Annotated in this window: 52 protein-coding genes (2 of these 52 running past the window's edge); 6 read left to right on the plus strand and 46 right to left on the minus strand. The window is 54.9% G+C overall.

Annotated elements, in window-relative coordinates:
• Together JJB07_RS09735 and JJB07_RS09740 are read left to right on the plus strand one after the other, a co-directional pair.
• Positions 1–3583, plus strand: partial view of a DNRLRE domain-containing protein gene (locus JJB07_RS09735; protein WP_201634263.1) — the 3' end only. It extends 3629 nt beyond the left edge of the window; 3583 of the gene's 7212 nt are visible here — the last part of the coding sequence; its start codon lies off the left edge, out of view; its stop codon occupies positions 3581–3583.
• Between the two features lie 101 nt (positions 3584–3684).
• On the plus strand, positions 3685–4002 hold the full coding sequence (locus JJB07_RS09740; protein ID WP_201634265.1) for a hypothetical protein: 318 nt from the start codon (positions 3685–3687) through the stop codon (positions 4000–4002).
• A 94-nt stretch (positions 4003–4096) separates the two neighbouring features.
• On the opposite strand, the gene JJB07_RS09745 is transcribed toward JJB07_RS09740, so the two are convergent.
• Positions 4097–4777 (minus strand): hypothetical protein, encoded by a 681-nt coding sequence (locus tag JJB07_RS09745; protein WP_201634266.1) that lies wholly within the window; start codon positions 4775–4777, stop codon positions 4097–4099.
• A gap of 570 nt (positions 4778–5347) precedes the next feature.
• Between JJB07_RS09745 and JJB07_RS09750 the strand changes: the two genes are divergently transcribed.
• The 3 genes from JJB07_RS09750 to JJB07_RS09760 all read left to right on the plus strand — a co-directional run bounded on the left by JJB07_RS09750 (position 5348) and on the right by JJB07_RS09760 (position 6847).
• Entirely contained in the window at positions 5348–5818 is a 471-nt protein-coding gene (locus JJB07_RS09750) for a hypothetical protein (protein WP_201634269.1), read from the plus strand.
• A 3-nt stretch (positions 5819–5821) separates the two neighbouring features.
• The gene (locus tag JJB07_RS09755; protein WP_201634271.1) at positions 5822–6220 is read left to right on the plus strand and encodes a hypothetical protein; all 399 of its coding nucleotides are present in this window, start codon (positions 5822–5824) and stop codon (positions 6218–6220) included.
• A gap of 276 nt (positions 6221–6496) precedes the next feature.
• A complete protein-coding gene (locus JJB07_RS09760) occupies positions 6497–6847 on the plus strand; it encodes a hypothetical protein (protein ID WP_201634273.1) in 351 nt (116 codons plus the stop codon).
• Positions 6848–6893: 46 nt separating this feature from the next.
• Here JJB07_RS09760 and hisIE read toward each other — a convergent pair whose 3' ends face one another.
• The 19 genes from hisIE to JJB07_RS09855 all read right to left on the minus strand — a co-directional run bounded on the left by hisIE (position 6894) and on the right by JJB07_RS09855 (position 26747).
• Positions 6894–7556, minus strand: coding sequence for a bifunctional phosphoribosyl-AMP cyclohydrolase/phosphoribosyl-ATP diphosphatase HisIE (gene hisIE / locus JJB07_RS09765; RefSeq protein ID WP_201634275.1), 663 nt, complete (start codon positions 7554–7556; stop codon positions 6894–6896).
• Positions 7553–8317: an imidazole glycerol phosphate synthase subunit HisF gene (gene hisF / locus JJB07_RS09770; RefSeq protein WP_201634278.1), complete on the minus strand. Its 765-nt coding sequence runs from the start codon at positions 8315–8317 to the stop codon at positions 7553–7555. The genes hisIE and hisF overlap by 4 nt, the downstream gene beginning before the upstream one ends.
• Entirely contained in the window at positions 8311–9060 is a 750-nt protein-coding gene (hisA, locus tag JJB07_RS09775; protein WP_201634281.1) for a 1-(5-phosphoribosyl)-5-[(5-phosphoribosylamino)methylideneamino]imidazole-4-carboxamide isomerase, read from the minus strand. Before hisA ends, hisF begins: the two co-directional genes overlap by 7 nt.
• On the minus strand, positions 9057–9677 hold the full coding sequence (hisH, locus tag JJB07_RS09780) for an imidazole glycerol phosphate synthase subunit HisH (RefSeq protein WP_201634284.1): 621 nt from the start codon (positions 9675–9677) through the stop codon (positions 9057–9059). Before hisH ends, hisA begins: the two co-directional genes overlap by 4 nt.
• 3 nt (positions 9678–9680) lie before the next feature.
• Complete coding sequence (gene hisB, locus JJB07_RS09785) at positions 9681–10271, minus strand: imidazoleglycerol-phosphate dehydratase HisB (RefSeq protein WP_201634287.1); 591 nt, start codon at positions 10269–10271, stop codon at positions 9681–9683.
• 2 nt (positions 10272–10273) lie between these two features.
• Complete coding sequence (hisD, locus tag JJB07_RS09790) at positions 10274–11554, minus strand: histidinol dehydrogenase (protein ID WP_201634527.1); 1281 nt, start codon at positions 11552–11554, stop codon at positions 10274–10276.
• Positions 11554–12201 (minus strand): ATP phosphoribosyltransferase, encoded by a 648-nt coding sequence (gene hisG, locus JJB07_RS09795; protein WP_201634290.1) that lies wholly within the window; start codon positions 12199–12201, stop codon positions 11554–11556. Before hisG ends, hisD begins: the two co-directional genes overlap by 1 nt.
• A 27-nt stretch (positions 12202–12228) precedes the next feature.
• Positions 12229–13470, minus strand: a complete 1242-nt coding sequence (hisZ, locus tag JJB07_RS09800) for an ATP phosphoribosyltransferase regulatory subunit (RefSeq protein WP_201634293.1) — start codon at positions 13468–13470, stop codon at positions 12229–12231.
• A 402-nt stretch (positions 13471–13872) separates the two neighbouring features.
• Complete coding sequence (locus JJB07_RS09805) at positions 13873–16794, minus strand: DUF5704 domain-containing protein (RefSeq protein ID WP_201634296.1); 2922 nt, start codon at positions 16792–16794, stop codon at positions 13873–13875.
• A 363-nt stretch (positions 16795–17157) separates the two neighbouring features.
• The gene (locus JJB07_RS09810; RefSeq protein ID WP_201634299.1) at positions 17158–18288 is read right to left on the minus strand and encodes a stalk domain-containing protein; all 1131 of its coding nucleotides are present in this window, start codon (positions 18286–18288) and stop codon (positions 17158–17160) included.
• A 151-nt stretch (positions 18289–18439) separates the two neighbouring features.
• Positions 18440–19003: an acyltransferase gene (locus JJB07_RS09815; RefSeq protein WP_201634301.1), complete on the minus strand. Its 564-nt coding sequence runs from the start codon at positions 19001–19003 to the stop codon at positions 18440–18442.
• Positions 19004–19025: 22 nt separating this feature from the next.
• Positions 19026–19667, minus strand: a complete 642-nt coding sequence (ppaX, locus tag JJB07_RS09820; protein ID WP_201634304.1) for a pyrophosphatase PpaX — start codon at positions 19665–19667, stop codon at positions 19026–19028.
• The gene (locus JJB07_RS09825; RefSeq protein WP_201634307.1) at positions 19664–20620 is read right to left on the minus strand and encodes a nucleoside recognition domain-containing protein; all 957 of its coding nucleotides are present in this window, start codon (positions 20618–20620) and stop codon (positions 19664–19666) included. Before JJB07_RS09825 ends, ppaX begins: the two co-directional genes overlap by 4 nt.
• A 101-nt stretch (positions 20621–20721) precedes the next feature.
• Positions 20722–22191 carry a M23 family metallopeptidase gene (locus JJB07_RS09830; RefSeq protein ID WP_201634310.1) on the minus strand — a complete coding sequence of 490 codons (1470 nt, stop codon included), beginning with the start codon at positions 22189–22191 and terminating at the stop codon, positions 20722–20724.
• A gap of 145 nt (positions 22192–22336) precedes the next feature.
• A complete protein-coding gene (gene hprK, locus JJB07_RS09835; RefSeq protein WP_201634313.1) occupies positions 22337–23296 on the minus strand; it encodes an HPr(Ser) kinase/phosphatase in 960 nt (319 codons plus the stop codon).
• Positions 23277–24212: an NAD-dependent epimerase/dehydratase family protein gene (locus JJB07_RS09840; RefSeq protein ID WP_201634316.1), complete on the minus strand. Its 936-nt coding sequence runs from the start codon at positions 24210–24212 to the stop codon at positions 23277–23279. The genes hprK and JJB07_RS09840 overlap by 20 nt, the downstream gene beginning before the upstream one ends.
• A 123-nt stretch (positions 24213–24335) precedes the next feature.
• The gene (locus JJB07_RS09845; protein ID WP_201634319.1) at positions 24336–24671 is read right to left on the minus strand and encodes a phage holin family protein; all 336 of its coding nucleotides are present in this window, start codon (positions 24669–24671) and stop codon (positions 24336–24338) included.
• Between the two features lie 87 nt (positions 24672–24758).
• Entirely contained in the window at positions 24759–25976 is a 1218-nt protein-coding gene (locus tag JJB07_RS09850; protein ID WP_201634321.1) for an NAD(P)/FAD-dependent oxidoreductase, read from the minus strand.
• A 150-nt stretch (positions 25977–26126) separates the two neighbouring features.
• Positions 26127–26747, minus strand: a complete 621-nt coding sequence (locus JJB07_RS09855) for a hypothetical protein (RefSeq protein WP_201634323.1) — start codon at positions 26745–26747, stop codon at positions 26127–26129.
• A 130-nt stretch (positions 26748–26877) separates the two neighbouring features.
• On the opposite strand from JJB07_RS09855, the gene JJB07_RS09860 reads away from it, so the two are divergent.
• Entirely contained in the window at positions 26878–27348 is a 471-nt protein-coding gene (locus JJB07_RS09860; RefSeq protein WP_201634325.1) for a hypothetical protein, read from the plus strand.
• Positions 27349–27445: 97 nt separating this feature from the next.
• Here JJB07_RS09860 and uvrA read toward each other — a convergent pair whose 3' ends face one another.
• From uvrA to JJB07_RS09990, 26 genes are all read right to left on the minus strand, one after another.
• Entirely contained in the window at positions 27446–30337 is a 2892-nt protein-coding gene (gene uvrA, locus JJB07_RS09865) for an excinuclease ABC subunit UvrA (protein ID WP_201634327.1), read from the minus strand.
• Positions 30338–30487: 150 nt separating this feature from the next.
• On the minus strand, positions 30488–31234 hold the full coding sequence (locus JJB07_RS09870; RefSeq protein WP_347338331.1) for an ABC transporter permease: 747 nt from the start codon (positions 31232–31234) through the stop codon (positions 30488–30490).
• Positions 31235–31237: 3 nt separating this feature from the next.
• A complete protein-coding gene (locus JJB07_RS09875; RefSeq protein WP_236587915.1) occupies positions 31238–31975 on the minus strand; it encodes an ABC transporter ATP-binding protein in 738 nt (245 codons plus the stop codon).
• On the minus strand, positions 31972–33129 hold the full coding sequence (locus tag JJB07_RS09880) for a ThiF family adenylyltransferase (protein WP_201634329.1): 1158 nt from the start codon (positions 33127–33129) through the stop codon (positions 31972–31974). Before JJB07_RS09880 ends, JJB07_RS09875 begins: the two co-directional genes overlap by 4 nt.
• Positions 33129–34013 (minus strand): SagB family peptide dehydrogenase, encoded by an 885-nt coding sequence (locus JJB07_RS09885; RefSeq protein WP_201634331.1) that lies wholly within the window; start codon positions 34011–34013, stop codon positions 33129–33131. Before JJB07_RS09885 ends, JJB07_RS09880 begins: the two co-directional genes overlap by 1 nt.
• Entirely contained in the window at positions 34010–34996 is a 987-nt protein-coding gene (locus JJB07_RS09890; protein WP_201634333.1) for a thiopeptide-type bacteriocin biosynthesis protein, read from the minus strand. The genes JJB07_RS09885 and JJB07_RS09890 overlap by 4 nt, the downstream gene beginning before the upstream one ends.
• Before the next feature lie 48 nt (positions 34997–35044).
• The gene (locus JJB07_RS09895; RefSeq protein WP_201634335.1) at positions 35045–37036 is read right to left on the minus strand and encodes a TOMM precursor leader peptide-binding protein; all 1992 of its coding nucleotides are present in this window, start codon (positions 37034–37036) and stop codon (positions 35045–35047) included.
• The gene (locus JJB07_RS09900) at positions 37033–38868 is read right to left on the minus strand and encodes a hypothetical protein (RefSeq protein ID WP_201634338.1); all 1836 of its coding nucleotides are present in this window, start codon (positions 38866–38868) and stop codon (positions 37033–37035) included. The genes JJB07_RS09895 and JJB07_RS09900 overlap by 4 nt, the downstream gene beginning before the upstream one ends.
• A complete protein-coding gene (locus tag JJB07_RS09905) occupies positions 38852–40027 on the minus strand; it encodes a lantibiotic dehydratase C-terminal domain-containing protein (protein WP_201634341.1) in 1176 nt (391 codons plus the stop codon). The genes JJB07_RS09900 and JJB07_RS09905 overlap by 17 nt, the downstream gene beginning before the upstream one ends.
• A 1-nt stretch (position 40028) precedes the next feature.
• Positions 40029–42743 (minus strand): lantibiotic dehydratase, encoded by a 2715-nt coding sequence (locus tag JJB07_RS09910; protein ID WP_201634344.1) that lies wholly within the window; start codon positions 42741–42743, stop codon positions 40029–40031.
• 128 nt (positions 42744–42871) lie between these two features.
• Entirely contained in the window at positions 42872–43033 is a 162-nt protein-coding gene (locus tag JJB07_RS09915) for a thiazolylpeptide-type bacteriocin (protein WP_201634347.1), read from the minus strand.
• 38 nt (positions 43034–43071) lie between these two features.
• Positions 43072–43236 (minus strand): thiazolylpeptide-type bacteriocin, encoded by a 165-nt coding sequence (locus tag JJB07_RS09920; RefSeq protein ID WP_201634350.1) that lies wholly within the window; start codon positions 43234–43236, stop codon positions 43072–43074.
• Positions 43237–43275: 39 nt separating this feature from the next.
• Positions 43276–43434 (minus strand): thiazolylpeptide-type bacteriocin, encoded by a 159-nt coding sequence (locus tag JJB07_RS09925; RefSeq protein ID WP_201634353.1) that lies wholly within the window; start codon positions 43432–43434, stop codon positions 43276–43278.
• 338 nt (positions 43435–43772) lie between these two features.
• A complete protein-coding gene (locus JJB07_RS09930; protein ID WP_201634347.1) occupies positions 43773–43934 on the minus strand; it encodes a thiazolylpeptide-type bacteriocin in 162 nt (53 codons plus the stop codon).
• A 475-nt stretch (positions 43935–44409) separates the two neighbouring features.
• Entirely contained in the window at positions 44410–46392 is a 1983-nt protein-coding gene (gene uvrB / locus JJB07_RS09935; protein ID WP_201634356.1) for an excinuclease ABC subunit UvrB, read from the minus strand.
• Positions 46393–46500: 108 nt separating this feature from the next.
• On the minus strand, positions 46501–47316 hold the full coding sequence (locus tag JJB07_RS09940) for a flagellar motor protein MotB (RefSeq protein ID WP_201634358.1): 816 nt from the start codon (positions 47314–47316) through the stop codon (positions 46501–46503).
• The gene (locus JJB07_RS09945; protein WP_201634361.1) at positions 47300–48094 is read right to left on the minus strand and encodes a flagellar motor protein; all 795 of its coding nucleotides are present in this window, start codon (positions 48092–48094) and stop codon (positions 47300–47302) included. The genes JJB07_RS09940 and JJB07_RS09945 overlap by 17 nt, the downstream gene beginning before the upstream one ends.
• A gap of 23 nt (positions 48095–48117) precedes the next feature.
• Positions 48118–49425 carry a PDZ domain-containing protein gene (locus JJB07_RS09950; RefSeq protein WP_201634364.1) on the minus strand — a complete coding sequence of 436 codons (1308 nt, stop codon included), beginning with the start codon at positions 49423–49425 and terminating at the stop codon, positions 48118–48120.
• Between the two features lie 97 nt (positions 49426–49522).
• Positions 49523–50944 (minus strand): S41 family peptidase, encoded by a 1422-nt coding sequence (locus tag JJB07_RS09955; protein ID WP_201634367.1) that lies wholly within the window; start codon positions 50942–50944, stop codon positions 49523–49525.
• 53 nt (positions 50945–50997) lie between these two features.
• The gene (locus tag JJB07_RS09960; protein ID WP_201634369.1) at positions 50998–52203 is read right to left on the minus strand and encodes a murein hydrolase activator EnvC family protein; all 1206 of its coding nucleotides are present in this window, start codon (positions 52201–52203) and stop codon (positions 50998–51000) included.
• A gap of 31 nt (positions 52204–52234) precedes the next feature.
• Positions 52235–53116 (minus strand): permease-like cell division protein FtsX, encoded by an 882-nt coding sequence (ftsX, locus tag JJB07_RS09965; protein WP_201634372.1) that lies wholly within the window; start codon positions 53114–53116, stop codon positions 52235–52237.
• Positions 53106–53792 carry a cell division ATP-binding protein FtsE gene (gene ftsE / locus JJB07_RS09970; protein WP_201634374.1) on the minus strand — a complete coding sequence of 229 codons (687 nt, stop codon included), beginning with the start codon at positions 53790–53792 and terminating at the stop codon, positions 53106–53108. Before ftsE ends, ftsX begins: the two co-directional genes overlap by 11 nt.
• A gap of 202 nt (positions 53793–53994) precedes the next feature.
• Positions 53995–54861 (minus strand): metal ABC transporter permease, encoded by an 867-nt coding sequence (locus JJB07_RS09975; RefSeq protein WP_236587917.1) that lies wholly within the window; start codon positions 54859–54861, stop codon positions 53995–53997.
• The gene (locus tag JJB07_RS09980; RefSeq protein WP_201634376.1) at positions 54862–55614 is read right to left on the minus strand and encodes an ATP-binding cassette domain-containing protein; all 753 of its coding nucleotides are present in this window, start codon (positions 55612–55614) and stop codon (positions 54862–54864) included.
• 32 nt (positions 55615–55646) lie between these two features.
• On the minus strand, positions 55647–56609 hold the full coding sequence (locus JJB07_RS09985) for a metal ABC transporter substrate-binding protein (RefSeq protein WP_201634378.1): 963 nt from the start codon (positions 56607–56609) through the stop codon (positions 55647–55649).
• Positions 56610–56761: 152 nt separating this feature from the next.
• Positions 56762–57671 carry the 3' portion of a metal ABC transporter substrate-binding protein gene (locus JJB07_RS09990; RefSeq protein ID WP_201634380.1) on the minus strand. The gene runs 62 nt beyond the window's last position, so the window shows 910 of its 972 coding nt (coding positions 63–972); its start codon lies off the right edge, out of view — the gene reads right to left on this strand; the stop codon is at positions 56762–56764.

Below are 57671 nucleotides of genomic sequence, written 5' to 3' on the forward strand. Positions count from 1 at the left end.
GAATCAAACACAAGTCGACCCGGATAATACCAACCTGAAGAGGATCAACGATTGGGCATCGAACCAAATGACCTCGACGAAGGATCCCAACGGGAACACTTGGACCTACCAGTACGATCCGGTCACCGGGAAGCTTTCCTACTCCAAAGATGGTAACGGCGGCACAGAAACATTCACGTATAATAACAATGCCGATACCTTGACCCATAAGACTGTGACCGGCACGACACTCGCGTACACGTACGACATCTTGAAAAACGTCTTGACAGCACACAACGAGTCCGGGACCAGCACTTCTCAAATCCACGATGCACGCGGCCGTTTGACCAGTGCAACCAATGCTGTCGGTATGGCCGATAATCTCTTGGAAAACAGTTCTTTTGAACAAGGATTAAACGGTTTTATCTTCAACAAAGGAGTCAACGGGACCTGGGGGCTTGACACCACAGCGGCGTCTGTCGGGAATCGCGATTTCAAAATCAACTTCGCTGCTGCAAGCCCGTCAGCTTCCACATCTGTCACCTCCGACCCCGCCTTGGTGATCGTGCCTTCATCCGCTTATCTGTTGGCGGGAGATATTAAGAGCGTGTCCCAGACAGGTACGCAAAAAACAGTCCTGTCTGTTCTTGCCTACAACTCTGCAAATGTAGAAATTGGTGAGGTAGGAAAACTTGAAGTTGATGGAACGACCGAATGGCGCCATGTTCGCACACAGATCGTTCCGACCGACCTTCCTGTCGGCACCTCTACGTTGCGGTTGAAAATGTACGGCGCCAACGACAACGGAATCGGTACCTCGTACTTCGATGCGGTACAACTTCAACAGTACGGCGTCGATACGGAGTACAATCTCACGGACAATTCGAGCTTTGAACTTCCAAACAGCACAGCTACCTTCCCGATGGATTGGAGCCCCTCTGACTCGGGCACATCGAAATGGGAGAACTCAGGCTATACGGGAAATCATGCTGCCTCCATTACCAATGCGACAACGATGACCGGGATTCGTTCCACCACGTTCCAACCCTACAATTCCACACTTTCGTACACTTTGACTACCTTGGTCAAAACGACGAATTTGAGTGGGAATGTTGGGAGAATTCGAATTGGCGAGTATGACGCAAACTACAACCAAATCGGCGTTGTAGATTCGAATACACTCGGTGGAACCACCGATTGGACGATGCTAACCGCACTACTTGGTGCCGGCCAAGCAACTCCGGGGACGACCTATATCCGACCCGTTCTCGTCACAGATAACGCAACAGGCACTGTCTATTTTGACAACGTGCGTCTGGTTTCTGGAAGCGTAGGTACTACAAAGTATTCCTATGCAAACGGCAAAGACCTGTCCTCGACAACGGACCAAATGAACCACACGACAGCTTACGAGTACGACAACCAGGGCAACGTCACGAAAGAAACAGATGCAAACAACAATGCCACCGTCCGCACGTACGACCCATTCACGGGTCAACTGGCTACCCTCACAACGGCAAACCAAGATGTGACGACTTTCTATCAATACGACAAGGACGGACATGTCACATTTCTGTATGACAAAACTCCGAACCAGGTCACAACGTACAATACTACGGGGATCACCTACAATTCCCGCGGTCAAAAAGCGAACGTCACCGATGGTCTGAGCCGTGTGACCGACACCTACTACACACCGAACGGTTTGCTGGAATCGATCTATACTCCGACTGGTGCATATGTGGCAGGAACGTTACCGTCCACCAAATCGACTGTCTCGTATGCGTATAACTCAGCCAACCAACTCACGGACAAGTATCTTGGCAGCATCGACCGTTACCATTTCACCTATGACAAAAACGGCAATATACTTTCCATCTATGACAGTGTCTCGAAGATCACGTATACAGCCTTATACGACGCTGACAATCGTCTGTACAAATGGTCTGATGGACAAGGAACCCTCACCTACGACCTCACGAGTTCCGGCATGATCAAAGGGCGGTCCTTGACGCTCCCTAGTGTTGCAACTCCGTACAGTGAAAGCCTGACATTCAATGTCTTAGATCAATTAATGAACCTCAAAGACATCAACAAGTTGGACAACCGGGTCCTCTATGGAGAAAATGGCAACCTCTCCATGCTGCGCTATGGAAATAACATCGTTGAATCGATTGACTATGACGATGCCGGTCACATTGTGCAGGTGCAAAACACATCCAGCACAGGCGCGATCCTTTCCACATTCAAGTATGAATACTTCGAAAACGGGTGGCTCAAATCGAGTACGAGCAACAGCGGCAAAACCTCGTACACGTATACCAAAGACGGTCAACTTCTCACCGAGACGAGTCCATCCGGTATCGTCACCTCGTACAGTTACATCTACGATGCAACGAAAAACCCGTACGGCCAAATGTCACAGCGGCAAGTCAAGAAGACCGACGGCACGACTACAACGACTACGTACACTTATGACAAGGGCAATCAACTCCTGCAAGCGGGGTCGATCTCCTATTCCTACGACAACGCCGGGAATGTAACGAAAAATGGGATTTACACGTACACTTGGGACGATGCCGGTCGTATGATTCAATCCGTCAACACGCAAACAGGCGAAGTCGCGACCTATTTGTACGACAATTTGGACCGACGTGTACAAGAAACAGTCGGCAACAAGACCACCAAGTTTCTGTACGATGGTAACAGTGATCACGTATTAGCCGAATTCGAAAACTCCGTCATGACAAAGTACTACACATGGGGGCCGCTCGGATTGCTCGGCATCACGACCTATGATACCAATGGTGCTCATCCGTACTATGTTGTGAAAAATGCTCGTGGCGACATCGTGGAACTGCGCAATGCAACCGGCGCATTGGTTTACACGTACACGTATGACGCCTGGGGCGCGTTGGTCAACAGCACGGATCTGACAAACGTCAATCCGTACAGATACGCTGACTATCGCTACGACTCCCACGATGGCTTGTACTACCTGATGTCTCGTTATTATGACCCGTCTGTCGGTAGATTTCTAAGCAAGGACGCAGCGTATGCAAAATCCAGCTACGCCTATGCCGGATACAATCCGAACAATTATGTCGATCCTACTGGTTTCCATCAAGAGGAAACCGGTTATGGCGGCGGTGGGTCCTGGCTTGCTATCTTCATGCGCACCGCGACCCCTGTCGCGGTAAAAGGAATGGAATTCCTATATTCAGAGGAACGCTTACAAGAAATCGGCGATGCTATGCATGAGGAGTCCGTTTTGGCAGAAACAGCCAACAAAGAAATAACAACTCTCAGCCAACTCGCGCAAAGAGCAACTCCAGAGACGATGATTAAAAGTTTGGAAAAAAACAGTGGTTGGGAGAAGTCGATCGAACCTGGCGGAAAGGTAAGTGGACCTGCTACGATCTTTACAAACACCAACACAGGTTACAAATTCCGCATCCATGCAAACCCAATGGAAGGAAAGAACCCCTACTTCCGTGCTCAGAATAAAGGTGGGGGTTACTTGGATGAAAACGGACTATTCCCATCCAACGCCACAAAACAAGAATTGCGAGACCTTACCCATTTCAACTATAATCTTCCGTAGGTGATCCTATGATACTCGCCCATTCACTGCAAGAACTGAACGAGAGTGAACTCGACTTTACGGACTGTGTAATCGAGGAGGTTCGATGGGAGAACAGTTTGTTGGATTTGACGCTCACCCTCGAATACATCTGGGATACGCAGCCGAAGCGGCTGAATGTGAGCTTTCAAAATTGCTGGCAAGCGGATTTCCAACGAAACGTTTCGTTGCTGAATCATGTCTCCGAGCCGCTTGATCCTGCGAACTCGTGGAGTTGGTATACTATCGTGAGCTTTCGTGCCCACTACGAAGGTAGCTTCCACCTCGGCACACGTGAGCTGCCTATCGCACGTGTTCAAATCTTCACGACAGACTTTGAATCACCGTGGCTGACAATCTCCTGTCAGGAAGTGCTGGTTGAAGAACTGCAAATAACGTAACTCCCGAAAAACCCTGTGCCCATCACAACAAAATGGACACAGGGTTTTTAAATATAGGCAGAGTGGAAAAATAAGGTAATAGCGGTCGCGCGCCTTAGTGAACCCCCGGACTTAGAGAGAAGATCAGTTTTTTCATCCTGTCCGTGAGCGGAGTTCTAAAATGAGGGACGTAGAAAACCTTTTCCCTATGCGGGTCTTCTCCATGTCGATAAGGTAATTCGCCGTACAAAAAGTTTGTAACCTGGCAGACTGATTCGTTCAGGTCCAAACGAATGTGGTCGGGCGGACTGTCGGTTTCAATCCGTTCCATAAACGTCATGTGTATGACGTTCCACTCCTCAGCTTTTTGCTTCCATCCAAGATAGAAATAATTCTCGTATACGCAATCCTCATAGGTTGCCATCCCAATTCCTGACGTCTCTCCCCCCTTTGGGTCCCAGAGGAGAACAGGTTGTGGCGAGTATTTTTGAATTTCATTTGCTACCAGAAGTACGTCACATTTTAACAGGGCAAACAAAGCAAACTTGCGGCCTTGGTTCTTTACGATTCTGCTTACACAGCGTTCAATCCAAGCTATCGTGCCAAAGGAGTCAAGTGATTCCCAGGTCACTCGTTTCTGATTCGGCAACCAATGATGCAAATGAGCGACCCCGAGTAGATCGATTTGCAAGTCGACATTATTTGGGTCTTCGAAGAGTTTGACCAGCGCATGTTGAACAGGTATGTGTTTGTTGTTTTTATGCAGTCTTTTGTGCAATTGTGTTAGTTTGTCCATGGTTCAATGCCCCTTTGAACCAGTTTTTGCAGGATTTCTGTAAGGTATCCACTCTTTGGGAGAAGGAGGCGGGGCTAATGGTTTTTAGATCTGTACGAATGACTCCCTGTGAATTTGATCGTGGGAATTCGCTTCATGACTACAATCTAAGCCGAGTGCTGTATGTGTCGCACGTCATGAAGAAAGTAGCGAATCGGATATGAAGGACTTGTCTGAGTACATTTTTGTGGACTGCGTGCTTTTGGATTTTTCGATGAGCAAAGCTGAAGATGAAATGTCCCTGCTCGTGGAGGCATACTATCCTCTGATCTTAACGGAAAGCGTTCGTACTTTTGGTGCGGCTCCGTTTTGAAGGAATGATTGAGGTTTCCATCAAGATGCATCCCGCCTTCCATGAGGATTTGCAAAGACCGGATGACTACAAGTCTAATGAAGTCTACTTTGCTCAAATCACACCTCATGATAGAGGGATTGCGTTTGAACTAGAGTCCGACTATCTAAAAATGAGTGCTGTTGCAAGGGACTATCAACTGTTTCGCTTGGACGAATAACCCTTGAGGAGGAATTGCTTTGCCAGATTTATCATTAGCGGCTCTATTTATTCAAAATAAGGGTGAGCCAATTGATTTTGATGGTTCTCCCATCCATATGAGCTACCGTTTCCAAGTGGTTCATGGTCAAACAATCGATATTGAACTTCGAAGTTCCAACAGTACATTACGTCAAGGATTCCGTATGAATCTCGCAAATAAGAAAAGCTATTTCGTAGTGAATGAACAACAAATCCACTCCCTCGTGATCTGGTTTGACACGGCACCACCTTCTTTTTCTGTAGTGTGTTTTCCTTACAAGGGCGAGGACACAATCTCTATGTGGAACGTATGGCAACATCACTCTCAAAGAGAATCTGATTGTAATGCCTGGGTAGGGAATGCCGGAATGCGGGTCGAGGAACAACCCGATCATACGCTTGTCTTCTCGTGCAGTGACGGGGCTGGAGAGATTGATTTTGATAACTTCGTGTTCGTCATTTGGAGGTGAGCTATGAAACAGTATCTTGAACAGATGATCGTTGGTAAAAAGTTGACAGCCTTTCGAGAAGAAGAAGGTCAACTGCCCGAATTCGTTTTCGAAGATACCTCGATCTTTATCTTCGGACACTGGCGAATTCTCAATGAGGAGGGGATCGTCACTGGGAGTGATACCCGACCCGAAAACAAATTGAAATGGCTTACAGTCTCAAAAGTGATCGGCAGTCAATGTGATTCTGCTGATGTAGATGAACGAACTATGGATCTCACCTTATCGCTCTCTTCTAGCTGTTGTCTTCACATTTGCGCGTTTTCTTATGAGTACGAGGTCTATAACATTATTCATGAAGATGGAAGCATGTTGATCGGAGGACCCAGCGATTCTTGGAGTGCATTTGGGCCTAGAGATTAAAATTAACGAGATAGCTTTATATTAAGTTCGGAAATAACTTTTGGTGCCTGTCCTCACATCAGTGCCACTTGATATGCCCTCTTAATGTAGAAACAGGAACTTCCCCCTAGGTGATTCGAAGCCAACCTTGGGGGCATTTTTTTAGCAATCCAGGGAGCTTCGTCCTACAAAACAAAGTATCTACGATCTCGACAATGGACCAAGTACTGGATAGCAACCGAAGCGGCTGGAGAGATTGATTTTGGTAACTTCGTGTTCGTCATTTGGAGGTGAGCTATGATATTCGCCTGTGCTCACAAACTAGAAAATCATACGATATTGAAACTCACTCCCGTCTACGTCGATGGCGAACTTGATTTTTGGAACCTTGAGACTGATTCATACTCGATTGGGTTCTTTAACCCGTTGTATTTTGGGAGTGAAAAAATTCGGATCGAGCATGTCCCTTTTCTGCTCGGGAAAAAAATCACGAAAGCGACTTACAAAGAGAAGGAACACCTCAAACTCCTGTTGGAGAATCAGTCTTTTCTGCTGCTTTCAGTCAGACCTGAGGACTTTCATGGTCCTGAGGCAGCGGAGTGTAACTTCAAATCAGGGGAGATCGTCATTTTCGATCAGGACGAATAACAAAAAAACACCGTGTCCCGCTCAACTGGGGCACGGTGTTTTTTCGTTACTTCTGCTTGTTCTGAATGTCTTTCTTGGAATGCCTCGCTTCGAGGAGCTTCAGCACTTCGTCGAACGACAGCTTCTGCTCTTGCAACAGCACGAACAGGTGGTAGATCACGTCGCCCACTTCGGCGGTCAGTTCTTCGCGGTCGCCTTTCATGGCGGCGATGACGACTTCGGTGGATTCTTCGCCGACTTTTTTGAGGATTTTTTCGAGACCTTTTTCGAAGAGGTAGGTGGTGTAGGCTCCCTCGGGTCGCTCGGCGTCGCGCTGGGCGATCGTCGTCAGCAGTTCGTCGAGGATCGCATAGCGGTGCGGCGTGCGGGACACTTCGTCTCCGTACGCTTTTTCAAAAAAGCAGCTGTACGCGCCCGTGTGGCACGCAGCTCCTGCTTGGTTCACTTCGGCGAGCAACGTGTCGCGGTCACAGTCATACGAGAGGCGGACGACTTGCTGGAAGTGGCCGGAGGTTGCGCCTTTGTTCCAGAATTCTTGGCGGGAACGCGACCAGAACCAGGTGGTGCCCGTTTCCAAGGTCTTCAGCACCGACTCGTGGTTCATGTACGCGAGCATCAGCACTTCGCGGCTTTGCACGTCTTGGACGACGCACGGCAGGAGGCCTTGGTCGTCGAATTTCAGGGTTTCGACCCAACTTGTGTCTGTCATCGGATGCTCACCCCGCGTTCTTTGAGATACTTTTTCACTTCGGTGACGGTCGTTTCTTTGAAGTGGAAAATCGAAGCGGCCAGTGCGGCGTCCGCTTTGCCTTGCTCGGAGAATACGTCGTAGAAGTGCGACTTCTCCCCGGCTCCCCCCGAAGCGATGACCGGGATGCGAACCGATTCGGAGACGCGGCGGGTGAAGTCGAGGTCGAAGCCGTTTTTCTGGCCGTCTTGGTCGAAGGAGGTCAGGAGAATTTCGCCGGCTCCTGCCTCTTCGCAGTCGCGCGCCCATTTGATCGCCGACATGCCGGTGGAGACTTTGCCTGCGTTGATCATGACTTCCCAGTCTTGCATCTCGACGTTCCACTTGCCGTCGATAGCGACGACGATGCATTGGGAGCCGTAGCGTTTCGCGCCGTCTGTGATCAGTTGCGGGTTCTTGACGGCGGCGGTGTTCATCGAGACTTTGTCGGCACCGGCGAGGAGGAGTTCGCGGATGTCGTCGACCGTTTTGACGCCGCCGCCGACGGTGAACGGGATGAACACTTGGTCGGCGGTGCGGCGCACGATGTCGAGCATCGTAGCGCGGCCTTCGTTGGTCGCGGTGATGTCGAGGAGGACGAGTTCATCGGCCCCCTGCTCTTCGTAGATTTTCGCGAGCTCCACCGGGTCGCCGGCGTCTCGTTCGTTGGTGAGGAACGAGACGTTTTTCACGACGCGGCCGTTTTTGATGTCAAAGCAAGGGATGATGCGTTTGGTTAACATGAGGCAATGGCCTCCTCAACTTCGCGAATCGCATCGGCGAGTTCGATGTTTCCGTTGTAAATCGCTTTGCCGATGATCGAGCCGATGACGCCCTTGCCTTTGAACTTGGCAAGTTCGAGGAGGTCGTTGGTTTCTTTGATCCCGCCCGAGGCGATGACGCCGAGGCCGGTTTTTTCCGCCATTTCGACGATGGCGGGGATGTTCGGCCCCGTGAGCGTGCCGTCTCGCGAAATGTCGGTAAAAATGACGCGGGTCGCCCCCGCGCCCTTCAACTCGCGACCGAGGTCGATCGCCGTGATCGCCGACGTCTCCAGCCAGCCGTTGACCGCCACCATGCCGTCCTTGGCATCGATTCCGATCGCGATTTTTTCCCCGTACTCTTTCAAAGCAGCCCGTACAAACTCCGGTTCATTCACCGCCGCCGTGCCCAAAATCGCTCGCGCAACCCCCAGCGAGAACAACGCTTCCAACGTCTCGCCGTTGCGAATTCCGCCGCCGACTTGCACCGGCAGCCCGGTCGCTTTTACAATCGCTTCTATAACAGGGCGGTTCTGCTGCGAACCTTCCTTCGCGCCGTCGAGATCGACGACGTGCAGGAACTTCGCACCCGCTTCTTTGAATCGAACTGCGACCGAAGCCGGGTCGTTGTCGTATACGGTCATCTGGTCGTAGTCGCCCTTGTACAGACGAACCGCTTGTCCATTTCTCAAATCAATCGCCGGATACAGCAAAAACTCACTCATGCCCGCACTCCTTCCCGAACCATCCCAACAAAGTTGCCTAACAAAGTCAGACCCACACGGCTCGATTTCTCCGGATGGAACTGGATGCCGAATACGTTGTCCAGACCCACGATGCCCGGCACTTCGCCGTAGTAGTCGGTCGAAGCAAGCAAGACTCCGCGGTCTGCCGGCTCGACGACCAGCGAATGCACCCAGTACACGTAGTCGCCCGCTTCCACACCTTGAAGCAACGGGCTCGTTTGGTGCAAGGTCAGATCATTCCACCCGATGTGCGGAATCTTGAAGTCCCCTTGAAAACGGCGCACATGCCCCGGAATCAGATTCAGCCCAAGGTTCAGCCCATGCTCCTCACTCGACGTGAACAACAACTGCATCCCCAGACAAATTCCGAGAAACGGCGTCCCCGCTTGTACAACGTCCTCAATCGCTTCCACAAAACCCTGTTCCCGCAAGTTTTCCATCGCTTCGCCAAACGCGCCAACGCCCGGCAGAATCACACCGTCCGCTTGGCGAACCACGTTCGGATCGGCGGTGACGACAACGTCAGCACCGAGGGACTCCAGCGCTTTTTCCACAGAGCGCAGGTTGCCCATGCCATAGTCGATGATCGCGATCATGGCTTAGAGAACCCCCTTGGTGGACAGCACGCCGCGAACGTTCGGATCGCGATAGACCGCTTCGGAGAGCGCACCGCCGAACGCTTTGAACACGCCCTCGATCATGTGGTGCGTATTCGTGCCATAATGCACGTTGATATGCAGAGTCACACCCGCATTGCCCACGAACGCATGGAAAAACTCCTCCACCAACTCCGTGTTGAACGTGCCGACATACTCCTTCGGAAACTCGGCGTTGAACACGAGATAGGAACGGCCCGAGATGTCGAGCGTCACTTGCGCCAACGCTTCGTCCATCGGGGTGAAGCGGTTGCCGTAGCGTTTGATCCCCGCTTTGTCACCCACCGCTTGCTTGAACGCTTGACCCAAGCAGATGCCGATGTCTTCCACCGTGTGGTGGTCGTCGATGTCGATGTCGCCCTGCGCGTTGAGGTTCAGGTCGAACCCGCCGTGCTTGGCAAACAGGTCGAGCATGTGACGCAGGAACGGAACCGGGATGTTCAAGTCCCGTTGGCCCGTTCCGTCGAGGTTGAGGGTCAATTCAATTTGCGTTTCGGTGGTGTCGCGTTTGATCTCTCCGATGCGTGCAGTCATGGCTAGTTGCGGCCTCCTTCTTTTTCCAAGCGAATCCGAATCGCGTTGGCATGCGCTTGCAGCCCTTCCGATTCGGCGAGGGTGATGATTTTATCTCCGTGGTTGAACAGCGCTTGCTTGCCGTACTGGATGACGGAGGATTTTTTCACAAAGTCATCGACGTTGAGCGGCGAGGAAAAACGCGCCGTCCCCGACGTCGGCAACACGTGGTTCGGCCCTGCAAAATAATCGCCGACCGGCTCCGAGCTGTAGCGGCCGAGGAAGATCGCACCTGCATTCTCGATGCGTCCGAGGTACGAATTCGCGTCTTCGATCATCAACTCCAAGTGCTCCGGTGCGAGTCGATTCGAGAGCGCGATGGCTTCGTCGAGGTTTTTCGTGACGACGATGGAACCGTAGTTGCGCAGGGACTCCTCGGCGATTTCTCGGCGGGGGAGTTTTTCCAACTGTTCGGCGAGCGATTTGGCGACAAGGCCTGCCAAGTCTGCAGACGGTGTGACGCAGATCGCGGCGGCCATCGGGTCGTGTTCCGCTTGGGAGAGCATGTCGGCCGCGACGTAATCGGGATCGGCGCTGTCGTCTGCGATGACGAGAATCTCCGAAGGCCCCGCAATCATGTCAATCGCCACTTGGCCAAAAACGGCCTGCTTCGCCAGCGCGACATAGATGTTGCCCGGGCCGACGATTTTGTCCACGGCTCCGATCGTTTCGGTTCCGTATGCCAAAGCGCCGACCGCTTGTGCCCCGCCGATGCGATACGCTTCGGTGATGCCCAGTTCTTTGATCGCGACGAGCACGCCGGGGTTCAAATTGCCTTCCCGATCCGGCGGCGTCACCAGCACGATTTGCGGAACGCCCGCCACTTGCGCGGGGATGACGTTCATCAGCACAGACGACGGATAGGCGGCACGACCGCCCGGTACATAAACGCCCACTCGTTTGAGCGGTCGGATGATCTGACCGAGCACAGAACCTTCCTCGTCCGGAAGCATCCAAGACGGGCGTTTCTGCGCTTCGTGGTACCGACGAATGTTCGCGATGGCTGCACGCAGCGCTTCGAGAAACTCCTCGGTCACTTGCGAGTAGGCTTCTTGGTACAGAGCCTCCGGAATTCGGAAGTCATCCAATTCGACGCCGTCAAAACGCGCCGTATACGACCGCACCGCTGCGTCACCCTCGCTTTGAACGTTCGCGAGGATCTCCTTGACGGTTGTGCGTTCCATTTCGTAGACGTCCGCCTCTTCGCGTTTGAGGGAGAAGTCCTCCGCTTTGACTACTTGAATCATAGAGATGCCTCCTTCTGTTCCACAACGCCCCGCACCAAGCGGACAAATTCATCGATCACGCCACTTTTCAAACGGAACGAGCTGCGATTGGCGACCAACCGGGTCGAGATGTCGAGGATGTCCTCTTGGACGACGAGACCGTTTTCCTTGAGCGTGCGTCCCGTTTCCACCACGTCGACGATGCGTTCAGCAAGTCCGATCAACGGAGCCAATTCGACAGACCCGTTCAGGAAAATGACCTCCACCTGTTGCCCGCGGCCTCTGAAATACTCCGTGGCAATGCGCGGGTACTTCGATGCGATTCGCGGCATCGAAGTGTGCGGTTCCGTGTTCGGGAGCCCTGCGACCGACATCTTGCACTTGCCGATGCCGAGGTCGAGCAGTTCGTACAGGTCGCGGTCCGCTTCGACGAGCACGTCTTTGCCCACGATGCCGAGGTCGGCCACGCCGTACTCGACGTAGGTCGGCACGTCCACCGGTTTGGCGAGGATGAAGTCGATCTCCCCGTTCGGTGTGTTCAGAATCAGTTTGCGCGACGACTCGATGTCTTCCGGCACCGGAATGCCAGCTTCGCGCAAGATTTTCAATGTCGAGTCCATGATGCGCCCTTTGGAGAGGGCGACCGTGATCCCTTGAATCGTCATATCTATCGCCCCTTCCATGGCGTTTTTTTAGATGGAGAACATGTGGCTGAAATCGGTGAACATCGCTTGGACGAGTTTGTCTTTGGAGATCAGCTTGCCGTTTTTGAAGACGATCGGTGTGAAATACTTCGCACGCGGCTGGGCTGCCGTTGCGACCGGGTCTTCACAACGTTGGGCTGTGACGATGAATTGCTTGGAACGCAAGAACACGGCAAATCCGATCACCGGATAGCGGTCCGCTTCATCGTAGTACACGAGAAAATGTTCCTTGGTCGTGCCCGGCAGTTCCTTCTCCAACACTTCGAGTACGCGTTCGACCCCGATCATGAAGCCTGTTGCAGCAGCCGCACGCCCGAATTTGCCAAGCAGTTCATCGTAGCGACCACCCGAGCAGACCGGGAAGCCGATGTTCGGTGCATAGCCTTCAAATACGGCACCGGAGTAGTAATGCTGACCGAGCAACAAGCCGAGGTCGAGTTGCAGATAATTCTCCACGTTGTGCAGGACGAGCACTTTCCAGATCGTCTCCAAGTTGTCGAGGGCGGCGAGTGCTTTTTCGTTCTGTGTGAGTTGGCGTGCTTGTTCCAAAATTTCCACATTGCCCCGCAGACGCGGGACGGTGAGAAGCACGGTGCGAGATTCATCGTCTGCGATCTCGGCGTTGACGGTGCGTTCGTAGGAGACGAAGTCTTTCTGCGCGAGGGCGACAGACAGACGAGCTCGGACGTGTTCGTCTGCCACGTGCTCGGTGAACAGACCTTCGAGATACGCGACTTGCCCGATGGCGATGCGAAAGCCGTTCACGCCGGCCGCCGTCAGTGCGGTGCAAGCAAGTGCGATGACTTCTGCGTCTGCATCGGGCGACGCATCCCCGATCAGTTCAACACCCGATTGAGTGAACTCGGCATCTCGTCCGGCGTTGTTCTCTTGCTGGCGGAAAATCGATGCGTTGTACGAAAGGCGGATCGGCAGCGGGTGTTCCTTCAATAGAGAAGACACCACGCGGGCAATCGGCGCCGTCATGTCCGGGCGCAGGACGACAGTTTTGCCGGAGCGCTCGATGAACTTGAACATCTGGTCTTCGTCCTCACGGTACGCCCCGTTTAAAAAGGTCTCTGCATATTCGAACGTCGGAGTCGTGATCTCCTCGAAGCCCCAACGGGTAAAGACTTTGGCAATCTGCTTCTCCACTTCGCGCTTACGAGCCGCCAGAGGAGGCAAAACATCGCGCACACCGCGCGGTTTTTCAAACAAAATCGGTTTCTGCATAGTTGGTTTCCGCTCCCGACGCTTTAGTCTGCTAATATACTAAAGGATTTCTATTTGTATCCTACCATGAGGATACCGCAACGGTCAACGAAAAGAAAACAGCCACGACCCACACAGGCCGTGACTGTTTTCGTTAAGTTAGGAACACGAAACTGCGCGTCGCCCCGCCAATCTTCCTATGATCGAGGAAGAGCCCCCCGGCAGGCAAGGTTTCCGAGCAGTTAATTAAGAATCTCCACCACAAGTAGTACCGCTTATCTTTGGTGTTGTTGTATTAATTTCTCCGTCTCTCTCGATTCTCCTTCTCCCTTTATAGGAAAATTGCACTAATTTCATACATTTTTGTAGGACAAAGGTAGGAATGATTTTAAAAGGCGGACTGGGTCCTCCGTCACTCTACGTTTAGTGCGGGACATACGTGCCGAGGTCGTCGTAGGAGGACTTGTCGGCGTGGTAATAGAGGATGTCGCCGTCGAGGATTTGGAAGACGTGGCCTTCGACGTCGGTGAAGGAGGTGCGGCGGCCTTCCATGCTCCATTGGTTGTCCCAGGGTCCGTAGATGTACTGCAGGTGCGGCGCAGAGGTGTTGCCGTTTTGGATGCTTTCGATGTTGAAGGTGACGATGATGTAGCCGTCCTTTTTGAAAATGTCGGAGTGGTCGTCGAGTCGGTGGGTTCCCGCGTAAACGGCGAGGTCCAGGTTTTTCTCCACGACTTTGACGGCGGCGGGCAGGCTGTATTCGCCGTACCATTTCTGGACGGATGCATTGGCGAGTGCGGCGTCTCCCGCGTCGTTGCTGTGTACGCCGATGAAGGTGCGCACGCCGCTTGCAAGCAGTTGCCAGCTGTAGGCGGTGCCGACGGAGACGGGCTTTTCGTCTTTGTATGCGTAGTTGTCGATGTACGCAGCCCGGTTGCCCGCTTTGGATCGTCCAAGGTCGTTGAACACTCGGTCGTAGAGGAACGTCGCCGTGTCGGTAAATTCCGATGACGTGACGTTGCGAAGCGGGTCGTTTAAGATGACTTGGCGTTGCAGCGTGTCGTCCACCGAGCCGATTTTGATAAAGGGGTTGGAGGTCGTGCTGTAGTAGAGATCGACAGGTACACGACCTGTGCCGTCCTTTTTGACAAAGGTGAAGGACGGAGTGATCCGGATGCCGTCTATGAGTCCGTACATGTTGCCGACCGTTTTGAGATCGAACTTGATGTGGTAGCCTGTCTTCACCGCGTTGTAGCTGTAGCCTTGGAGCGGTGACGAGTTCGGGCCGAGCGGGAGTTCAAACGGTGTGGCGACGGTTGGATAGCGTTTGTCTCCGTTGAAGTCTTGGTCGCCGATCCAGTAGCTTCGGTTCGGGAGGATGTCGTCGCTCCCCTTCGTCGGGCGGAAGACCAGTTCCCAGTTGTAGTCGGAGACGTCTGTGATTTTGAAGTCGAACAGGCGTCCGATGACTTTGACGGGGATGGTCTTGGTCGCGATGTGGTTTGGGACGGAGAGGTTGGCGTTGGTTTCTTCGTACGGGTTGTCACGGTTGGGGTTCGAGGGCGGGATCGGGCTGTTTTCCGCGATGGAGCGGAATTTGACGTCGTAATTCCCTTCGTTGACCCAGACCGGGAGTTCGAACGTGTACGAGAGAGCGCCGGACGGGAGGGTGAGCCATTGTCCGGCTTTTTCCCACATGTTGTTCATGTAGACGTCGAACGGGAACCAGACTTGGCGGGCTTGGATGTACTCGGCGTAGTTGCGGGAGCCGTAGTTTTTGTAGCTTTGGTGTTGCCCGCTCGTCGGCATCGTGACGGTGAAGGTGCGTGTCAAGATCAGCGAGCGGCGGGATGGATCGGGCACCGTCATCTGGTTGTGCGGGCGGTCGTCTGAGACGTCGCAGTAGCAGACGGTCGGGGTGTGGACGGTGACGGTGTTGATGCCGGTGATGTCATCCGCTTGTTGAGAAGCGGTGGAGTTGACGGTGGAGCCGGTGATTTTGTAATAGATTTTCCCCGTGCCCGGTGTGTTGGCTTTGTTTGGCAGGGCGGTGGAGATGACTTGTCCGCTAAGGTAGAGGATGTGGTCATCGTCGACGTACTGCTTGGGTGCCGGGACTGCGGTTGGGTCGGGGGCTGTTTCTTCGACTTGGGCATCGCTCATGAGCGTTTGGCCGTCGAATGTGAACTTGTCGTTTTTGACTTTGATCTTGCCGACTTCGGAGTCGGCGTCGGCGAGCCAGTCTTCGGTGGGGAGGGAGGGCTCAACACCCTGTCCACCTGATACGGTCTCTGTAGCTAGGATGAGATTTGCCTTGTATGTAGGGTCAGAAATGTGCGCGGTCAATGCGTCGGAATGCATCACATTAACGGTGGGCGCTGTATAGTTCTGAGGTGTCATCATCACCTTCCCGTTTGGCAATGCATAGTTGAGCATGTCGGCGTGGTCGATGCTGTAGATTTGCATCTTGTCGACGACCCAATAGGAGTAGTTTCGCTTGATTTGGTACGGTTTCGTCACGGTTCGTGACTTAGACTGAGAAACAAACTTTGTGACCGTATTTCCGTCTGCGTCAGTCGTGGATTTCGCTTCCAGCCAAGTCAGGTTGTAGGTCTTGGTTACCGTGATTGGATATTCCTTGAAACCTGTCGTTTGTTGGTAATGATAGTCATACAGATATCGCTTGCCACCTGCTTGGGTGTACAAACTCTCGTGGGTAGGAATGCCTTGCACGACATTGAATTTCTCTGTCGGGTATGGGTCTGCTCCAATTTTCCCTTGTGAGTTCGGGTCAAGATCTGATTCCCCCGCATCTTGGGGAGCAGGCGGTTTGGAGTATTTGATGATGGAATGCGCTGCATCCGTTTGAGCGGTAAGATTGTTTACGTCCCAGACTTTAATAGTGATCAAGCATTTGACGTTCGGATCGTTGCCGATATGGATTTTGATTGGAATTTTAGAGCGTCCGTCATCTTTGCCATGTAGTACGCCGCTTTTGTCACCGGAGTTGACGAAGGAACAGTTTTGCGTGTTGATGACTTGGTACTTACTTAGGTCGTAGTCAGACGTTGTCTGGGCGGAAAAAGCATAGGTTGCATCTACATCAGTTACCGTGTCATCCACTTGGCTTGGTCCTGAAATGAGAGCTGTCACTGTCGGTCCTACCGGAGGGTCCCATTGGGCTTGAATGTCGTAGTATTGAGGAAAATCGCTTTTGTCGTACCAATTTTCGGCTTCCTTGATCTGATCAAGAGTATAGTACTCCTTCGGTTTGAGGTCACCGTCAATGGATACTTGAAAGATCGCATTGATATAGATCGTATCTCCTACCTGAAGGTCTGTCATATGTGCCGCTACCAACGCATCACTTACGGCATCTACCGGCACTTCGAAGTCAGTGGTGACGTACTCACCTTTCGTTGTAGAATTTTTTTCTACCATCTTCCCAGTCTGAATCATTCCATAAGTACCTGTGTTTGGGTCACAATGGTTCATCCCAGGATCGCAGACTGCATCTCGACGAATGATCCAGCCTGTAGTGACGTACTTAATGCCTGTAGTTGCTTTTCGGTCTGTCGTAGTAAATTTCAGTACGCCTTTCTCGATTCGTACGGTTCCCGCAGATGCCGAAAGAGGAAGTAGTGACAACAACACGAAACACATGAGCGGCAGGAAAAAACGTTTCGTAAACAATAGCATAGTCCAGGCCTATTTCTCTTCTTGAATCGAACTATTATCCCATAGGCTTACATCATTATTGACCGCCAAAGATGGTCCCCAATTCCCCATCGTCATCGTCCCTAGACTGATGTCCGCGTAGCCGCTGTACCAAACTCCCTTTTTGAATTCGCCTTCTTGATACATGCCGTCGAAGATTACATTTTTGTCTTGATCAAAGCCCACAAGACGGAGTTTAAGTTTGGTTCGCATGGTGTATCCGTACCAAGTGTGATAAATGATAGATGGTTCAGGCTCTAACGTACCTTCGATTTGAATATGGTTCGTTTTTACCCAATCGGCGTATTTCTGCAAGTTCGGTTTGTAGCGTCCCCCAGGTTGGATCGTGGCGTACAATTGATCAACCCAGTTCGAATCGATGGTGTTGTAGTTGGCGTTCAACACGAGTTCGAAATGCTTGCGGATGCGGTCTGCCCAAAGGTCGATATTCTTTTTGTTTAACTCGTTTTCCGTTTCAAAAAGTACTTTCGGTACGGTGAGTGGGTCATCTTTCATGGTGCGATACGGCATCTCGTACATCTCGTTCGGAAGGTCTTCCAAGATGTACGGGAAGTCCGCTGCATTTTTCGGAAGGTTGGTCGTTCGGGTCTTCCGGCCCCAGAGATCTCCACTGTAGTTCGACGGATGAGCATCTGGGTTGTCCATGACGCTACCGTTGTAGGAAATGGTGACGAGACTTTTATCCCCATCCCAACCAACTGTTGCCCCCATTGCTTCACTGACGAAGCGTAGCGGTACGTAGGTGCGGTCATCTTTCATAACCGACTTCGTGTCTAGTTGTGTTTCCAAACCGTCGACGTAGGCTTTGTCTTCACCGACGAGGAATTTGACTTCCTTGTCTTTCATTTGGATCAAGACCAAGCCAATCGAGTTAAACCACGTAACTTTTGCCCCCATGCCTTCTGAAATAAACCGAACCGGAACCATCGTGCGATCATTTTCGTCGACGAACGGTTTGGCGTCGGGGAAGTTGACGAGGTTGTTGTTCAAGCTCACTTGCAACGCTTGCGGAGGTTCCGCGAGCGAGGCCGAGGTCGGCAGGACGCCGAGCAGCAGCGCGGTGGCGGTGAGGCCGGTAAGAGGGTACTTCCACTTTTTCACTTGAGTTCACTCCTTGGTTTTTGTTGAGAATACAGGCAATTATTAGTATACAGGAAGCCCAATTGTAGTTCTATAAAACGAGTAAAGGTACTGGGCATAAAAAAAGAGCTCCCACACGCCGTAGCGTGCGAGAGCTCCTTTTTTCGACTGCTTAGTGCAAGATGCCGGCTTCTTCGTCATCCAACACCTCTGCCAACTCGCCCGACTCAGTGCGGACGTTGGCCGCATCGACGATGGGCTGGCGGATGATGCGGATCGGGTTGCCGCCGACAAAAGCACCTGCGGGTACGTCGCGGTTGACAAGCGAACCTGCTGCGACCACGGCTCCGTCCCCGATGGTGATGCCCGGCAACAAGGTCGAATTCGCGCCGATCATCACATTGTCTCCAATGGTCACCCGTCCGAGGCGGTATTCGTGGATCAGGTATTCATGGGAGAGGATCGTCGTGTTGTACCCGATGATCGAGTTGCTGCCGATCTTGATCAATTCGGGGAACATGATGTCCATCATCACCATCAACGCCACCGCCGTCTGCTTCCCCACTTCCATGCGCAGGAAGGTGCGGTAGATCCAGTTTTTCACCCCGACGAACGGGGTGTAGCGCGAGATCTGGATGAAGATGAAGTTTTTGACGACCTTCCAGAAGCTGACCGTCTTGTACAGTTGCCACAGGGCGTTTGCTCCCTCGACCGGGTAGCGGTCCGTGTTCCGCATGAGGTTCCCTCTTTTCTCCGGGTCAGTCCCCGAGGATGATCTGCCGGAGTTCCAGCATGTCGCCGACCAGATAGTCCGGTCGGTGTTCGCGCAACCCTTCTTCTCCGCGCAGACTCCATTTCACACCAACCGTTGCCACACCGGCCGCACGACCCGCGCCGATGTCGAACGGGCTGTCCCCGACCATGAGCGTCGACTTCGGATCGGCGCCGAGCAACTCCATCGCTTTGAGCACCGGCTCCGGGTGCGGCTTGTGGTTTTCTACTTCGTCCAACGTGACGACGGCGTCTAAGTACCGCGTGAGGCCGCAGAGTTTCAAGCCCATCTCGGTGGTCAGACGCATCTTGGAAGTGACGATCGCTTGCTTCACACCCGCTTCATGCAGTTCGCGCAACACGTCTTGGACATGCGGGAACGCCGTTACCAACGTGTCGTGCTGCTCGATGTTGAAGCGACGGTAGGTTGCGACGAGTTCCTCCGAGCGGCCCGGTGCGAAGTTCTCCATCTGTTCATAGAGCGGAGCGCCCATATGCGGGAGGATGTCCTCGCGCGTGTAAGCTCCGGGGGTGTGCGTGCCGAGTGCGTGTTCGAAGGAAGAGATGATCAGTTCATTGGTGTCAAGGAGAGTTCCGTCAAGGTCGTAGAGTACGTAGGAATAGGTCATTTTACGATCACCGCTTTCTGGGAGTTGCTAGATGTGCCGGAGTGGTTCGCACCACGCCACACGCGGGCGAGCACGGCGGTCAGCACGAGCGCCGACAGGAATCGGATGCCGAGCAGATACCAGCCGTTGACGTGCACCGGCAGGAAAATCAACGTGTCTTCCACCACTGCATGGCACAAGATCAGGAAGATCATGAGCAAGTATAACTGACGCTTGGGCAACGGGTTCTCCCGCGTGGCCTCGATGATCACACCCGCGCCGTACGCGAGTCCGAAAAAGAGGCCGGCGAGCAGCGGGATGGCGGCTTTTTTGTCCAACCCGCAGAAGGCGAGCAGTGGATTCATGAGCGTTGCGATTTTGTCGAGGAAGCGGAGTTCCTTCAAGACTTGGATGACCAGCATCAGCGGGATGACGATCAGCGCGAGTTGGTAGACCGCGCCCCAGATCGTCAAGGCCACCTCCTTGACGGTCGTCCAGAGCGGGACGTTCCACAGGTAGTCGAACTGACCGTAGGTTCCCGCGACTTCTCCCGGTTGGTTGCCAAGTCCCAGATGCACAAACCATGCGCCGAGCAGTCCGACCCCGGCTCGAATCAGGACGACGAGCGGGGCGTTGAGTCCGATGCGTTTCGCGACGGCCGTTTCGACGAAGATGTTGTGACAGAACGAGAGCATGACGGATAAAATCAGCGCTTCCGGTGCGCCGAGTTGCAAGGAGAACATCGCGCCAATCGCCGCGTAGAGGTTCAAAAACCATCCCAATGCCATGACGATCGCCGCTTCTCCCGGCAGACCGAACCAACCCATGATCGGTGTGAACAGCCAAACAATCCATTCCAGCACCGGCGTATGTTTGAGCAGTGTAAGCACAAAGGTGATGGGAACGATGACCTTGCTCAACGTCCATGTCGTACGCAGACCCGCAAACCAGCCACGGATCAAGATGTCCTTCATCCTCTGCACCCCTTTTTTGGTATCGAACGTATATTTCGACATTCATTATAACACAAAGAGGTCCGCGACTTCCGTCACGAACCTCCAAGGTACACAATTTCTTACATATAAGGAGCCGGGTTCACGTGTACGCCGTTCACGCGCACTTCATAGTGCAGATGCGAGCCCGTGGATTGACCGGTGGAGCCGACGCCGCCGATGCGTTGGCCTTTTTGCACAGCTTGTCCGACGGAGACGTTCATCGAGGACAAGTGCCCGTAGATGGTGACGACGCCGTTGCTGTGCGAGATGCGGATGCAATTGCCGTAGCCGTCGCCCAAGTCGGCCGCTTGGATGACCGTGCCGTTGTTCGAAGCGTACACCGGCGTCCCGGTTGCCGCTGCGATGTCGAGCGCGAGGTGAGGCTTGCCCCCGCGGTTCTCTCCGTACTGCGACGAGATGTAGCCGCCGCCGATCGGGTACGCCCAAGAGCCGCTGACCGGAGCTGCACTGCCGCCGGAATAGGACGAATAGGTCTGCTTGTGCGTGCCTTTGGAAATGATCTCCTTGACCGGTTCAACAGTCACTTGTTCGGAGAGAACTTCCTCCTTGGTGACGTTGCCGTTGTGGCGGGTGATGCGGAGGTTTTGCGTTTTCTTGCCTTCTTGGCCGTCTTGGACGATCTTCTCGGTGCCGACGTCGAGAGAGTCGTCGTCCTTGTACTCAATTTCGTAGTTGGTGGTCAGCTCGCGGGTTTCTTCCGTGGTGCTGTCGACCGAGATCAGCGGTTCCACCGCGACGAGGTTGATCTGCTGGCCTTCGGAAAGTTCGTCGATGTCGGCGATCTCCGGATTGGCCGCGTGCAGATCTTCGACAGACAAGTTGTTTTTGGACGCGATGTCCCACAGCGAATCGCCGCGGGAGACGACATAGGTCTTGCGCTCGTTCTTGCCTTGTTGAACCAGTGCCAAAGCCGCATCAAAAGAAACCAAGGTCTGTTTGTCCCCGCGCAACGGAACGAAGTCCACTTGCTCAGAAAGTTTGACGGTGGCATTGCTGTCTGCTTTGACATATTGCGATTCAAGGGTCTTGATCAGTTTCTCAGCGGTTTCCTTGTCTTTGACATGGACGATGTCTTGGCCGTTCACGCGCACGACCACCATGTCAACCATCGTCTTGGTTGATTCGGAGATCGCATTCGCCACGGTCCAGTCGTTGGTGCCTTTCACCGCTTGATGTACAGGTGCAAACGCCACGTGGGCTTTGAGCAGGGACCCGTACGATTTCATCTGTTCTTGAAGCAACGATTGATCACGTACGACGCCGGTGTATTCGCCATCTATGTAGACTTTGTAAACGGGAGATGCGGATGCGACTTTGTCATGTGCTGTATATACGCCGACCGAAGTCAACGCCAAAACTGCGAGTGCAGCAATTGAATTGCGGAAGTTGAAAGTTTTGCGAATCTCCGACTTGGCAGCGCGGATGAACGCTGCGGTTTTTTCTTGCATCCATTCCTTCTTGCTTCTTGCTTGGCTGGCAGTCCCGATATGACGACGACGGTCATATAACATCTCTGTCAGCTTACCCATGATACCCCTCCCACAGAAACAACCCATTGCTAAATCAGTATGTTTCTTGTTTTTATTGGTTCGACATGTATATTTCGACAGAATGTGCCATGTTCCTCCTCGTGTCACAAAATTGACGCAAAATAAGTCATAAAAAAAAGAGGCCCTAGTACTTCGGGCCTCCACTTTCCTGTTGCATAGTCATCGTCATTTTCTCCGTCAGTTCCTTGGCGGCGTTGTATCCCATCCGCTTCAGACGGTAGTTCATCGCCGCGACTTCGAGGATGACAGCCAAGTTGCGGCCCGGTCGGACCGGCAAGTTGAGGTACGGAACTTCGACATCGAGGATCTTGATCGTCTCTTCGTCGAGTCCGAGGCGGTCGTACGCTGCCTTGTCATCCCACATCTGCAGTTGGATGACCATCTCAATGTCCTTGCGCATCCGGATCGCCCCCGCGCCGAACAGCGTCATGACGTTGAGCACGCCCAAACCGCGGATCTCGATCAATTGGCGAAGCAACTCCGGCGACGTGCCTTCCAAGATGTTCTCCGCCACACGGCGAATCTCGACCGCATCGTCTGCGACGAGACGATGGCCGCGCTTGACGAGTTCCAGTGCCGTCTCCGATTTCCCGATGCCACTCGATCCTTGGATCAAGATGCCAATCCCGTAAACGTCCACCAAAACGCCGTGCACCAACGTCTCCAACGCCAATTCGCGGTCGAAGTACGATTGCAGACGACCGGTCAGTTTGGTGGTGGAAAGCGAAGAGCGCAACACCGGCAACTTATGTACAACGGCCGCTTGCAGGAGCTTCTCCGGCACGTCGATGCCGCGCGCCACGATCAGACACGGTGTCTGCTCATACGCGCAAAGTTGCTCGGCGCGTTCCTTTTGCAACCCCTCCGGCAACGCTTCAAAAAACGTGATCTCCGTTCGCCCGACCACTTGCACACGCTCTTCCGGGTGGTAGGTAAAAAAACCGGCCATGGCCAAACCCGGCCGGTTGATGTCACTGACTGCGATGCGGCGCTGGATGTCTGCCGAATCGACGTTGACCAGTTCCAGTTGAAATTCCTTGCAGAGTTCTTGTGTGGTGATCCACTTATGAACGATCTGCTCCATAGAATGAACGCCCCCATGCGATGGTGGCTTGCAAGCCTTCTGCGAGCGTCATCTGCGGACGCCAGGTCAGGCTGCTTGCCAGAATCTTGTCATTGGACAGTACGCTTCTGTAAATATCCCCGATCCGTGCCGGACCGTGTACCGGCTCTTGGTCGTAGCCGATCATCTCCGACAGCAGTTGGAACACTTCGTTGACGGAGACTTCCACTTCGGTGCTCAAGTTGAAGATGCCGTTCACGTCCGATTCCAGCGCCTCCACGTTCGCACGAGCCACGTCGCCGACGTAGATGTAATCGCGCGTTGCACCACCGTCCCCATCGATGGTACAGGTCTTGCCGGTCAACATGCGCTCCGTGAAGATCGAGATCACGCTGCCTTCGCCCGACTGCCCCTGACGCGGGCCGTAGACGTTTGCATAGCGAAATACGACGTACTGCGTCCCGAACAGTTCATGGAACATCTGAAAATACTCTTCGATGACTTTCTTGCTCAGCCCATAGAACGACATCGGACGCTGCGGGTGCTTCTCATCAACCGGCACATACTCCGGCATCCCGTAGGAAGCAGCCGAGCCTGCGAAGACGATTTTCTTGAGTTGAAGTTCGCGAACCGCTTGCAAGAGGTTGATCGTGCCCGAGAGGTTGACGTCCGCATCAAACTTCGGGTCTTTGATCGACGGCGGGACGGTCGACTGTGCAGCTTGGTGGATGATGGCTTCAATGCCCTCTTCGCGGATCACATTGATCAAGCGCGGGTCGGTGATGTCCATCTCAAGGAATTTGGCCTCAGGGTTGAGGTTGTTCCTCGTACCGGTTGCCAAGTTGTCCATCACCACGACGTCATGCCCTTTGCGCAGGCATTCGTCCACGATGTGCGAGCCGACAAAACCGGCACCACCTGTTACAAGAACTTTCATTATGTATAACCCCCCAAGCCGTTTAAAACGCTTTACGATCATCATACCGTGTTTTTTGTCGAAACACCACAAGGAAAACGAAAAGAGATGGGAATCTCTCCCACCCCTCTACCTTTTGCAGAACTAGTCTTTAAAAATGCCCAAAATACCCGAAACGAGCGACAGCACGATCGAACCGAAAAACGCGCTTGCAAAACTCGCGACGTGAAAACCCGACACGACATTCGACGTTAACAGCAGCATCCCCGCGTTGATCACCAGCGCGAAGATCCCAAACGTCAGCACCGTAATCGGCAAGGCAAACAGTTGCAAAATCGGGCGGATGATCGCGTTGACCAACCCCAGCACCACCGCCGCCACGAACGCCGAGAGGATGCCGTCAAACCAAATGTCCTTGAACAGCCACGCCACAATCAACAGCGCCACAGCCGAGATGATCCAATTCCAGATCAGCTTCATAATGTCCCACTCCTCTCGCCTTCTCTACAAACTATACGAGAGCATGACGTACAAGTTGCGGGTGTCGAGAAATTTTTCCTTCGTCCGTTACTTCATCCGGCCCAAGGTGAACAGCGGCGCATCGGCGTTCGGACGGTCGAGGATCAGATCGCGCAGAATCTCCCCGGCGATGGTGCTGTAGACCGTGCCGTTTCCGCCGTACCCCAGCGCGTAGTAGCAGTTCCGGTGGAGATGATGCTCGCCGATAAACGGAAGTCCGTCCTTGGTCCCGCCAAACGACGAAGCCCAACTGTACGCAATCTTGACCCCCGTAAGCGCCGGAAAGAGGGAGTACAGCGCCGCGAGGAGCTGGACTCCTTTTTCGGAAAGCAAGTTGTCGCGCTTGGGTCCTTGGATGGCGCTCTCATCGAGGCCGCCGATCAAGATGCGGTCGTCGGCGGTCGTTCGCATGTAGAGATACGGGCGCGCCGTCTCCCAGATCAGGCAACGATTGTGCCATGTGGAGAAATCAGACACGGGCTCTGTGGCAATCGCATAGGTCGAAGCGATGACGGCGCCCGGTGTGGTTTGGTTGTCTTGGGTCTCGTAGCCCGTGCAGAACACCGCCTTGCGCGCCCGAATCAACGCGCCGGTGGAGGTGCGAAAATGCAGGCGGCCTCCTTGGTTTTCGTGAAAAACGGCGGTGACCTCCGTGTTTTCAAACACGCGCATGCCCTGTTTCGCACCGTCGTTCACCAAGGAGTGCGCGAGGCGAAACGGGTTGATCTGCGCGTCGGCCGGTGAGTAGAGACCGCAGTCTTTGGCAAATGGAAAGCGCTCTTGGATGTCTCGTTGCGAGAGAAAGTCGACGGGGAAGCCGTGTTTTTTTTGCAACGCGAACTCGGCTTGAATTTTTTTCACATCTTGGGGGGAACTCGCATAGTAGAGGCTCTCCCGACGCTCAAATTCGGTGGGCAGGTCAAGCTGACCCGTGATGCTCTCCAATTTCGAGATGGCGTTGAGGCACAGTTGATAAAAACGCACAGCGACGTCCTCGCCTTTGCTTTCGGCGAGTTGGTACATCGGGGCGTCGTTGGAGTATTGCAACAGCGCCGTGTTGCCACTGGTGCTGCCTCCTCCGATGCGACGCTTCTCGACCATGGCGACGTCGACGCCTTCTTGCAAGAGATAGTAGGAAACCAACGCGCCCGCTTCTCCACCGCCGAGGATCAAGACGTCGCAGTCGAGATCGTCTGTCAACGGCGGATACGCGGGCGGGTTGGGATACGTGGCTTGCCACAGCAGTTCTCCGGTGTTGAGATCCATCATCCGCTCTCCCTTTCACATGGCTTTCTAGGGTCTAGTGTGGGAACGGATTGGAAATTTTATGCTTGCAGGTTTCTAGAAGTCTAGGATTTGAGGAATGAAAACGCGGCGCTTCCTCATAGAGTAAGAGAGGAAGCGCCGCGTGGCGTGTTAGTGTTCCGTGCGATCGATCGGACCGTTCCCTGCTGAGGCGCGGTCGATCAGGTGCGTGTAGCGCTCGGTAAGTTCCTGTACGGTTGCCGGATCGATCGTTTCATAGTCGTCCGCCGACTCCAGCGACTTCAACATGAGGTTGACGAGGCGCAGAATCGATTCGGTATCATCTTCGAGGGTCAGCGTCGTATCGTCATTGCGCATGATCTTGAGTTGCAAGTTCGTCTGCCCGGTTTCGAGTTGTGCGACCACGTGCCCGAACTTGTGCCAGCCGTGCGGATGATGAATGCGGCGGCGGAAGGACTTGAGCACCGGCCCGTAGCGGGCGGTTAAATAGCGGAGAAACCCAACGGTATCAGAGTTGAGGTCTGTTGCGCTCCCAAGTTCTTCGAGGTCGTCGAAGGTCTCCAAGCAGCGTATGCATGCGACGACGGCCTGTGCGATCTCACGTCCGGCAAGGATGGCGACGCTCTGTTCGATCTCCAACGCTTCCATCGTGGTGCGGGTGAGAGATTCGCGGATCACTTCTTCGAGCTGCTGTTTCAGTTCCGGTTGTTCGGACAGACGTTGTTGCAATTCCGTGACGCCGTCCTGAACATAGCGCACAAATTGTTCCATCTCAAGACTCCTTAGTTCTTACTTCCCTGTTCCAACAGGCGACCTTACCTGCATCCTACCAATGCCACAGGGGAAACGCAACCCCAATTTGGTGTACAACATGTACTTTTCTAAAAGCGAGGTGAGAAATGTGTTCGAAAAAGGCTGGTGGCTGCTCGGCTTTTTCCTGCTGTCCTGTCTGGTCAGTGCGACGCTGATCTGGTTGGCGGCACGCGGGAGAGATATGAAAAAATATAGCGGGCGGCAGATGTTTTATGCCGATCTGTATCGATTCACGGTGATGATTTGCACGTCTCTTGCTCTGTACTTGGTCGGAATCACGCCGGGGATTTGGCAGGTGTTGCAACTGCCGGAGAGCGTGGTGCTGTTTGGCGCGACGGCGTTGCCGACGTGGGTACTTTGCTCCGTGAGCGGCAGATGGTACCTCGGCTGGGCTGCAGCGGCGATCTTGCAAGGATTTGTCGTACAAGCTCTGGTTGGGATGGGTGGCGGACACGGCGAAATCGCACCGATGTGGTGGCCGCAAGTGGTCTGCGATGTCGGAGGGGTCGTGTTGTATGCGATGCAGACGGGGCGACGGAACGTGCGGGTCAGAGCGTAGGTTATTGAAAAAGCGGGCTTGTCACGCATGCGTGGCAAGCCCGTTTTTCACGTAGATCGGTGGCACGTGGTGTGCATGGAAATTGAAGTTGGTTCGACTAGGCAATCGGTGTCGGCAAGTTCACGTCGCACTTCTCGGGGGCCTCGCTTGCGCGTTTCTTGTCGCGCTCAAGGATCGGGCCGAGGAAGCGACCGGTCCAAGAAGATTCGATCTTGGCGATGTCCTCCGGGGTCCCCGTTCCGACGAGAGTGCCGCCCTTGTCCCCGCCCTCGGGGCCGAGGTCGATCAGGTAGTCGGCCGTCTTGATGACGTCGAGGTTGTGCTCGATGACGATGACCGTTTCGCCTGAATCGACCAAGCGTTGCAGAACGCACAGCAAGCGGTCGATGTCGGCGGTGTGCAGACCTGTCGTCGGCTCGTCCAAGATGTAGACGGTACGGCCGGTGCTGCGGCGGTGCAGTTCGGACGCAAGCTTCACGCGCTGCGCTTCCCCGCCGGAGAGCGTGGTGGCCGGTTGACCGAGACGCACGTAGCCGAGGCCGACGTCATGCAAGGTCTGCATCTTGCGCGAGATGCGCGGGACGTTTTTGAAGAACTCGACGGCATCTTCGACGGTCATGGAGAGGACTTCGGCGATGCTCTTGCCTTTGTATTTGACTTCGAGGGTTTCGCGGTTGTAGCGTTTGCCCTTGCAGACTTCACAGGGGACGTAGACGTCGGGCAGGAAGTGCATCTCGATCTTGATGATCCCGTCGCCTTTGCAGGCTTCACAACGGCCGCCCTTGACGTTGAAGGAGAAGCGGCCTTTTTTGTAGCCGCGCATCTTGGCTTCGTTGGTGGTGGCGAACACGTCGCGGATGTCATCGAAGACGCCGGTGTAAGTTGCTGGGTTCGAACGCGGGGTACGGCCGATCGGCGATTGGTCGATGTCGATGATCTTGTCGAGCAATTCGAGCCCTTGGATTTCCTTGTGTTGGCCCGGTTTGGACTTCGCTCCGTTCAGGTGCATGGCGAGCGACTTTTTGAGAATCTCGTTGACGAGGGTGGATTTGCCCGAGCCCGAAACGCCGGTGACGCAGGTGAACAGACCGATCGGGAACTTGGCGGAGATGTTTTTCAAGTTGTTCTCCTTGGCTCCGACAACTTTGATCCATTTTTCCTTGTCCGGTTTGCGGCGCTCCTCCGGGACGGCGATGTACTTGCGACCGGAGAGATACGCCCCCGTCATCGAGTTCGGATCGTCCATCACTTCCTGCGGCGTGCCTTGCGACACGATGGTGCCGCCGTGAACGCCGGCCCCCGGTCCAATGTCGATGATGTAGTCGCAGGCGAGCATCGTGTCTTCGTCATGCTCGACGACGATCAACGTGTTGCCGAGATTGCGCATGTGCAACAGCGTGTTGATCAGGCGTTCGTTGTCGCGCTGATGCAAGCCGATCGACGGCTCGTCGAGGATGTAGAGGACGCCCATCAGCGAGGAACCGATCTGAGTCGCAAGTCGAATCCGCTGCGCTTCCCCGCCCGACAGCGTGCCTGCCGAACGCGAGAGGTTCAGGTAATCGAGACCGACGTCAGCGAGGAAGCCAAGGCGGGATTCGATTTCCTTCAAGATCAGTTTCGCGATGGTCAGTTCCTTCTCGTTGAGCGTGAGTCCTTGGAAGTAGTCCAGCGCGTCGTTGACCGACAGCCCGGTGACGTCCGAGATGTTTCGCTCGTTGACGGTGACGGCGAGGATTTCCGGTTTGAGGCGCTTGCCTTTGCAGGACGGGCAAGGCTTCGCGGACATGTACTCCTCGATAAATTCCCGGATGTAGTCGGACGCCGTCTCCCGATAGCGTCGTTCGAGGTTCGGGATGACGCCCTCGAATTCGGTCTCGGCGGTTTTCTTCTGTCCGAAGTCGTTCTCGAACGTGAAGCGGACTTTCTCTTCCTTGGAGCCGTGGAGAATTTTCTTCATCTGATCGGCGGGAATGTCGCGCACGGGGATGTCCATCGGAATCTTGAAGTGCTTCGCGACCGCTTCGAGCATCTGCGGGTAGTAGTTCGACGTGCGGCCTTGCCACGGTTCGATGGCGTCTTCGTTGAGCGTCTTGCTCCAATCCGGGATGACCAAGTCGGGGTCGATCTCCATGTTCGTGCCAAGACCCGCACAGGTTTCACAAGCACCGAACGGCGAGTTGAACGAAAACATCCGCGGGGCGAGTTCTTCGACGGAGAAGCCGCACTCCGGGCAGGAGAGGTTCGACGAGAACAGCATCTCTTCGCCGTCGACGATCCCGACGATGACGGTGCCGTCGGCGAGCTTCAGCGCCGTCTCCAACGAGTCGGCGAGGCGGGTGGCGACGTCCGGCTTGACGACGATGCGGTCGACGATGACTTCGATCGTGTGTTTTTTATTTTTCTCCAGTTTGATCTCGTCGGTGACTTCCATCTGCTCCCCGTCGACGCGCAGGCGGACGAAGCCCTGCTTGGAGACGTCCTCGATCACTTTGGTATGTTCGCCCTTGCGTCCACGCACAACGGGCGCGTAAATTTGCAGACGGGTGCGCTCCGGCAGTTCGAGGATGCGGTCCACCATCTGCTCGACGGTCTGGGATGTGATCTCGATGTTCGGATGGTTCGGGCAGTGCGGACGACCGATGCGGGCAAACAGCAGACGCAGGTAGTCGTAAATTTCGGTGACCGTCCCGACGGTGGAACGCGGGTTGCGGGAGGTGGTCTTCTGGTCGATGGAGATCGCCGGAGAGAGACCGTCGATCGAATCGACGTCCGGTTTGTCCATCTGGCCGAGGAACTGACGGGCGTACGCGGAGAGAGATTCGACGTAGCGGCGTTGGCCCTCTGCGTAAATCGTATCAAAAGCAAGCGACGACTTCCCCGAACCGGACAGGCCGGTCAACACGACAAATTTGTCGCGCGGAATCGTCACGTCGATGTTCTTCAAATTGTGGGCGCGGGCGCCCTTGACGACGATATTGTCTTGTGCCATGACGTTCTCCTTCATTCCAAGATACGAACAGACATTCTCTTCACTCCTATTGTTACCTAGTTTTCACAAAAAAGCAACGTGCTAGACTCTATTAAATTGGAATGAAAAAAAACGACCGCAGTTCCGGTCGTTTTTACTCGTAGACGAGGCTTAGTTGTCCCATTTAAAACGTTTCGCCCCGATGAACGCCCCGACGATCAGGATGCCGAGCAAGACGGCGATCGGCCGGATGGATGCAGACGTCCAGAGTTCTCCGGTCCAGGCTTTCCGCATCAATTCCACAGAGTAGGTCATCGGAATGAAATTCGAGAGAATCTGCATGGCTTTGGGCAGAGTGCTCAGCGGAATCGTCGAACCGGACAGGAACATCATCGGGTACATCAGCACCATCGAGATCGCCATCGCCGTTTGCATCCGTTTGGCAAACGAAGCGATGAGGAACCCGCAGGCGAAAAAGGCCAGCGCCGAGATCGTGACCGCGATGTAGAAATCGAAGATGGTATCGGACAGCGTCCCTTTGAACAAAAACTTCGCGATCAACATGATCTCCAAAGCGCCGAAGTAGATGACGAAAAAACCCTTGGCGACAATCGAGACGAACACGGTGAGCGGCGTCAAGGGCGTTGCGCGCAGACGCTTGTAAATTCCTTTTTCCCGATCCATGACCACCTGCATCCCAATCGAGAAAAACGCGGTCGAGAAGATGATGATGCCGACCATTCCCGGAATGTAGGTGTCGATGTAATTGTGCCCGTCATACATCTGCGAGCCGTCCATCATTCCGAAGAAAATGAAAGAGATCGCCGGCAGCAAGAACGTGAAGAACACGGAGATGATTTCGCGGAAGAACATCTTGATTTCAAACCCCGCGTGAGTCAACATCATACGAACATTCACGACTTATTCCCCATTCCCACGACCAGCTGCGATCTGAACATACACGTCGTCCATCGAGCCGTTGTCGTCCGGCAGTAACTTGATGAGGTTCTCCGGCGTGTCGCAAGCGACCAGCAAGCCCTCGCGGATGATCGCACAGCGGTCGCAGTAGCGTTGGACTTCTTCCATATAATGCGTGGAAAGCAGGATCGTTTTGCCCTCCGCCCGCAGTCGCTTGATGATGTTCCAGAGTTCAAAACGCGCCTGCGGGTCGAGACCGGTCGTCGGCTCGTCGAGGAAGATGATCTGCGGGTCGTTGAGCAGCGCCAGCGCCAAACTCGTGCGTTGCTGCCAGCCGCCGGAAAGTTTTTTGACCATTTGGTTCAGGTGTGGACGCAGCCCCAACTCCTCGATGATTTCGTTCACATCGCGGGTGCGTTCATAGTAGGACGCAAACAGTTTCAGCGCTTCCTTGACTTTGATCTTGTCGTAGAGCGAGGTCCGTTGCAACGCGACCCCGATGCGTTGCTTCAGCTCAGCCGGTTGCTTTCTCGCGTCGACGCCGCAGACGTGGATCGTGCCTTCGTCCGGCTCGATCAAGCCCATGATCATCTCCATCGTGGTGGTTTTGCCCGCCCCGTTGGCTCCGATCAACGCGAAGATTTCCCCTTCGTGCACTTGAAGCGAGATGCCGCGAACCGCCTGAATTTTTTGATACGACTTTTTGATCTCGTGCGTCTGGATGATCACCTTTTGCGTCAAAGCGCTCCTCCACCTTGTTTCGGCTGGCAAGTGGCGCACCGCGGCTCCTTGATCAAATTCGTCAGTTTGGCCTCGAACGTGCGCATGTCAAAATGCAGTTGCCGCCCGAGTGTCAAACTGGATTGCATCTCCACACGTTGCGGCAGAATGCCAAGCAGATTCAGCAGGTCCGAGGTCAGCATCCCCGCCGCCACATCGGCGAATTGGGGGCTTCCGTGAAACAGCGGCTCCTGCGTTTTGCGAATCAGAGCGTTGACGTAGCGTTCGTAGGAATCAGGAGCTGCCATCAAGCGCTTGCGCTGTTGCTCCCAACAGGCATAACACCCGGTCTGTCCCGGGAAAAACGTCGGGCCGACATACACGTCCCATCCGTCCAAGAGCAACATCGACCAGCGAACGCCCTGCGCTACGGCCGTCTCATTGACCCGTTGCAACAGAGCGGGCCGGTAGGAATCTTCCGCAACGATCACCATCGTGTGCTTTTGCACCAGTTCCCGCCAGGCCTCCGACTCTTCGGTTTCCGGTTGTTCCACCGCATCCACCGCACTCGCGCGAGACAATTGTTTCAACGGGCGAAGCAATGCGTCGCGGCGCGCTTCTCCGACTTCTGCGCCCACGTACAGCGGAGCGGACATGCGATCCAGCTCTGTGACCGCTTGCGAATCGGCGACGGTCACAGTTCCCGTGCCCAACTGCACCAACGACGCCGCCACGCGGCTGCCGAGCACGCCTGCGCCCAGTACCAACACAGCGGCGTCGCGCAGAGCTTCTTCATAGAAGTCCCGAACCGGAAACCGTGGTCCCATCAACCGGCGCAACCAATCACCCTCCAATGCCTCTCCTTGGGCAAACGGCTGTTCCGAAGACACCAACAGGTTTTCCCGCCATAGCGCAACGACGACGCTCAAGACATGGTCTTGATAGTCCGCCGGCACGACGGTGATCAACTCTCCCAACGGTCTCTCCCCGTTCAGACTTGTAAAAAACGTCTGCGCCCAGCGTTCGCCTTCTCCCATCGAGACTCGCACGCGGCTCTCCAAGGTATGGCCGGTACGCACCTGCAACTCATGTGGCTCAGGGAAAGTAAAAAAGTACCCATCTCGCACTTTAATAAACAGCTTCTGTAACTGTTCCCGAATCCCGGCTCCGGACATTATGACCCCTCACTTTTTTTGCCAATCGGCAGGATGTAGATCACGCTTCGGTCCACACCGTCGAGACCGAACAGCTCATTGGCGCGGTCTTCGTAAAAACCACCCAACGTCACCACCGACAACCCCAGCGCGGTCGAAACCAAGCACAGATTCTGCGCAGCATGCCCGGTCTCAAACATCGTCAAGCGGTATCCGAGCAGCCGGTACTTGTCAGCCTGATGCCGAAAATCGGCGGCCAGAAACAGAAACGCCGCCGCCTGGCTGAAGTCCTCTCGTGACCAGAGCGGGTTCTTGTCAGGATCTGTGGCAGGTACCACCCTGTTCACCGAGTCCAAAAAATGTTCTCCCTCCGCGATCTGGAACAAGTGGTTGTGATAAGGGCAGTACCGGTACAAGCCCGCCGGCACCCCCTCCACGCGGTTGAGGTACATGTAAAATTGGATCGGGTACAGCGCTCCTCCCGACGGGTAGGAACGGAAACGAACGCGCGACATCACCTGCGTGTCGTCCTGATCGTCCAGGGTCGTCTTCGTCGTGCCGACCGCGTACTTCAAGAGCATCCACAACTGCTCCTGCGACATCGCTTCACCAAACTCCCAAGAGCTCCGGCGTGTTCGCAACGCAGTGCCCAGCGGCACCTCCAGCGGCGGGAGGTCTGAAAATTCCGGCACTTGCTGATATTGGCGGCCTTCCCCTCGAAAATCAGGCTTCGAATACACGGTATGCAGGTTGAAAAGATCCGGGCGAAGCTTGCTGTTTTGATGATAAAGTTCCGCAAGGTAAAAAGGATTCTCTCCCCCTTGCGCCTTCAACTCCGCGCGCTCTTCGGGCGAGAGATTTTTTAACGCGGGGGTCAACCACCGAGTGACGGACGGCTCCTTCATGATACTCCCTCCCCTGTCCCGGCCTCGTGAGCCGTGCGCTGGACCAACGTGCCCAGCAGATGTTCCAACGGCGGCGTGATGCCCAGCCGGTTGTTCGTCATGTGAATCATGGAGAACGCGATGTAGGAAAGCACCGTGCGGAAGCGAAGTTCGCCTTCGACCGGGAGATTGTCCCACGGGCTTTCCAACTTCTGCCGAACTTCATCTTCCCCGTAGCAGCGGGCCGCTTCCTGCAACCCTTCCACGAAGCGGCGGTAGATCGGAGCATCCTCACCGCTCTGGACAAACTCTTGCAGGGTTTTCATCCGGGGCACGAGATGGGCGCGGTTCTGCTCCCACATCAGGTCGGCGCGTTGGAGGGCCGCTTCAATCGACGCTTGGAAACTTTGCCACATCCTGGCGTAGCGGGTGAAGTAACTTTCCAATTCTTCCGGTTGCACGCCAAGGCACAACGCGGTGAGAATCATCAAATCCAACCCGATGTTCAGCCGTTTGCCAAACGCCGCTCCCGTCAATTCGATCACATCCATGGCCGTCTCACTGGAGAGATGAAAGAGGCTCTCAGAGATCGGCATCGCCGCAACGCCTCCGTAGCGTTTGTACTCAGGCTCGTACGGCAGAGCGACGATGGTTCCGTTGGGATACCACGGCAACTCCGCCTCGTCGAGCTTCTCGCCGTCAAACGTATGGTTGGCGTAATACTCCTCCCGCGTCCATTCGCGCTCCGCAGGATGGGCGGCGATAAAAGCGCCGATGCGCTCCCGCAACAACGACTCCACTTCCGCCGCCGGGTTCAAAAAACGCACCCTCAGATGCGGTCCGCCCTCCCAATAGCGCAGGAAAAACCACTCCCGGCATTTCTCGCTCTCCTGCAACTCCCGAATCGCCGGGAGGATGGCTTCTGTCAACAGCGCATCCTGCTTGCTTTGATCGTGATAAAAAATATGCAGTCCAAGCCATGTCCGCTCTGCTTCCCTCGTCATCCTCTCACCCCTTTGCTTCCTTTTTTCCAACTTGATACACCTATTTTTTTACGGGAACGGATGCGGGTCGAGGTTGATCTCCTCGATCGGGATCGGTTCCTTGCGCCAGCCTACTCGGACCGGGCCATTCTGCACGCGGTCGACCACGATCCGGCGGTATTGATGTCCGAAACACATCGTCATCAACCCCATCACAAACACTTTGACCGCTTTGATTCCGACGCGCTCCAACTCCGGCGTGCTCTCGTCAACAATCAGCACGTCGTGGTTCAGACGAGCGAAGCAGTCGAGCAAGTCTTTGAGCTCTGCGCCAAGGTCGGCGGGCGGCTCCTGTTCATACCACTTCGCATAGACCTCCCGCAACCCGCGTTGCGCGCGGTCAGGTTGGAACAAGAAATCAAAGCGTTTCAACGTTTCCGGGTGGGAATAGAGCAGTACATGATCGTGCATCGTCTGCACAACGCTTCCGTCGTGCAGCATCGCCTCGGCCTCGTCCCGCTTCGGCGGCATCGTGATTTCGTAAATCGACATCGACGTAACAACTTCGACGATGGCGCCCAGCACCGCTTTTTCCGGATCGGGATGGGCAGCGGCGGCGGAGTAGGTCCGCACACCTGCATCTTCCCGCGGGTTGACCATCGTCGCCCACACGGTCGGGATGCCCGTCTCCATCGTCATGTCGAACAGGTGCAAGCGGTATCCGGCCGCTTCGACGCGGTCCTTGATCATGGCGATCGTCGGATCGGAAGCATCGTCCAGATTCAACTCGACCAACGGTTGGCGGTTGTACCACGCAACCAAGAACGAGTCGCGCTCGATCACTTCCAACAGAGCGTAATAGATGGCCTCCTCCAAAGAGCCGCCCATTGCGCACCCGTTGGACGTTTCATAAACAAATCGGTTGACCGGTTTTTCAGAATTTCGACTCCCTAACCGGTAGTACACATTCTGCTCCGGGATCAGGACGGACTTTTGTTGCTGCCAAGAGTAGGCATAGACCCAGTAAAAGGGAAGCGTCTCGTCATAGGGCACGTATTTGTAGCCCGGCTCCGAACGCTGGGCTTCGTCATGCAACCCAAACGATTCAGGGTTAACGGCCTCCTCGCGGAAATCCTGATACGAGCCGTACTTCACGGTCCGCCTGCCGCGCGGGTACATCCCGGCGTAGCGTTCCAGCGCTTCAAGAATCGAGGTCATCTCCGAGTTCGGGAAAGTCGTCGTCCGTCCGTACCCGATCTCCACAGCGGTATCCAACCCGTCCATCGGCAGCTCTGCGCCCGTGATGGGGAGGAACTTCGAGTACGTATCTCGGTACATGTGGTTCACCAACCCCATGCGCCAGTCGTAAAAGACTTTGCGCAGATGGTCACGGGTCAGCAAGGGATTGTCCGAGCGATAGGACCGAGGATGGGGCTTGGGCCGCGGTTGCAAGCGAATCTCCGCCAACTCTGGGGAATCCAAAGGCAGCATCTGGCAATTCGTGCAATACGGGTGCGGCAAAAACGCATGGGTTCGCCCGGTCAAGCTGCCGTCGTACGCAACATGCACGCGTTCCACGAGGGACAGCGGACGATCCTCCACCAACGCGTGCATTTCGTCGTCCACCAGCGTGGCTGCGAGGTCGAGGAAGGGAGCCGTCCAGCCTTTTTCCGCTTCTGTATAGCGGGGATGAAGTTGGGCGGCTTGCAGTGAATTCCAAATCTCTTTGTTGGGGTGGGCGTTTCGCATACGCCACTCCGCACAGGTCACACAGCCCGGCCGGTCCGGCAATACCCATGGACCGAGAAAGCAACGGTCGGCGTTCAGATGCGTGCGCAGATAGGGAACTCCGGCGAGTTGAGCACAGGCTTGGGCAGCCTGTTCGACCGCCAAATGGCGGAGATCATACGCGGAGAGGACTGCGGCAAACCTGTTCGTTTGAAGGAGAGGCAACAGGTCGTCTGCTGACTCAACCCTCGCGATGGCAAACGATTCGCCCAGCCTCTCGTGCAATTCTGTTGCCAATGTCCCAACTCCTAGCAAGAGCAACTCTCGGCTCATTGCAACTCCCCCCTCTCCGTGACGTCCACAAACCCGACCAAGACACCGGCATCCAGCACCGTACGGTCGCGAAGCCACGGGAATTCTTCGACCACAAGACCCGATTCCCGAAGCCAAGCCTCCGCCTGCGCCAGCCAACTCGGCCATTCCAGAAGCTCTTGCTCCTCCATCGAATGCGTGTGATCGGCTACGCGGACGGTTTGTGCCTCGAAGCGAAGCGCTGTTACCGCCGTTTCATCCTGCGCTTGTTGCGCCGCAAGTTGCAAGGAGGCGACGGCGAGGATCAGCGCTTCATGAGCGGCTTCCCGCAACGTTCGCCCAAATCCTTCGGCGAGTACGACACCGTCCTGCACAACTCGCAGGGCGTGGGCCAGCTCCGTCCCTTTTTGTTGGAACAATTCCACCGCTGCGCCAAAGCGCACGCGCAACAATTTCAAAAGGCCCGCTTCCACACTCCAGTTCGCCGCCAATTCCGGCAACTCCAACCAGACGTCCTCCGCGCGTCGGCTGCGCTCGATCATCAGATGCAGGAGAGCACGGCCTTTCCACTCGGCATAGGTGCGCCCGTGTGCCCAGATGCTTCTCTCGGCATCGGGAGACCCAACCGCTTCCAGCGTTCTGGCATACGCGAGAAAACCATCACGTACTGCCGCTTCCAGGGCATCTCTGAGCGTTTCGCCGCCGCGCACGATGGAGAGGGGTTGAACGCCAGATGCCGTCGGCACGTGAACGACCACTCGCCCGAGTGCCAGCGGAATCTGGTAGAGATCGTCCGCCTGCAACCGGGCCAGAACGCCGACTTTTTCATCGACCATGCCTTCCATCCGTCTAAGAAACTTCGTCTGCTCCTCCGGTTCCCGCTCTGCAAAAGCACGCAGCGCCGCAACACGCTCTTCCTCCGAGACAGACGAGTTCGCACGCTCTTGCAACGGAGACGAAGCCAGATCATGGCGAGTCACCGCCAACGCTTCCGATTCGATCAACACAACCTGATCCCGGACTCCCTCTTCCTGCCAGCCGGTCAGCAGACGAAGGGCTTCCATCGCAGCCACGTTCCCGATCATGGCGCGGTGCGTCCGCGAAAGTTCAACTCCCGTTCCCCGTGCGCCGGCGAACCGATCCAGCACCGTGGACCACGAGGCCTGTGTTTGGACCCCTTTTACCGGACCGACCACGCCGTGGTCCCCGAGCAAGGTGCCGGCGAGAAACGGAACTCCTGTACGCAACGCGACTTCCTCCCAATGCACGGACGCTTGCGGATCATCGCTGACATAGATCAGAACTCCCGCCGGGGGCAAGGTGCCCAACTCCTGCACGTTCAACTCCGGGTCTCGTGTTTTCCACGTTGCCAAAAAGGAATCCACCCGCTCCTCGCCGCCGCTCACGTACAACTCCCGCACACCCATTCGCACCAACGACCGTACACAAGCGAAGAAACTGTCTCCAGCCCCGACCACCGCCACAGGGCGTTGCCGGAGCGTGAGAAACCGTTGGCGACCGTCGACAAACCGATCCTCTAAAACGAGCACTGTCTGGCGGTAGAGCGAATCTTCCCGCTCGGACAAGACGACTTCCGGAACGCCTGCTGCATCAAACACAGCCTCGCGCTTGACAAGTTCCTCCACCAGCATGCGCACAAACTGTGCTTGCTCGGGCGGCAAGGGGGCGACCAGTTCGTCCAACGTCTGCTTTCCATCGAGCATCGGCAACAATTGATCCAACCAAAGGGCAAGCGTTCGCCCTTTGATTTCAAACTCTTGTGTCCAGGTACGGATGTACACGCCGTCCTCGGTCGGGGCGTAGTGGACGTGCGGTTTACTTTTCGGCTTCATGTGATGGACGCCCTCCCTTCCATCCATTTCGTCCCTTCGGTCCTTGTTTGTAGAAAATTCCCTTCCAATCAACCCCGGCAATGCGCTCCACCGAACGCGAGATCAAGTAGCAGAGCAAGTGCTTCATGTTGGGGTTGATCCCCATGAGCGGCAGATAGGTATAGAACGAATTCACCAGCATCCGATAGCTTGAAAATTGCGGCGAGCTAAAAAATTGATCGCTGATGACCTCATTGAGCTCTTTGTGAAACTCGCTTTGTTTCGCCTCATCCCACTCGCCGATCCAACGCTCCCGAGCCGACTCCCCAATCTCTTCCGCCAACTCGCTGTAATGCGAGGTGTCCGAAGTCAACCGGCCTTGTCTGGCCTGTTCGAGGCAGGTTTCGTACAATTCCTTCATCAACTGCGACCATTGCCGCAACAGAGGGTCCGGCCCGCCGTACACACCGTCCTCGTCCGTTTCGTTCAACACAGACAGCACAGCTTCATCGACAAACGGAGCCACTTGTTGATCTTGGGTGGAAAACATCTTCTGCAACCGTCCGTCTTGGTCAAACGAGACGAAGTAGGCTTCCGCATGCGAGCGGTAGGACAACTGTCCGCGGACGATCCCGTCGACCGGATACAGATGGGCGACGGCTGCCATCAATTTGATGAGGTACAACTGGCGACTCGGAAGGTCACCCCGTGTGGCGTCCAAGAGGTCAAGCATCAGACCGGTGGATTTTTTCCAAAACCACTCCATCGTCTGCAACACATGCTCTCCCTTGAGCACTCCAGCCAGTTGGCCGTAGGGATGAAGGGACATAGAGTTGTCCGGTTGGAGCGGTTCATAAGGCCCCGGTTCCAGTTCCCAAGCGCCGAGCGTCACACTGCGTTCGAGGTACTGAACGGGATCGAGTTCTTGGCGCGAAGGGTGATCTTGCAGATAAGCGCCCAACGTTTCTTGCAAGTACGGCCAGACCTGAGACGAGAATACCTCTTCCGACTCCACTTCCAGATACAAGGCGATGTGCGGCCCGAATTTCCAGTGGCGGCGCAGGTAGGAACCGCTCACGCCAGGCATTTGTTCCAGAGCTTGAAGCGCCGGACGAATGCCGTCGAGCACCAGATTTTCTTTTGCATCGTCATAATAATAGACATGTACTCTCTTCCACATGCTACGCTTCCTCCCCACGGCCGTGCCGGCTGATTTCAATGATCGTCTCCGATACATACCGCTCTGGGAACCCGAGGTTTTCCACCTCGTCCACATCCGGCAGCGTCTCCTCGATTTTCAGTCCCAACTGGGAATCGAGGATCAGCTTGCCAAACACGCGCACCATGAGCGGGTTGGCAAAGTCAATGTACTGCGGTTTCATTTTGGTGAAATTAACCATCTCAGGTGTGGCATCCTCTGCTTTTTCCTCGTCGCCAAGTATGCCGTACGGGTCTTCCCCCCGCCCCATCTTGGTTAATTTCACAAAGACTCGCTGGGGAAGCCCGATACTCCGGTACCACTCCTGTACGCGGGTGAACCATTCAAACTCTTCTTCCTTCGCCCCACGCATCGGCAGTTGTGTGCGAGGTACGAGCCATTTGCGGCGGGACAGCACCACAGAGCCGATTCGCAAACGCGGGTAATATCGGATCGCCTCTTGACGTTGTTCATAACTCAGTTCGTGCTCGATCATCATGTACAAGTTGGTCGGCAGGAGGGAGTTGCTGAATTGGTTCATGAGCAGACGCGTCAAGCCCGGAATCAGCATCGGCATCAAAGATCCGAAAAAGTGGACATGGAATTTTCCGATGTTTGGATGATAGAGCATCACCCGGTCGGTGGCGCGGTCATATACGAAGGACACCTCCGACCACTCCACAGGTTGCACATCGGGCGAATTTCGCCGCGTCACAGGCAGGTCGGCAAACGTCAATTCGTGCGAAGTCAGCGCTCCGTGGAGGTTGGCGTTGAATCCGTAGACGCCTGCCATTTCCACAAGCGGGTTCGTCTCTTCAAAAAGGTCGGATAAATAGGCTTGCAACTCCTGACGCACTCCCTGTTCCTCATAGGCGGGCAAGAATCGGGAGTAGAACGTCATCAGACCTGGATACGCTTGGTTGAGCACATAGAGGCTGTCCTCTCCGCGCTCCACCCATTGTCCAAACACATCGTTCGAGACCACGCGGTTCTGATACACGTCTGGGATTCTGTCGATGAAACCCTGCAACTCTTCCACCGTCAGCTCTACCTCTGCGTCTCCCAACCACTTGGATTGGAGCAGTTGGGCAAACTCCAGATTCAACTCATTGAGGATGCGAATGGAGTCGATGTCGTTGGCGACGTCAAGGTCAACAAGCAATGCGCCGGTCGCCAACGTCTTCCTGAACTGTTCGTGGATCGGAACCAACTTGTGGATGAAAGAGGCCGTGTCCGTACACACTCCGTCCTCCCCATACAACCGGACAAACTCACGCGCCGTCGCCGTCTGTGCCCGATAGCGGGAATCAAAGATCGGCCCGAGTTGTTGGTACAGCTTCAGCGCCTCCAACACCTTGGCATAGCGGGACTCTGACACCGGCTGAATCTCTTTCAGCAACGCGTCTTCATAAAACAACAGCGACAGGGTATCCTGTGCCGCCTGCAAACCAAGCAGTTCGAACAATCCGCTCATCACGTCCCGTATGCGGGAGAGGAGAGCAGCTCGCGCATCTGCTTGCGCCTGCTGATATTCCTGCACCATCGACTGGACCATCCGAAGGGCCTCTCTCGTTCGCGTCGCCGCTTCTCCCGGCCAGGAGTCGATGTACAGCAAGATATCTCCCAAGAGGTCATCGGTTTGCTCCGGCACATCGACCGCCGGCTCCAAGACCGTGAGCGAGATCAACTGTGCCAAATAACCTTCCACTTGCGCAGATGTAGACATCTCCCCGAACGAATCCACCAACTCGCGATACGTGAGGGTACCTTCCGGGGCTGCTCGGAGCAATTCGACGACGTGTTGCAACGGCGGGCTGTAATCCAGTTTGACGTACGCTTCCTGCGTTTTGAACACCCGGGCTCGGTTTTTCGCATCGTCAACGCGGCGCATCAACATCAATTTGTTGCTCTTGGAGACCACAATGGCGCCATGCAGACGATAGCTGAGGTTCTCGCGGATTTCCGGTTGCTCTGTCAACGCGTGCAAGACGCGCCGGAGATGCACCTGGTTCATCGAAACCGAACTTTGAAAAGAAGGAGCTCTCTCTACGGGAGTCACCGCTTCTTCTCCATTTGTCCAGCGTTCCATCCCGACCGCCGTGAAATGAGAAAACGGACTGGTCTTCATCACCGTCCGAGTCAGGACGGTAGTGAGCGTCAGTTCCACTTTGCGCAGGCGGGCATTTTGTTCTTCCAACGGAGTCTGTATATACTTCATCAATTTCGAATGCAGGTCGAGCGAGGTGAGCACGACCCCTTTTCGAAAATTGGAATCCTTCGCAAGTTGTTGCATCACCTGACGAGCGTTGTGCAATTCTTGCTCATAGGTGTTGCGGGCTGTTGCTTCAATTTCCGGAACTCTTGCATTGGCGTTCTCCCACTCGCGCATGCGGGTGAGCAGTTCCTCTGACAATTCGTCAGCAAAAGAGTCGGCGCTCTGTTTCAGAGCCCGGCCGTTAAAGAGATCTCGTTTATAACGGATCAACTGGTTGCGTAAAACATCCGATTGCATTTTGGGAACAGCTGCTTCCAACGCTTCGACGAGGGACGGAGTGTGAGCAGCAAGCCACCGTCGGAGTGTGGCCAGTTCTTGCAACTGGGTGACCGTTTGCAACGCTTGCATCTCCTGCAATCCATGCAACGGCATACCCGCGACCCTCCGCATGATGTACGGAGCTTTGCTGTACCTTTCACTCATAAGACATTCCCTCCTTAATCCCGAACAAATTGGCATTGTTTGTGATAAAATGAAATAGAATGGTGATGCGGCACGATGAGGCAACATCCTGCCGCATCACCACGTTGACTTACGGTTTTGCGTTCTTCTTACATCGATTCTTCAAGAGCGCAGCAGGAGGAAGAGCCGCAGGTGGAGCAGGTGTTGGAGGAGGAGGAACCGGAAGATGCAGCCGTTTCCGGCAGAGCCATTGCATCGTTCAGGTCCATAACTTCCAGACCGGTAACTTCCAAGCCTTTGAATTTTTCCATCGTATTCACCTCCTTCCGTCTACGGTTTTGCGGTGTTCTTACATCGCTTCTTCGAGAATCGAGCAGCAGGAGGAGGAACCGCAGGTCGAGCAGGTGTCGGAGGAGGAGGAACCGGAGGATGCAGCCGTTTCCGGCAGAGCCATTGCATCATTCAGGTCCATGACTTCAAGACCAGTAACTTCCAAGCCTTTGAATTTTTCCATTGTTTTCACCTCCTTTCCGTCTACGGTTTTGCGTGGTTTTTACATTTCTGCTTGAGCGCAGCAGGAGGAGGAACCACAGGTGGAGCAAGTGTTGGAGGAGGAGGAACCGGAGGATGCAGCCGTTTCCGGCAGAGCCATTGCATCATTCAGGTCCATGACTTCAAGACCGGTGATTTCCAAGCCTTTGAATTTTTCCATTGTTTTCACCTCCTTTCAATCTGAGAGGTCCCAGGCACACCGTTCCAACAGGGGCGGCGTGTCTGTTTGCGTTGCGCGTTTGTCACGGTGTTTAATCAGATCACCTGTTAGGGTTAAATCTAATTCATCGAGGTGTTTAGTTACCCTCAATTTACCATGTCCAATCCGCATATTCAAGATTAAAAATTTATATTTTCTGACTTGACAGAAAATACACTCAACTATGTATCAATCCTGTTTTACAAAAACGAATCTGTCGGCCCCTGTCAATGGGTGATGCGACACAAGGAGGCAACCTCGTGCCACATCACTCGTTGACTCGAGGTGATGCGGTGTTCTTACATCGATTCTTCCAGAGCACAGCAGGAGGAGGAACCGCAGGTGGAGCAAGTGTTGGAAGAGGAGGAACCGGAGGATGCAGCCGTTTCCGGCAGAGCCATTGCATCATTCAGGTCCATGACTTCCAAACCGGTAACTTCCAAGCCTTTGAATTTTTCCATTGTTTTCACCTCCTTTCAAAGCCTGAAAATTCAATTATTTTTTCCAACAGGGGGAGCGTGCCTGTTTGCGTTACACGCTAGACAGGCATTTCGTTTCAGCCCCTTATTATCGCTTAATTTAATTTTTCTGATTTGTTTCCGTGGTTTCAATTTACCACGTTTACACCTCCGCTTCAACCACAATAATAAAGTTTTTCAGTTAAAATTACCACTTTACTCAAATACGAAAGTATACTCAATTTCACATTGTAGCCGTTCTACTTGATGCCCAATCCACGCGCAACCCGATCTGGTTCCGACCCCGTGCAAAACTCACTTCGGCGTAGGGCTGATCCGTCATTCCCCTCTATTTCCTCCCTCTTTTTCCGTGTATGCCTCCACGAGACGTTTTGAGAGCGATTTTTTTCTATTGTCGAACAAAAAAAACCGACCCAGTCGTTCAATGGGTCGGTCTTCCAACGTTTACGTTTCAGGTTTACGAGGCTTTCAATTCCAAAATGATGTCGCGCAACTCGGCGGCACGTTCGAACTGCAACGCTTTGGCGGCGTCCTTCATTTCTTGTTCCAGCTTCAGGATCAGTTGCTCGCGGTCTTTTTTGGACATCTTGTCGACGCCTTTTTCGATGATGAACGATTCCTTCTCGGCGGTGGCGACCGCTTCGATGACGTCGCGGACTTTTTTGTTGACGGTGGTCGGGGTGATGCCGTGCTTCTCGTTGAACTCCATCTGGATCTTGCGACGGCGTTCCGTTTCTCGGATCGCGATGTCCATCGACTTGGTCATTTTGTCCGCGTACATGATGACTTCGCCGCCTGCGTTACGCGCGGCGCGACCGATGGTCTGGATCAGCGAGCGCTCGGCACGCAGGAAGCCCTCTTTGTCGGCGTCGAGGATCGTGACCAGCGAGACTTCCGGCAAGTCCAAGCCTTCGCGCAGCAAGTTGATCCCGATCAGCACGTCGAATACACCCAGACGCAGGTCGCGCAAGATCATCATCCGCTCAATCGTCTTGATATCGGAGTGCAGATAGCGCACTTTGATCCCCAATTCCTTGAGGTAGTCGGTGAGGTCCTCGGCCATTTTTTTCGTGAGGGTGGTGACGAGGACGCGCTCGTCTTTGGCGATGCGCTTGTTGATCTCGCCGACCATGTCGTCGATCTGGCCTTTGATCGGGCGCACGTGGATCACCGGGTCGAGCAAGCCTGTCGGACGGATGATCTGCTCGACCACTTGGGTGCTGTGGTCCGCTTCGTAGGCGCTCGGTGTCGCCGATACGTAGATCGCTTGGTTGACTTTGTTCTCGAACTCCTCGAACTTCATCGGGCGGTTGTCTTTCGCCGACGGCAGACGGAAGCCGTGGTCGACCAGCATGTTTTTGCGCGCTTGGTCCCCGTTGAACATGCCGCCGATCTGCGGGATCGTGACATGCGACTCGTCGATGATCAGCAAGTAGTCTTCCGGGAAAAAGTCGAACAGCGTGTGCGGCGCACTGCCCGGCGGACGACCCTCCATGTGGCGCGAGTAGTTCTCGATGCCGGAGCAGAACCCGATCTCCAGCATCATCTCGATGTCGTAGTTCGTGCGCTGTTCCAACCGCTGGGCTTCCAGCAGCTTCCCGGCATCGCGCAACGCGGTCAGTTGGGCTTCCAACTCCTCGCGAATCTCTGCGACGGCGCGTTGCAAATTGTCACCGGACGTGACAAAGTGAGACGCCGGATAGATCGAGACGTGGTTGCGCGTGCCGAGAATTTCGCCGGTCACGGTATCCACTTCGGTGATGCGGTCGATCTCGTCGCCGAAAAATTCCACGCGCACGGCCTGCTCCGAGCGCGACACGGGGAAGATCTCCACCACGTCTCCGCGCACACGGAACGTCCCGCGTTGGAAGTTGATGTCGTTGCGCTCGTACTGCATGTCGACGAGCTTGCGCAGCACTTCGTCGCGCGGCTTCTCCATGCCCGGTCGCAAGGACAGGACGAATTTGCCGTACTCTTCCGGCGAACCCAAGCCGTAAATGGAAGAGACGGAAGCCACGACGATGACATCTCGGCGCTCCAACAGGGCCATCGTGGCGCTGTGGCGCAGTTTGTCGATCTCGTCGTTGATCTTCGCATCCTTCTCAATAAAAGTATCGGAAGACGGGATGTACGCTTCCGGTTGGTAGTAGTCGTAGTAGGAAACAAAATACTCCACAGCGTTGTCCGGGAAAAACTCCTTGAACTCTGCGTGCAATTGCGCCGCGAGAGTTTTGTTGTGCGCCATGATCAGGGTCGGTCTGTTCACTTGCGAGATGACGTTGGCCATCGTGAATGTCTTGCCCGTACCGGTCGCACCGAGCAAGGTCTGGTGTTTGCTCCCGGACTTCAGCCCTTCCACAAGTTGTGCAATGGCTTTCGGTTGGTCCCCGCGCGGTTCGTATTCGGATGCCAGTTTGAATTGAATGTTCTCACGTTCCATCGAAGAAGGCACCTCCATTTCTATCAAGTTCCATTATACACGAAAACCGAACGTACATACGTAAAAAAGGTGAGAGCCGGGCTCTCACCTTTTTCCGAAACTGCGATTCTATTGTTGGATCGGTTGCGTCGTGCCTTCCGGGTCGAGCGGCGAGATCGAGTTCATCTGGTACTTGCGCATGACGATCAAGTTCACTCGACGGTTTTGCGCACGGTGCTCGTCCGAATCGTTCGCCACGAGCGGAACGGTGTCCGCATAGCCGACAGCATGCAAGCGTTCATGTTGAACGCCCGTGCCTTCGAAGAAATGCAGGACGTTGATCGCACGTTGCGAAGACAACTCCCAGTTCGACGGGAAGCGTCCGGAGGTCATCGGCACGTTGTCGGTGTGACCTTCGACGGCGATCTCGTTGGGCAGAATGCTCAAGAATTGCGACATCCCGCCGAGCAGTTTCTGCGCTTCCGGCTTGAGTTCCGCACGACCGGAGTCGTACAGCGCCGCATCGGAGAGCGTAATCTGCACACCCTTGGCATTCTCCAGCACGTTGATCTGACCGGCGAGGCCGTTGTCGTTGACGAACTTCTCGATTTGCTTTTTGAGGTCGTCGAGCTTTTGCTGCTCCTGTTCTTGCTGAGCCGCCGCTTTGGGGTCTTTGGTCGGTTGTTGGTTCGGAGTGTTCGATTCCGGACGACGCGAGACCAGACCGGTTTGCCCCATGTTCTGCAACTGAATTTGGTTGCTCGCTTTGAGGGCTTTGTTCAGCGACACCGAGAGCGAATCGAACTTCGATTGGTCGATGGACGACATGGCGTACATGATGACGAAGAAGATCATGAGCAAGGTGATCAAGTCGGAATAGGTGATCAGCCAGCGTTCATGGTTCTCGTGCGCGCCGCCGTGATTTTTCTTACGCCGACTCGACATTGGCTTCCCCTACCTCTGCCTTAGGATCACGCAGTTTCGGCGCCAAGAACGCCTTGAGTTTCTGTCCGAGGATGTTCGGGTTCTCGCCCGCTTGGATCGACAGGATGCCTTCGATCATCAGCTCGCGGATCAGAACTTCCTGTTTGGTGCGGTTTTTCAACTTGGTGCCGATCGGCAGGTAGATGACGTTCGCCGAGGCCACGCCGTACAAAGTAGCGATAAATGCAGTTGCGATCTGCGGGCCGAGGGAGTTGACGTCCGACAGGTTGCCAAGTACGTGGACGAGACCCATTACGGTCCCGATAATCCCCATCGTCGGTGCGAAACCGCCCGCTTGATCGAACGGTTGCGCGCCTTTTTCGTGACGGGATTCGATGAACGACAATTCGGTTTCCAACATGCTGCGCACGAGGTCCGGGTCGACGCCGTCGACGACGAGGCGAATGCCGTTTTTGAAGAATTCGTCGTCATAGGTCTCGATCTTCTCCTCGAGCGCGAGAATCCCTTCGCGACGGGCGGTGGTCGCCAGCGACACCAGTTCGGTGATCGTGTCCATCGGGTCTTTCGGTTTGTAGGTGAAGGCGACCTTGATGATCTTCGGAAGTTCCTTCAACTGTTCCATTGGCGTGGCCAACATGACCGCGCCGAACGTCCCGCCGAATACGATGAGAGCTGCGGTCGGAGATAACAGAGCACCCAGTTCCCCGCCCTCACCCATGAAGCCGCCTAACAGGCCCCCAATGCCGAGAATTAAACCAAGCAGTGTGGTAATGTCCATGACGAATCCTCCACTTTCTCTAGTTACGATTGTTCGTGATAGGTCGCATGCGCTCGCTTGCGTCCGCCGCCGAGCTTCTCCCAAAGCCATGCCCAGGGAGAGGCGGTGCCGAGGCGGACGAATTGCCGCGCATTGTCATCCGGCACGAGGATGACCCCCAGCATGTGGTGGTCGCCCGTATAGATCGCCGTGTTCGCAAATCGAACTTCGCCTTCGGGCGTTAACAGTTCGAGTTTGGCATACGCGGGATTCTGATTGAGTGCAAAGTGCAAATCATAAGGTGTATTCACCGGTGTTCCGTTGACTTTGAGGATCGTCTCGCCCGGCAGGAGACCCATTTCCAACGCCGGGCTCTTCGGCAAGATCGAGAGAATCTTCAGACCTTGCAGAGGTTTCACGTAGATCGGATGCCCGCTCTGTTCTCCGCGCATCTCCCAGAGGATCAGCAGTTCGTGCGCGATCGGGCAGAACAGCGCCGCGACCCAAGCCAGTGGCGAGAAATACGAACTCCCAATCGCCAGACACAGCAGCACGATGCTGTAGGCGACCAACCAACGCGCCGTGTGTGTGGAGGTCTGCTGCGGAGTCTTGGTCAGCGCCGCACCCGAGTACCCCAGAATGGCCGGCACCGGTACGATCTGCAAGCCCGCTCCAAGACCCAGGCCGCCCAAGGACATCAACGGCCACCACGAGGGCGTATGAAGCACGCTGTCCGGCACACCCGTTACGACGAACGCCGCCATCGGAATCACCCAAAACTTCTGAAGAATGAAGCCGCCGATCAATCGGCCGCGCTTGCCGGGCACAAACACCGGCATCGCCGCCTGGGCTCCATTCAGGCGAACCAGAATTCCTTCGACGAGATGAAGAATCGCCACCAACGCCATCAGATCCGGCACATGCAGTTGCTTCAAGTCATCATAGACGCCCAAGAGCCAGTCCGGCCCGGAGGTAAGCGTCGGCAACGCGTTGAGGACGAGACTGACGAAGGAGAGCAGACCACCTGCGTAGGCGAAGCAGGTGTAGCGCACATTGACCAACGCCAGCACCAAAGCCACCACCCACACATACGCCATATCTCCCGGTGACAGCACGACGCCGATCACCGTCATCAGCACGGTGGCAAGCAACCCCCCGCCGGCCCCGTAGAGGAACGAACGAAGCACTTGATCGGTCAACGACGAGCACCGCACACCAAACATCCGACGCTCCATGGAGTTCTGCCGTCGATATTGCAACCCGACCAGCAGGAGAGCCACATAGAAGAGAGGATGCGCCAAGACTTGGGCAAGCCCGTTGAGGATCTCGGTCAAGAAAGACAGCTCGGTCATTCGCACTCCTCCTTATCTTATAAAAAAGAAAAGTACCCGTGGAACCTGTGCTGGTTCGCCGGGTACTTACTTCGACACAATCCGCCTGCAATCCTTCCTATGGTAACATTTTACGGAGGACCTGCTTGGCTTTGTCGAGCTGTGTATCGTTGTCTTGAATTTTCTTTTGCAGAAGTTCGATCATCTTGGAAGTGGTCTTGCCTTTGATCACACCGTCCGCGTCGAGGTTCTGGACTTTCTGGAACGCCACGACCGCTTGCTTGGTCTTGTCGTCAAAGAATCCGTCCTTGCGGCCCGGTTGGTAGCCCAGTGCTTCGAGCATGGTTTGCGCCGTTTTCACTTCGTTGGAGAACGTGTCCGGCTTGATTTCTTTCTCCGGGTCGAGGTACGGGAGGTCGGCGTATTCCGGGAGGTCGACCTTGTAGTCCGGCTCGATGCCTTTTTTGTGAATCCAGTTGCCGTCCGGGGTCAGCCATTTCGCCATCGTGTACTTGATGTTCGAACCGTCGTCATAGGACTTCGTGGTTTGCACGGTGCCTTTGCCGAACGTCTTGGTCCCGACCAGCGGGTAGTTGCCCGATTCTTTGAGCGCTCCGGCGAGAATTTCGGCAGCCGAAGCCGAACCGCCGTCGACCAAGACCACAATCGGGAAATCGGACTTGCCGTGCTTGGAGCGGTAGACTTCCTTTTGACCGGAGCGGTCTTCTACTTGCAGGATCAATTTCTGATCCGGTATCAGTTGGTTTGCGATCTCGACACAAACGTCGAGCAAGCCGCCCGGGTTCTGGCGCATGTCGAGGATCAGGCCTTTCATGCCTTTGCCTTTGAGATCGGTCAGCGACTTGGTGAACTCGTCGGCGGTGGTTTCCGCAAACTTGCTCATCGTGATCCGTGCCATGCCGTCGTCGAGCATTTCGCCCTTGACCGTTTCCACCGGAATCGTGTCGCGCACGACGGAGATGTTCAACTGGCCGGTTTCACCGGGGCGCTCGATGACGAGCTCGGCTTTGGAGCCTTTTTTGCCACGGATGTAGGTGACAGCTTCCGTGACTTTCAACCCGTTCAAGCTCTTGCCGTCCACGGAGACGATGCGGTCGTTCGGCTTGATGCCGGCTTTCTCGGCCGGCGCGCCCTTGATCGGCACGTCGACGACGATCTTGCCGTCCTCTTCTTTGATCTCCGCGCCGATGCCTTCGAAGGAAGACGAGATGTTCTCGTGAAAATCTTCCGCTTCCGTCGGGCTCATATACGTGGAATAGGGGTCGTCCAACGATTTGACCATCCCGTCGATGGCACCGTTGAGGAGCGTGTCGTCCTTGACGTCTTGGTAGTAGCCGTTTTTGAGCGTGGTGTAGGTGTCCACGAGTTTGTTGAACTCGGCGTCTTTGACGGCAGGTGAGGCAACGTCGCCGCTTTTTACCAAATGACCTGACGCGTTCAGTCCGACGACGGTCAAGCCGCTGCTCAAGACCAAAGCCGTGACCAACCCGATGATCATGTAGCGTCCTTTGATGTACATAGTCCCGCTTGCACCACCTTTGTCCAAATCTGCTTTAGTATATGACACTCGGGCTACAGATATTTGCGCGGGTTCACGACGACGCCGTTTTCATACACGCCGAAGTGCAGGTGCGGGCCGGTGGAGCGTCCGGTCGAGCCTTCCTTGCCGATCGCATCGCCCTGTGTCACTTGTTGACCGACAGAGACGAGGATGCCGCCGTTCATGAGATGGCCGTACAGCGACCAGAGGCCGCCCCCGTGGTCGATGATGATGCAGTTGCCAAACCCGGTGACCCAGCCGGCGGTGATGACTTTGCCGGTCTGCGCCGCAACAACCGTCGTGCCCTGCGGACCTGCAATGTCCATCCCGTTGTGGCCCATGCGTTGGCCGGTGAACGGGTCGATGCGGTCGCCGAATTCGTCGGTGATCGTTGAGACTCCCGGAAGCGGCCAGATAAAAGGACCGCCCGCCGACTGGGTCGGGGTGGTGTTTTGCTTGTTCTGTTCGGCCGAGATCTGTTGCGAGATCGCGTAGATTTGCTTGATGGCGTCGTCTTGCATTTGCTGTGCTTCTTGCTCGATGCGCTCTTGGGCGGATTTGTCCGTCTCCAATTGCTGGTTGAGCGCGACTTTTTGGGCTTTGAGTCCGTCGAGTTCAGACTTCTGCTCGACTTGTTGCGTCTTCATCGCCGTCAGCGTGTTGCGGTCGTCCTCGAGTTTTTTCTTGGTCGCTTCGATCGTGTCACGGTCCGCTTTGTTTTTCTTGAGGATTTCCGTGTCTTGCTGGTAGATGATCGCCAGCGTGTCGAAGCGGTCGAGAAAATCGGAGAACGATGTCGCGTCGAGCAGGACGTCGAGGTATTGCACTTCGCCTTGCTCGTACATCATCTTGAGGCGTTGCTTGAGGACTTTGTCGCGCTCTTTGACCCGGGCTTCCGCTTCGGTGAGCTTGCCTTGGGTGATTTCGATCTCTTGGTTTTTCGTGTAGATGGAGCCTTGCAGTTTGGTGATTTCCGTTTCTTTCGCATCGATGTCAGCCGTTAATTTGTTGATGTCGTTGGCGTTGACGTTGATCTGTTTTTGGAATTGATCTTTTTTCTGTTTGGCATCCTGTTCGCGCTGTTTGGCGGCATCGAGTTGCTGCTGTTGTTGCTGTTGCTGGGTTTTCAGGTCGTCGATGTCGGCAAAAACGGCGGACGGAAACGTCATCGCCAAGGCTGCGGCCGTGGTGAGGCCGAAGACCATCGTGCGGGTGAAACGCGACTTGCGAGCTTGCATCCAACTATCCCCTTCCCTCAAGTAGAGATACTTAAATTCGCAAGAAACGGCTGATCGACATGACAGAGCCGATCATCCCAATCAAAGCTCCGATGGAGATCAAGATGGCCGCGACCGAATAGATCAAGCTAATCGGTGCGAAGGTGAAGTACATGAAGCCCGGATAACTGCCGAGGATGTACTGGTAGCCAAATGAGATCAACGCCGTCGGAATCAATGCGCCGAAGACGCCGATCATCAAACCTTCGATCAAGAACGGCCAGCGGATGAACCAGTTGGTTGCCCCTACCAACTTCATAATCTCGATCTCGCGTCGACGAGCGAAGATCGTGACTTTGATCGTGTTCGAGATCAGGAACAGCGCCGTAAAGCACAGTCCTACGACAAACACGGCACCAGCGTTGCGGACGAAATTGATGCCCTTGAACATTTTCTCGACGGTGTCTTTGCCGTAATTGACTTTGTCGACGAGCGGCAAGGTTTGGACTTTTTTGGCGACGGTTGCAATGGTCTGCGGGTCCTTCGCTTTGAGAATGAACTTGTCGGGCAGCGGGTTCTCGGAGTCCAAACCTTCGAGGAGGTTGGCGTTCTCGGCGAGTTTGTCGCGGAGTTGGTCGAGGCCCGATTCCTTTGATACATAAGTGACGGAGCTGAGCTCCGGGAGACTCTTCAGTTGACGTTCCAGTTCCAGTACGTCGGCGCGTGCGGCGCCTTCCTTGACGTAGACGTTCATTTCGACTTGAGATTCGAGTTGCTTGGAGAACTGTTGGACGTTGTAGGCGAGGACCAAAAAGATCCCGAGCAAAAGCAGCGTGACGGTGACGGCCGAGATCGACGCGAACGTCATCCAGCCGTTGCGGCTGAGGTTGCGCAGACCTTCGCGGCCGTGACGGCCCATGGTTCTAATTTTCATAGCCGTAGACCCCCCGTTTCTGGTCGCGGACGATTTGTCCACCCTCGACGGCGAGGACGCGTTTTTTTAGCGTGTTGACGATTTCCTTGTTGTGGGTCGCCATGACGATGGTCGTGCCTCGGTTGTTGATCTCTTCGAACAGGCGCATGATGTCCCACGAAGTTTCCGGGTCGAGGTTGCCGGTCGGCTCGTCCGCGATGATGACGGACGGGTTGTTGATCAGAGCGCGCGCGATGGAGACGCGCTGTTGTTGGCCGCCGGACAATTCGGTCGGCAGAGCCGTTGCTTTTTCGCTGAGGCCGACGAGTTCAAGCACTTCGGCGACGCGGGTGCGAATTTTTTTCGGAGACGCTTCAATGACTTCGAGCGCGAACGCGACATTTTCTCGGACGGTCTTGGTCGGCAGGAGCTTAAAGTCTTGGAAGACGACGCCGATTTGGCGGCGGAGCAACGGAATTTTGCGTTCTTTGAGACGTTCGATGTTAAATCCGTTGACAAAGATGGAGCCTTTGGACGGACGTTCCTCACGGTACATGAGCTTGATAAAAGTCGATTTGCCGGCGCCGCTGGGACCGACCACATAGACGAACTCCCCCTTATCAATCCGCACGCTGATCCCTTGCAGGGCAACAGCGCCGTTGGGGTAGGTCTTCCATACGTCGTGCATCTCGATCATCGCTTACACCACTTTCTACTGTCTGATTTTGTCGGCACAGCCGCACAGACGATGTCGAAACTCGCCACCTTACGATATTCGACGTTGGCCTGTCATTTCCTGTAGAGAATTGCGGTCTGGTGGATTTTTCCCAGAGCTTTTTTGGCGGAAATGTGAAAAAACCCCTCATCCGTAAAGGCCTGAGGGGTTTTGATCTTCCACACTATCTCTCTTCCACCGTCTTGCTTCTCAACACATTCGCATCCGTCCCGACGCTCGCCGCTCCGAGGCTGAACAGCCGCTTCACGATCAGGACCACCACGAGCACGACCAGCAGCAGCAAGACAATCGTGCCGCCCGGCGGGATGTCGAGTTGGTACGAAGCGGTGAGGCCGCCGAGAACTGCGAAGAGGCCGGTGAGCACGGCGACCCAGACGGTCATCGTGAATCCGCGTGAGATTCGCATGGAGATTGCCGCCGGCAGAATCATCAACGACGAGACCAGCAACACGCCGACGATCGGCATGGCAACCGCCACGACGAGACCTGCGAGCAGCGAAAACGCCAGCGACAACGTCCGCGCCGGAACTCCGCTTACTTGTGCGGTCTCTTCATCAAATGTCAGCACGTACATCGGCCGCCAGAAAAACCAGAAGAACAGCCCGCAGAGCAACACAACCCCTGCCATGATCAGCAAATCGGTCGTGCTCACCGCGATGATCGAGCCGAACAGATACGACGTGAATCCACGGCTCGCTCCCTTGTTGAAACTCATCAGCACAACCGCCGACGCCAAGCCTCCCGACATCAGGATGGCAATCGACAGTTCGCTGTACGCTTTGAACGAGCGGCGAAGTGTATCGACCAAAACCGCCCCGAGCAACGCCGCAATCATCGCGGTCACCATCGGGTACGTCCCGATCAAAGCCCCGATCGCCACGCCCGCAAGCGAAACGTGGGACAGCGTATCCGCCATCAGCGATTGTCTGCGCAAAACGAGATACACGCCAATCACCGGCGCAACCACGGCAATCATGATGCCTGCGAGAAATGCATTTTGTAAAAAGCCGTACTGCAACATCTCGAACATCTACTCAACCCCCTCTTCGTCATCGTAACAGCAGTAGAGGGGCAGAGTTTCCGTCTTCGCTCGCAGATCCATGCGATCTTGAAACTGTTGCGGTGTCCCGTCGAATCGAATTCGCTTGTCGAGCACGAGCAAACGCGTCAGGCGCGGCAACGTCTCTTCCAAGTCGTGCGTGACCATCAACACCGTCCGTCCGTGATGCTGCACTTGATGCTGAATCAAATCATAAAACGAAGTCCGCGCCTCCACGTCCATCCCGGTCGTCGGTTCATCCAAAACGAGCAAATCAGGCTCCAAAACCAAAGACCGTGCCAAGCAGACGCGTTGCTTTTGTCCACCGGAGAGCTCGCCGATTTTGCGCTTGCGATGCTCCCACATGCCGACCTGCTTCAGAACTTGCTCGACGCGCGCCACTTCATCGGACGGCAACAAGCCGAACCAACGCTTGCGGGTGTACAGCCCCGAGCGCACCAACTCATAGACCGTGCTCGGGAACCCTGCATTAAAGGAGGCGATGTTCTGCGGAACGTACCCGAGAACCAGCGGCTTTCCCTTGGGGCCTGTGGGACTCAGTTCCACAGAGCCGTGTTGCGGTGTGAGAAGACCCAGCAACAGCTTGAGCGTTGTCGTCTTGGCCGAGCCGTTCGGGCCGGTCAGACCGATGAATTCTGATGTCCCCACTTGCACTTGTAACTGATCCAGTACCGGAGTCTGACCATATCCGAAGACCACATCTCGCATCTCGGCCAATTTCACAGCGGCTTCTCTCCTTTTCTCTGCAAAAAATCTTACGCCTCACTCAGCGCTTGTTTCAGCGCGGTGAGGTTTTGTTTCTGCACTCCGATATAATCAAGCCCTTGGGCTTTTTCGTCCTCTGTCAATCCTTCGAGCGGGTTCAAAACCCCCGTTTTGGCCCCGACTTCGCGAGCGACCGTTTCCGCCACTTTCGGAGAAGCCAACGTCTCAAAGAAAATCGTCTTCACGTTGTGCGCCTTCACAAGATTGACGATATCCCTCATATCGCCTGCACTCGGCTCTTGTTCCGGCGATAGGCCGGCAATCGGCACTTGCGTCAGACCGTATGATTTCGCCATATAGCCAAACGCGGTGTGCGACGTGACGAATTCCTTGTTCGGCGCGCCGGTAAACTCGTCGGTGAACGCTTGGTCGAGGTCTGCCAGCTGCGCGATGTAATCGGCTGCGTTTTTCTTGTAGACCTCGGCGTGGGCCGGGTCTTTTTTCTCCAAGGCGTTGGCGATGGTTCGAACTTCTTGCTGTGCCAGTTTCGGGTCGAGCCAGACATGCGGGTCCATCATTTGACTGGGCTGCCCGAATGCCACAGCGTCCTCATGACCGTCGTGGTTCTCGTCTTTGTTCTCCAAGAGTTGAATCCCGTTCGACGCTTCCACGACTTTCAAAGACGGGCTCGTGACCGTCCCCAGCACATTGTCCACCCACGACTCAAATCCTGCGCCGTTGTAAACAAAAACGTCCGCTTCCTGTACCTTGGCCACGTCCTTGGGTTTCGGTTCCCAATCGTGCGGCTCCATGCCCGACGGAACGAGCACCGTCACATCGACGAGATCGCCGCCGATTTGCTTGGCAAACTCATACATCGGGTAAAAACTCGTCACGACTCGAACCTTATGCGGGCCGTCACTGTCATCGTTCATATTCAGGTCTGTACAACCTACGGCAAACAAACTCGAGGTTAGCAAACCACACATTGCTAGTTTCCACCATTTCTTCATGCTTCAAACCCCCCAATGAAAACGGAACCGTTACGAAGTTTTCGCTCACATAACTATACTCCTCCAAAGGGCATTTGTAAAACGGAAAAGTTACGAAATCCCACGTTATTCAAAAAAAAAGCACCCCGCGTGTGCGAGGCTGCTTTCTTTTGTTAGTTCGCGTTGAGACCTTCGTCGAGCACCTTGAGATTTGCTTTCATCGTTTCGACGTAGGTTTTGTACCCGGTCGGATCTTGGCCGCCTTGGTAGGTGCCGAGAGCGCCCGCTACGTAGCCCATTTCGAACAGGAATTCTTTGACCCGCGGTGCGGCGTCTTGTTCGAAGAAGACGGTTTTCAGGTCATGCTTGGCGAGGTCTGCTTTGATCGCCTCGGATTTGGCCGGGTCGTCCCACGGGAACTTCGTGGCGTTGAACGTGTCCGGGACGTAGTTTTTGAGACCGTATTGTTGAGCCAGGTATTGGAATGCCGGATACGGCGAGACAATTTCTTTGTGCTTGGCTTTGGATGCCATGTCTTTGAATTGCTTGTCGAGATCGTCGAGTTGCTTTTTGAGGTCCTCGGCGTTTTTCTTGAAATCATCTTTGAACTTCGGCGCTTTTGCTTCCAGAGCGGCCTCGATGGTGTCAACTTCCTTCTTGGCGTTGACCGGGTCGAGGTAGAAGTACGGGTCTTTGCGCGGTTTGTTGCGCTCTTCATCCGAAACGTCTGGGTTGACAAAGCGTTGAAGTTGGAGCTTGTCGATGCCGGTAGAGGCGTCGACGACGGCGAGCTTTTTGTTCTTGATCTTCATCTCGGCTTCTACTTGGCTCCACCAGCGATCTTCCACATGTACACCGTTGCGGATGAACATGTCGGCGCTCTCCAGGTTTTTCTGGTCGGCAAGCGTCGGGGCCCACTGCCAAACGTTCGTGTCAAACGGCAGCCAAGTCGTCACATCCACGTGATCTTTGCCGATCTGTTTTGCAAAATCAGCTTCTGCCGCCATCGTCGTATACACTTTCACTTTGTCGCCCGAAACGGTCGAAGATGTTCCGATGTCGCATCCGGTGAGGGCAACCGTC

The sequence above is a fragment of the Tumebacillus amylolyticus genome, from assembly GCF_016722965.1.
In the GTDB taxonomy this organism is placed as follows: Bacteria; Bacillota; Bacilli; order Tumebacillales; family Tumebacillaceae; genus Tumebacillus; species Tumebacillus amylolyticus.

Bases quoted from the DNA above. Each gene is read 5' to 3' on its own strand.
- JJB07_RS09815 (WP_201634301.1), bottom strand. From the start codon at position 19,003: ATGCGGAACACGGACCGCTACCCGGTCGAGGGAGCAAACGCCCTGTGG.
- ftsE (WP_201634374.1), bottom strand. From the start codon at position 53,792: ATGATCGAGATGCACGACGTATGGAAGACCTACCCCAACGGCGCTGTT.
- JJB07_RS09925 (WP_201634353.1), bottom strand. From the start codon at position 43,434: ATGGAAAAATTCAAAGGCTTGGAAATCACCGGTCTTGAAGTCATGGAC.
- uvrA (WP_201634327.1), bottom strand. From the start codon at position 30,337: ATGGCACAAGACAATATCGTCGTCAAGGGCGCCCGCGCCCACAATTTG.
- JJB07_RS09955 (WP_201634367.1), bottom strand. From the start codon at position 50,944: ATGTACATCAAAGGACGCTACATGATCATCGGGTTGGTCACGGCTTTG.
- JJB07_RS09930 (WP_201634347.1), bottom strand. From the start codon at position 43,934: ATGGAAAAATTCAAAGGCTTGGAAGTTACCGGTTTGGAAGTCATGGAC.
- ftsX (WP_201634372.1), bottom strand. From the start codon at position 53,116: ATGAAAATTAGAACCATGGGCCGTCACGGCCGCGAAGGTCTGCGCAAC.
- JJB07_RS09950 (WP_201634364.1), bottom strand. From the start codon at position 49,425: ATGACCGAGCTGTCTTTCTTGACCGAGATCCTCAACGGGCTTGCCCAA.
- uvrB (WP_201634356.1), bottom strand. From the start codon at position 46,392: ATGGAACGTGAGAACATTCAATTCAAACTGGCATCCGAATACGAACCG.
- hprK (WP_201634313.1), bottom strand. From the start codon at position 23,296: ATGGAGCAGATCGTTCATAAGTGGATCACCACACAAGAACTCTGCAAG.
- JJB07_RS09850 (WP_201634321.1), bottom strand. From the start codon at position 25,976: ATGGATCTCAACACCGGAGAACTGCTGTGGCAAGCCACGTATCCCAAC.
- hisZ (WP_201634293.1), bottom strand. From the start codon at position 13,470: ATGCAGAAACCGATTTTGTTTGAAAAACCGCGCGGTGTGCGCGATGTT.
- JJB07_RS09855 (WP_201634323.1), bottom strand. From the start codon at position 26,747: ATGGAACAATTTGTGCGCTATGTTCAGGACGGCGTCACGGAATTGCAA.
- JJB07_RS09745 (WP_201634266.1), bottom strand. From the start codon at position 4,777: ATGGACAAACTAACACAATTGCACAAAAGACTGCATAAAAACAACAAA.
- JJB07_RS09840 (WP_201634316.1), bottom strand. From the start codon at position 24,212: ATGAAAGTTCTTGTAACAGGTGGTGCCGGTTTTGTCGGCTCGCACATC.
- JJB07_RS09915 (WP_201634347.1), bottom strand. From the start codon at position 43,033: ATGGAAAAATTCAAAGGCTTGGAAGTTACCGGTCTGGAAGTTATGGAC.
- JJB07_RS09960 (WP_201634369.1), bottom strand. From the start codon at position 52,203: ATGCAAGCTCGCAAGTCGCGTTTCACCCGCACGATGGTCTTCGGCCTC.
- JJB07_RS09880 (WP_201634329.1), bottom strand. From the start codon at position 33,129: ATGTCCGGAGCCGGGATTCGGGAACAGTTACAGAAGCTGTTTATTAAA.
- JJB07_RS09920 (WP_201634350.1), bottom strand. From the start codon at position 43,236: ATGGAAAAATTCAAAGGCTTGGAAGTTACTGGTCTTGAAGTCATGGAC.
- JJB07_RS09905 (WP_201634341.1), bottom strand. From the start codon at position 40,027: ATGTGGAAGAGAGTACATGTCTATTATTATGACGATGCAAAAGAAAAT.
- JJB07_RS09830 (WP_201634310.1), bottom strand. From the start codon at position 22,191: ATGGGTAAGCTGACAGAGATGTTATATGACCGTCGTCGTCATATCGGG.
- hisIE (WP_201634275.1), bottom strand. From the start codon at position 7,556: ATGACAGACACAAGTTGGGTCGAAACCCTGAAATTCGACGACCAAGGC.
- JJB07_RS09975 (WP_236587917.1), bottom strand. From the start codon at position 54,861: ATGTTCGAGATGTTGCAGTACGGCTTTTTACAAAATGCATTTCTCGCA.
- hisG (WP_201634290.1), bottom strand. From the start codon at position 12,201: ATGACGATTCAAGGGATCACGGTCGCCCTCTCCAAAGGGCGCATCATG.
- JJB07_RS09895 (WP_201634335.1), bottom strand. From the start codon at position 37,036: ATGAGCCGAGAGTTGCTCTTGCTAGGAGTTGGGACATTGGCAACAGAA.
- JJB07_RS09805 (WP_201634296.1), bottom strand. From the start codon at position 16,794: ATGACAGACCTTCAGGTAGGAGATACGATCTATATCAATGCGATCTTT.
- JJB07_RS09845 (WP_201634319.1), bottom strand. From the start codon at position 24,671: ATGAAGCTGATCTGGAATTGGATCATCTCGGCTGTGGCGCTGTTGATT.
- JJB07_RS09945 (WP_201634361.1), bottom strand. From the start codon at position 48,094: ATGGACATTACCACACTGCTTGGTTTAATTCTCGGCATTGGGGGCCTG.
- JJB07_RS09885 (WP_201634331.1), bottom strand. From the start codon at position 34,013: ATGAAGGAGCCGTCCGTCACTCGGTGGTTGACCCCCGCGTTAAAAAAT.
- hisB (WP_201634287.1), bottom strand. From the start codon at position 10,271: ATGACTGCACGCATCGGAGAGATCAAACGCGACACCACCGAAACGCAA.
- JJB07_RS09940 (WP_201634358.1), bottom strand. From the start codon at position 47,316: ATGTCGAGTCGGCGTAAGAAAAATCACGGCGGCGCGCACGAGAACCAT.
- JJB07_RS09900 (WP_201634338.1), bottom strand. From the start codon at position 38,868: ATGAAGCCGAAAAGTAAACCGCACGTCCACTACGCCCCGACCGAGGAC.
- ppaX (WP_201634304.1), bottom strand. From the start codon at position 19,667: ATGACCTATTCCTACGTACTCTACGACCTTGACGGAACTCTCCTTGAC.
- hisH (WP_201634284.1), bottom strand. From the start codon at position 9,677: ATGATCGCGATCATCGACTATGGCATGGGCAACCTGCGCTCTGTGGAA.
- JJB07_RS09825 (WP_201634307.1), bottom strand. From the start codon at position 20,620: ATGAAGGACATCTTGATCCGTGGCTGGTTTGCGGGTCTGCGTACGACA.
- JJB07_RS09755 (WP_201634271.1), top strand. From the start codon at position 5,822: ATGAAACAGTATCTTGAACAGATGATCGTTGGTAAAAAGTTGACAGCC.
- JJB07_RS09890 (WP_201634333.1), bottom strand. From the start codon at position 34,996: ATGACGAGGGAAGCAGAGCGGACATGGCTTGGACTGCATATTTTTTAT.
- JJB07_RS09985 (WP_201634378.1), bottom strand. From the start codon at position 56,609: ATGAAGAAATGGTGGAAACTAGCAATGTGTGGTTTGCTAACCTCGAGT.
- hisF (WP_201634278.1), bottom strand. From the start codon at position 8,317: ATGTTAACCAAACGCATCATCCCTTGCTTTGACATCAAAAACGGCCGC.
- JJB07_RS09910 (WP_201634344.1), bottom strand. From the start codon at position 42,743: ATGAGTGAAAGGTACAGCAAAGCTCCGTACATCATGCGGAGGGTCGCG.
- JJB07_RS09760 (WP_201634273.1), top strand. From the start codon at position 6,497: ATGATATTCGCCTGTGCTCACAAACTAGAAAATCATACGATATTGAAA.
- hisA (WP_201634281.1), bottom strand. From the start codon at position 9,060: ATGAGTGAGTTTTTGCTGTATCCGGCGATTGATTTGAGAAATGGACAA.